Genomic DNA, 57,671 nt, shown 5'->3' on the forward strand with positions numbered 1-57,671 from the left:
GCCGGGTCAGGACGATCCCGCTATCCGATTCGTGTGCCACCATCGCCCAGAACTCCATGCGGACGAGCATACGAGCGTCCGGACGGGTCCGGGAGTTACCGCGGCAGGAGTTCCAGCCGCACGCCGAGCAGACGAACCGGGCGGTCGAGGTCGAACCGTTCGATGATGCGCAGCGCCGTCTCGGCGATTCGCGCGACGTCGATGGTCGGTTCGGGCAGTTTTTCCTGTTTGCTGCGTGTGTAGAAGGTGTTCGTGCGCACCGTCACCGAAACGCGGGTGCCGATCCGGCCCGCCGCGGCCATCTCCTCGGCGACCTCGGTGGCCAGCCGCGCGACCTGGGCGCGGATTTCGCCTGGATCGGTCAGATCGTGCGGGAAGGTCTCGGATTTGCTGCGGCCGATCGGGATTCGCGGTTCGGTGGTGACGTCCGTATCGCCTTTGCCGTGGCCGAGCACCCAGAGATACGGACCGGTGTTCGGCCCGAACTCGGCGGCGAGTCGATGCCGGTCCGCCGTCATCAGCTCGCCTACGGTCCCGATACCGAGTTCGGCGAGCCGGGCGGCGATGCGGTTGCCGATGCCCCAGAGCGCGTTGGTCGGGCGATGGGCCATCACCTCGGTCCAGTTCGCGGCGGTGAGCCGGAAGACGCCTGCGGCGGCGCCCACATCGGCGGCGGGCTCGGCCGACGACTTGCCCGCCGACTTGGCGAAGCCGGTCGCGAGCTTGGCGGTGAGCTTGTTGTCCCCGATGCCGATCGAGCAGGTCAGTTCCAGTCCGGCGATCGCGTCGCGCACCTGCTGCGCGAGGGCTTCCGGGTCGTCGGTGTCGGCGGCGAGGAACGCCTCGTCCCAACCCCACACCTCGACCCGCCCCGGAAACGTCCGCAGCAGGGCCATGACCTCGTCGGAGGCGTCCTCGTAGGCGGCCATGTCCAAAGGAAGGAACACTCCGTCGGGGCACTTGCGCTGAGCGCTGCGCAGCGGCATTCCGGCCCGCACACCGAACCCGCGCGCCGGATAGGACGCGCAGGTCACCACCTTGCGCGGTTCGGCGGGATCGCCGTGGCCGCCGACGATGACCGGCAGCCCCCGCAGTTCCGGATGACGGCGGAACTCCACCGCCGCCTGGAACTGATCGAGATCGACATGCAACAGCCATCTGGCCACATGCCGTTCTTACCGCAGGGGTGCGACACCCGGCCGCAATTCCGGCGCGAGCGCCCGCCGACCGGCATCGCCGCACCCGCCGCCGGTCGTGCCATCGTCCGCAGCACCGCGATGAGTCCCACTGCCTGATCCCCCTCACACGGATGTCCTGACATTGCGCGGCCCGCAGAACAGAACTAAATTCTGGATATGAAGATTCGAGATCGGTTGCTACTGGCAGCCGAGCGCCAGTTCGCCGAGCACGGAGCGCTCGACGCGACGCTGACCCAGATCCGGGGCGCGGCGGGCGCCAGCGTCGGTGCGCTCTACCACCACTTCCCGGACAAGGCCGACCTGTACCGGCAGGTGTGGGCCAACGCGCTGGCGGACTATCAGAAGCATTTCTGGGCGGTGGTCGGCGACAGCGCCGACGCGCGGGAAGGCGTCACCGCCGGTGTGCGCGAACACTTGCGGTGGGTGAGCGAAAATCAATATCGCGCAACGGTACTCACCTCCGCGCGGCCGCCGGGAGTGCGCGAGAGCGAGAGCAATCGCCGCTTCATGTCCGACGTGACGCGGTGGTGGCGCACCCACGCGGGATACGGGGTGGTGCGCGATCTGCCCATCGATCTGGTCTACGCGCTGTGGCTGGGTCCGGCGCAGGAATACACCCGGCAGTGGCTGGGCGGTGACATGCGCATCGCCCCTGCTGAAGTCGCGGGCGAGCTGGCCGACGCCGCCTGGCTGGCGCTCGCCGCCGATCGCACCGCGGCCGCAGGGCAGCTGCCCGAGTGACCGCCACCAACACCCTCGACCTGGACAGCGCCAAGAAGATACTCGCCGCCCAGCCCTTCGCCACGCTGATCGGCACCGAGATCACCGCCTTCGGCGACGGCGCCGCGACCCTGATCATCCCGCTGCGCCGCGAACTGACCCAGCAATTCGGCTACGTGCACGGCGGCGTGCTCGCCTATGCCGCCGACAACGCCCTCACCTTCGCCGCGGGAACGGTTCTCGGCGCGAACGTACTCACCGGAGGTGTCACCATCACCTACCTGCGGCCCGCCGCCGGCGACCGGTTGCGCATCGAGGCATCCGTCACCGGGGCGACGCGCCGCCAGGCGGTTGCCCACTGCGCGATCTACGCGGAAAGCTCCGGGCGCGAACCGGTCCTGTGCGCGGTGGGCCAAGGCACCACCCGGCTCGCGGAAACGGACCTGGCCGGCACGAACACCAGTCCCTGACCTCACGACGTCCGTTCGCACGTCGCCCGCGCTATCGGGTGACGGCGGCACTGGCCGGTGTGTCGGCGCGCGGGCGTACTCAGGAACGAGATCCGCCGACCGCCTGTGCCGCAGCTCGGCAAGTGCGTTGCGACACAGCATATTCGGCGAGGGTCAGCCGCCGACCCGATGTGGCGAGGTCCGTCGATGGTGGCCACACCGGGCACGGCGAGCGATGAGCCGCTCCGGTGCTTCACCAACGTCCCTCGCCGATCGCGACATGCGAAAGGCCGGGCCCGGATAGCTCCGTGCCCGGCCCGTTCCGTCCAAGGTCAGGCGTACCTCCGCAATCGCTCCGGGCATGCGTGGGCTGAGGACGGACTACGTCCGATCGCACCCATCAGGCGGTCGCCGCGAAGGCAGGCCCCAAGGCAGGCTCGGCGACCGGCTCGATCGCGTAGGCCAGGATGTCGGCCACGTCGGCGACCGGCCGGACGTCCAGCGCGGCCAGCACTTCCGCCGGAACGTCGTCCAGATCCGGCTCGTTGCGCGCCGGGATGAACACCGTCTTCAATCCGGCCCGCTGGGCGGCGAGCAGCTTCTGCTTCACGCCGCCGATCGGCAGCACCCGGCCGTTCAGCGTGACCTCACCGGTCATGCCGACGTCCGATCGCACCTGACGACCCAGCGCCAGCGACACCAGGGCGGTGACCATCGTGACGCCCGCGGACGGCCCGTCCTTCGGCACCGCACCCGCCGGGAAGTGGATGTGGATATTGCGATCAAGCACCGACGGCTCGATGCCGATCTCCTCCAGGTGCGAGCGCACGTAGGTCAGCGCGATCTGTGCCGACTCCTTCATGACGTCGCCGAGCTGGCCGGTGAGGGTCAGCGAGCGCTCGCCCTCGGCGGCGTTCGCCTCGATGTAGAGGACGTCGCCGCCCGCGCCGGTCACGGCGAGGCCGGTGGCCACACCCGGGACGGCCGTGCGTTCCACCGAGTCGGGAGTGAAGCGCGGACGACCCAAGTAGTCCTTCAGGTCGTCCAGACCGATCGTCAGGGCTCCGGCGTCACGCTCGACGTCGTAACCCAGTTCGGGGTCGTAACCAGATCCGGTTTCGCGCTCCGACAGCCGCGTGGCCGCTTTGCGCAGCGCCTTGGCGATCAGCCGCTCCATCTGCCTGACCCCGGCCTCCCTGGTGTAGTCGGCGGCGATCTCGCGCAGCGCTTCCTCGCTGATCGACACCTCCTCGGCGGTCAGCGCGTTGCGCTCCAGCTGCCGCGGCACCAAGAAGTCGCGCGCGATGGCCACCTTGTCGTCCTCGGTGTAGCCGTCGACGGTGATCAGTTCCATCCGGTCCAGCAGCGGGCCGGGGATGGTCTCCATGACGTTCGCGGTCGCGATGAACAGCACGTCGGACAGGTCCAGGTCCAGATCCAGGTAGTGATCGCGGAACGTGTGGTTCTGCGCCGGGTCCAGCACCTCGAGCAACGCGGCCGCCGGGTCGCCGCGGAAGTCCGAGCCGACCTTGTCGATCTCGTCCAGCAGGACGACCGGGTTCATCGAACCGGCTTCCTTCATGGCCCGCACGATCCGGCCGGGCAGCGCGCCGACGTAGGTGCGGCGGTGACCGCGGATCTCGGCCTCGTCACGCACGCCGCCCAGGGCCACGCGGACGAACTTGCGGCCGAGCGCTCGCGCCACGGACTCTCCCAGCGAGGTCTTGCCCACGCCGGGCGGACCGACCAGCACCAGCACCGCGCCGGACCCGCGTCCGCCGACCACCTCCAGGCCGCGGGCGGCCCGGCGAGCGCGGACGGCCAGGTACTCGACCATGCGGTCCTTGACCTCGTCCAAGCCGTGGTGGTCGGCGTCCAGCACCGCGCGGGCGGCCGAGACGTCGGCGCTGTCGGTGGTCTTCACCGTCCACGGCAGCTCGAGCACGGTGTCCAGCCAGGTCCGGATCCAGCCGGATTCCGGGCTCTGATCGCTGGCACGCTCCAGCCTGCCGACTTCGCGCAGCGCCGCCTCACGCACGGTGTCGGGCAGGTCGGCCTGCTCGACGCGGGTGCGGTAGTCGTCGGCGCCGTCGGGCTCGTCCTCACCGAGTTCCTTGCGGATCGCGTTGAGCTGCTGGCGCAGCAGGAATTCGCGCTGGCTCTTCTCCATGCCCTCGCGCACGTCTTCGCTGATCTTCTCGCTGATCTCGGCCTCGGCGATGTGCGCCTTGGTCCACTCGATCAGCGTGGTCAGCCGCTCGGCCGCGTCGGGGGTCTCGAGCAGTTCACGCTTCTGCTCGGAAGTCAGGTACGGGGCGTAACCCGCGGTGTCGGCGATGGCCGACGGGTCGGTCAGCTGATTGACCGCGTCGATGATCTGCCAGGCCTCGCGGCGTTGCAGCACCGAGACGACCAGCTTCTTGTATTCGGCGGCCAGTTCCTTCGTGCGGCCGTCCGGAGCAGGCGTCTCGACCGGCTCGGCCTCCACCCACAGCGCGGCCCCCGGCCCGGTGACACCGTGCCCGATCTTGGCGCGCCGTTCGGCCTTGAGGACGGCCGCCGGGGCTCCGCCGCGCATCCGGCCGACCTGTTCGATGGTGGCGACCACGCCGTAGGTGGCGTAGCCCTCGTTCAGCCGCGGCGCGAGCAGCACGGCGTCGGTCTTTGCGGCGCGCGCGGCATCGATCGCGGCCTGCGCCGATTCGTCCAGTTCGATGGGCACGACCATGCCCGGCAGCACGATCGGATCGGTCAGGAACAGCACCGGCAGGTTCTGAGGTGTAGTCACGTCTTCGACCTTCCAAAAGTTGAGCGATGCCTACTCAACCCCGGGGTGTGTGGGTTTGTTCCGCCCCGACCGGTCCGTTCGCTGACGGCGAAGTGCCGACCGGTACGGCCCCCGCTTCGCGTTGACACCCCGTCCAAGGCAATGAGAACGTTGGGGCCTTGATATCTCATACCGGCGGTACCGCCGGATCGGCCTAGGGAGTCCCATCGATGTCGTCGCTCGCCGCTGGCGTGTTCATCGACTGGGAGAGCGTGACCGGGCAGCCGAAATTCGTGGTCGACCTGATCACGTTCCCGATCTTCAGCGCGCTGGCGGGATGGCTGACGAACTGGACCGGCGTGCTGATGCTGTTCTGGCCGATCGTCTTTCGCGGCATCCGCATCCCGGGTCTGCACGTGCTCTATCCGTACTTCCCCCGCCGGGTGCAAGTGCTGCCGACCTTCTCCGGCGACGGCCTGCGCCTCGGATTCCAGGGCTTCATCCCGGCGCGGGCGGAGAAGATGGCCAGCATCTGCGTGGACAAGGCCCTGATGCGGATCGGCAGCCCCAAGGATTTCATCCACGAACTCGATCTCGACGGCATCGCCGACTACATCGCGGTGCTGGCGCGGCAGCAGGTGCGCCCGCTGGTGGACGAGCTGATGTACCGGGAGAACCCGGACCTGTGGCGTACGGTGCCGCGCGCCGCCAAGCAGCTGATCTACCAGCGAGTGGATCGGGAACTGCCCGCACTGTCGCGCCGCGCGTTCGCGTCGCTGGGCGACAACGTCGACCAATTGATCGGCATCAAGGGTTTCGTGATCCGCTACCTGCAGGACAACCCGGCCATTCTGAAGGACTTGACCACCACCATCGCGGCGCCCGAACTGCGCTTCATGGTGCGCATCGGCTTGCTCGGCGCGCCCTTCGGCGTGCTGCTGGCTCTGTACCTGCACGTGCACCAGCAGATTCCGGTGCTGGGCTGGGTCCCCGGCTGGGTGATCGTGCTGCTCGCCTCGGCGGCGATCGGCGTGATCGTGAACGTCATCGCGGTGAAGATGGTGTTCGAGCCGGGTGATCCGCAACCGAGGTACAAGTACCTGTGGAAGCAAGCACTGCTGGCCAAACGGCAGCCGCAAGCGGCGACCGATCTGGCGCACATCCTGGCCTATCAGGTGCTGACGCTGCCGAATCTGTCCAAGGAACTGCTGGAAGGCCCGAACGGGGACAAGACCAGGCAGTTGCTGGAGCGCTTGATCGCCGACGAGATCCATCGTCAGCTCGGGCCGACCACCGCACTCGTGCGGGCGGCGCTGGGGCGTCGCCAGTTCGACAACCTCACGGTGGGCGCGGCGGGCGCCGCGGTCGGCTTGGCGCCGACCCTGGTCGAGGACGAGGAATTCACCCGGGAGCAGGCCAAGACCATCGACGAGTTCGCCGCGCGTAAGCTGCGGCGGCTCACGCCAGGGGAGTTCATGGAGATGTTCTACGCCTCCGTCGAGCAGGACGCCTGGCTGCTGTATCTGCACGGCGCGGTCCTCGGCCTCGTCGTCGGAGCCGCCCACTTGATCCTTTTCGGCTGGTAGCAGGGCCGGAACCGGCAAGATAAAACAAGCATGCTTGCCTTTTTTTGGGCTCGCTGCGATGCTGGACGACGGTGGCGCACGAGGCGGTGGGCCCGGAACCGGCAGGGGCGCAGATGGCTGATCTAGAGGCGTTGCTCGGCGACTTCGCCGACGAATGCGCGGACCTGGAACGACTCGTCGCCCCGCTGGCGCCCGCGGAATGGGCGCGCGCCACACCCGCGCCCGGGTGGACCATCGCACACCAGATCGGGCATCTGGCCTGGACCGATGAGATCGCGGCGATCGCCACCGCGGACGCCGCCCGCTTCCAGCAGTTGCTGACCGAAGCCGGACCTCGCGCGCTCACGTTCGTCGACGAGGCCGCCGAGAAGGCCGCGACCGAACCGCCCGCCGAGTTGCTCGACCGCTGGCGGCGTGGGCGCGCGTCGCTCACCGCCGCACTGCGCGCCGTGCCCGCGGGCGCCAAACTGCCGTGGTTCGGCCCGCCCATGAGCGCCGCGTCGATGATCACCGCCCGCATCATGGAGACCTGGGCGCACGGGCAGGACGTGGCCGATGCCATCGGCGTGCACCGCTCGCCCACGGCGCGGTTGCGCACCGTGGCCCATATCGGCGTGCGCACCAGGAATTTCGCCTACACCGTGCACGGAAAGACTCCGCCCGCAGCGGAATTCCGGGTCGAACTCACCGCGCCGGATCGCACCGTCTGGTCGTGGGGCCCTGAGGACGCCGAACAGCGGGTGACCGGACCCGCACTCGACTTCTGTCTGCTGGTGACACAGCGCCGCCATCCGAACGATCTGGAAATCTTGGCGCACGGCGACGACGCCGCGGAATGGCTCACCATCGCACAGGCTTTCGCGGGGCCGACGGGCGAAGGAAGGACAGCGGGCCAGTTCGCCTGACCCGCCCACACCCGGCCCGGTCCATGCGGAATCGGGAGCGGGCGAGCGCCACACTTGGGTGCGCCGTGTTCATGTCGACGGCCGGACGCCGTTGGCCGGGTGTCTCGAGATGGCAGTCGAGAATGGCGCTCGCCAGCTACCCGAATATTTACCCGCCCGTGCGTTCACGGAAACATCGACGCCATGCACGCCAGGGCGCACCGGCTCGCCCCGGGCCGCGCGCGTTGTGATTCTGCTCTCTTCGATCAGGTATGCCCCTCGACCGCACAGGTAATCTGGTCGGGCGTACAGCTTTCCATGGTGCTGATCGCCTGTGGGGAGCAGCGTCGCAGGGAAAGGAGCGCATCGTGACAGCACACCGACCTGCCCAGGTCGCACGGCATGCCGCCGTCGTGCTCGCCGGTGCGGCCAGCCTCAGCCTGACCGTCGCTGCCGGCGCCTATATCGTCCACCAGATCGCCGATACGCAGCGCCCCGATACTCCGATCGCCGCGCCGGTCACCCCAGCCGCCCCGGACGAGCCCGATCGCGGACGAGGCACGGGCTTCTATCCCGTGCTGACCGGCAACAGCTTCGTCTTGCCCGCAGCGGTTTCCGCTCCGCGTGCCCGCCAGCCGGAAATCGCCGAGCCGCAGGTCGATTCGCCTGCCACACCGCCTGGGCGCACGCCTCTGGGCGGGAAAGTTCGATTCGGTGACGCCTACGTCGGCGCGCAAGTCGCGGAGAGCGCGGCCGACACGGTCTCGATCACCGTGGACACGAACGCCTTGACGGCGCTCACGGGTCTGTTCCGCTCCGGCTCCGTGCCGGAGCAACCGGGCGCCGTGACCACCATGCGCACCGACCTCGATACCCAGCGTGGCGAGGTGCGAGTGGCGTTCTCCGACCCGAGTCTGGGCGAGCACGACCTGCACCTGGATCGGCACCCCGCTCCCGCGCCGAAGGGAACCGACGAACGCGCGTCCACGCACGGCGCAGCGGATTCCACCGTGGTGTGACACACCGTTTACCCTGCTCGCATGAGCGCCTACGACTTCTGCGTCATCGGCGGCGGCATCGTCGGCGTGGCGACCGCGCACCGGATCCTGGTGCGCCATCCCGGTGCGAGCCTGGTGCTGCTGGAGAAGGCAGAGCGTCTGGCAGTCCATCAGACGGGGCACAACAGCGGCGTCATCCACTCCGGCATCTACTATCCACCGGACAGCCTGAAGGCCGAGCTGTGCCGCCGGGGTGCGCGATGGACCAAGGATTTCGCGGCGGCACACGGCATTCCGTACCGGGTCTGCGGCAAATTGCTGGTCGCCACCGACGATGCCGAGTACGGACGCATGCTCGCACTGCATGAACGTTCCGTCGTCAACGGCGTGGCCGTCGAACTGATCGACGCCGCGGAACTCGCGCGGCGAGAACCGCGCGTCACCGGTGTCGGCGCCCTCTTCGTCCCGGATACCGGCATCATCGACTTCACTCGGGTGACCGAGGCGCTGGCCGAGGAAGTCCGCTGCGCCGGTGGCGAATTCGTGCTGGGCGCCGAGGTCGCGACGCTCACCGAGACCTCGAACGCGGTGACCGCCGCCGGCCCGACCGGATCGTGGACAGCTCGCCGCCTGGTGGTCTGCGCGGGGCTGCAAGCCGACCGGATGGCACGAGCCGCCGGGCTGCGCACCGACTTTCGCATCGTTCCCTTCCGTGGTGAGTACTACCAGCTGCCGCAGGAGCGCAACGGCCTGGTCAGCACGTTGATCTATCCGATCCCCGATCCGGAATTGCCTTTCCTAGGCGTGCATCTGAGCCCGACGATCGACGGAGCGCTCACGGTGGGTCCGAACGCGGTGCTCGGTCTCGCGCGGGAGGGCTACCGCAAAGGCAGTCTGGACCTGAGGGACGCGCGAGAAGTGCTCGGGTTCCCGGGTTTCCACCGCGTCGCCAAGGCGAACGTGCGCACCGGCCTGCGAGAGCTGCGCAATTCGCTGTTCAAGCGGGGATACCTGGCACAGTGCCGCCGCTACTGTCCGGAGCTGACGCTCGCCGATCTACTCCCTCGGGAAGCAGGAATTCGCGCGCAAGCGGTATTGCGAGAAGGAACTTTGGTGCACGACTTCATGATCGAGCGCACCGAGCGCTCGGTTCATCTGCTCAACGCCCCTTCACCTGCGGCGACCTCGGCCATGCCGATCGCGGAACACATCGTCGACCAACTCTGAGCGCGCGCCGGAGGAGCCTTTTCCCAAGCAACTACTCGGTCGCAATCTTGCGATTCGTCGCATCGAATCGCGCCGAGCCCTCGAATAAAGAGGAGAGCTGTAGTACTTTTAACGCCAGTCGTGGAACAGGGAGGGCCTATGGGCCACATCAAGTACGCGAGTGACGTCGGAGCGCCCGTCGAGGTCGCTTTCAACTACACGGACAACCATCTATTCGTACCGGATTGGATGTTCGGGATCGCGGACTTCGTACCGACCGGCGACCAGGACCGCGGACTCGGCGCGGTCTTCGCCACCACCAGCCGCCTCGCGCTCTGGCAGCCGACCGCCACCTGCGAGATCACCGAATACCGCCGCAACGCGGTGATCGGGTACGCACTGCGCGGACATTTCTCCGGCACACTGCGGCTGCGCTTCGACCCGCTCGGTTACGGGCGCTCGGTGCTGACCTCCGAGGCGGAGTACAGTCCACCTCGCGGAGTGCTCGGACGCCTGAGCGCCGGCCTGCTCGACGCCGCGGTGAGAACGGCGTTGCGCCGCACGGAGTCGCGGTTACGGAGGGAGATAGAGGAATTCCACGGTACCGATCTTGTCGGTCGGATTGCGTAGGGTGCCAGCCATGATCATCGTGAGCACCGACGGATCCTGCCTCCGCAATCCCGGCGGCGCCATCGGCTGGGCTTGGGTCAATCATCAGGGCTCCTCGGCGAGTGGGGGAGCCGCTTCCGGAACCAACCAGGTCGCGGAGTTGCGCGCGGTGCTGGAGGCGATCGTCGCCCACCCCGGGTCCGAACCCCTGCTCATCGAGAGCGATTCGCTCTACGCCATCAAATGCGCCTCGGAGTGGGTGTCGGGATGGCGGCTCAACGGCTGGCGCACGTCGACCGGTGGGGCGGTGAAGAACGTCGAACTCGTCCGGCAGATCGATCGGGCCATCGCGAGCAGGCCGGGACCGGTCCGGTTCCGTTGGGTGCGCGGACACGTCGGCAACTATTTCAACGAGCAGGCAGACGCACTGGCCGGAGAAGCGGCTCGGCAGGCCGCGGTCACCGCGGCTGTCGCCGAGGCGAACACCGTGGAAATGCTCGCGGTGACTGTGGAGGAAACGCCGACGGCGCCGGAAGCGCCGAAAGACGAGGCCGCGGGGAAGGCGGCCGCGCCGTCGGCGCCACAGGCTCTGACGCTGTTCTGATGCGCCCGCCGAAGCGCCGCGAGCTGCCCGAATGACCTCCGGCGGTGGTGGCTCGGCCCACCGCCGGAGGCGCTCGGCTAGTTGCCCGGCTGCGGTACGGGCTGACCAGACGGTGCGGGCTGCCCCGGGGCGCCCGGCGCGGGAGCACCGCCCGGCGCGGGAGCGCCCGGCAGGCCGGTGCCCGCGCCCTTCAACATCGGCGAATCGAGCTTCTCGACCAGCCACTTGTCGCCCGACTTGTGCAGCTGGGCGATCACCACGACGAACTGCCGCTCGGGGTTGGCCTGGGTGAAGTTGGTCCGGTACTGCGTGAGGGTCACCAACACCTTGGCCGAGGTCTGGTCACCGGACTGGTAGCCGCACTGCACGTCATCGACCCAGGATTTGACCTTGGCCTGCACCATGGCGTCCTTCAACGCCTTGGTCGCGTCGTCGAACTCCTTGAGGAACTCGCCCGACGAGCCCGCCTTCACCGCGGTGAAGTAGTCGTCGAGATTCTTCGAGTAGTCGTAGACCGAGACGTCCTTGCCGAACGCGCACGCGGCGTTGGTCGAGTCGCGGATCGCGTCGAGCTTGTCGCCGCGATCCTTGCCTTGCAAGAAGAACACGACCACCGCGGTGATCGCGGCGACCGCGAGCACGCCGGCCACGAACGCGGCCACCAGCGGAAGCGAGGTGGATTTCCCGGCCTTGTCTGCCTTCTCCGCCTTGGACAGGTCGGGCTTCGCCGCGCCGGCGGCATCCTGCGACTTCTCGGTCACCGCGTCGGTGTCGTGGTCGGAGGCGGGCGTGGTCTCGGCGTCCTTGCCGGTCTCGGCGTCGTCGGTAGACATCGATAAAACCTGCACTTTCCCGGCGCGCGTCGGTGCGCACCGATTGGCTTCAGCGGCCCGCGACAGCGAACCTTACGGGTTCCACCGGCGAGTATGCCCGCCCGGCGGGACGACCGCCGGGCCGGGTACGACTCACCGCACCGGAGGCAGCGTCCGCTCGTTGGGATCCACACCCGGCGGCATGTGCGCGCCGTTGTCGGGCACGTCGGGCCGCGGCGCGTTGGCGGCGCCGCGGATCTGCTGACCCGGCGGCGGGTTCTCACAGTAGTTCCACTTCGGGATCGTGCCGTCCTGCACGACCTCGTTGCGGATCTTGGGAGTGTTGTAGGTGCAGAACGGCCGCGGCCAGATGTCGATCATCGCGTGGAACTCGCCGTCGTGCGCCGGAATGCCGAGCGCTTCGCCACCGAGCGCGAGCGAGGGGAACAGCGCGCGCAGCGCGGGCAGTCGCAGCTGCGCCGCCTTCGTGATCGCCTGGAAGTTGGTCGCCAGGCTGGTGATCGGATCGGCCGTCTTGTCCACCACCGCGCCCAGGCTGGTGAGCTGGCCCGGCGCCGTCTCCAGCACCCGTTGCAGTTCCGCGTTCGCCTTGTTGAACTGCTCGAACAGCACGCCGGAGTTGCTGGTCAGCGTGGCCAGATCGGGCTGCGCCATGGACGTGGTGTTCGCGATCGTGCGCAGGTTGGTGATCAGATTCGTGGTCTGCGGCAGCAGCGAATCCAGGCCCGCCATCGCCAAGCTGATGCCGTTGACCAGCCCGCGCAGCTGATCCGGGCCTCCGCTCAGCGCGATGTCCAGCTCGTTCAGGATGACCTGGAAGTGATCCGGGTCGATCTGCGCGATCAGGGCGCTGGAGTTGTCCAGCACCGACCACACCGGCGTGGGCGTGTGGATCTTGTCCGGATCGAACTTGATCACCGCGCCGTTGGCCAGATAGGGCCCCTGCTCGGCGTTCGGCCGGAAGTCGATGTACTGCTCACCCGCACCGGACAGCGCTTGCACCGCGATCTGGGTGTCCACCGGGATCTTGTACTTCGACTCGATCTGCGCGGTGGCGGCGATGGACTGGCCGCGATCGGTCAGCTGGATCGAGGTCACCTTGCCGATGCGCCAGCCGCGCAACGTCACGTCGTTGCCCGGCTGCAGACCACCGGAACGGTCCAGATTCACCGTGACCGTGTAGTCGGACCGCAGCGGGTTCACCCGCATCACGTTCACCATCAGGTAGGCGGCGCCGACCAGCAGCACGAGCACCAGACCCAGGTTCGACAGGAAGATCTTGCTTCCGAACACTTTGCGCACGGAGGTCATCGCTGGCCTCCCGCCACTCGACCCTGAACGAGTTGGAGCACCTGGATCAGGCTGCCCGCGAAGTCCTGCAAGTCGTTGAGATCCTGGAGCTTGCCGTGCTGCGGATCGGTGAGCGCGCTGATGTCCAGGTTGGTCGCGGTCGCGTACACCGCGAAACTGCTGCCGCGGAAGGTCGCGTCCACCTTCGGCCGAATTACGCGCAGCCGATCCAGCAGGACGCCGAAGCCGTCACCGGTCTTGGCGATCGCGTCCATCAGCTGATGGGTGTTCTGCAGCAGTCCGTTCAGGTTCTCGGTCGAGGTGTTCGCGTAGTCGCCCAGCGCGGCGCTGGTGGTGGACAGCTTGGTGAGCAGATCGCCGAGGGCCCGGTTGTTCTCGGCGATCGCGCCGATCATCTGCGGCAACGTGTCGGCCACCTCGCCGAGCTCCGAGCGCCGCCCCTCGATGGTGTTGGCGAGGGTGCTGAACTCGCCGAGCACGCTGTCCACCCGGGCGGAGTTGGCGTTCAAACTGCCGACCACTCCGGTCATCTCGGTGATCAAATGGGCGAGCTGCTCGCCACGCCCGCCGACGATGGAGTCCAGCTCCGAGCCGAGCTTGGAGAGGCTGGCGATGCCGCCGCCGTTGAACAGCATGGAGACCGAGATGAGCAACTGCTCGACGGTCGCGCCCGCCGAGGTGCTGTCGATGGTGAGCGTGTCGCCGTCGTGCAGCATTGCCGCGCCGGGCTCGGTCTTGGGCTTGGACACCGCGACGAACACGTCACCGAGCGGGGTGGCCTGACGCAGTTCCGCCGTGCTGCCCTTGGGCAACTCGATGTCCTTGCGGATGGTCAGGTCCACGATGGCCTGGAAGTTCTTGGTCTTGATGTCGGTGACCACGCCGACGTCCGAACCGCCGATCTTCACCTTCGCCTGGTCGGGCAGGTTCAGCGCGTTCTCGAAGACCGCGTGGATGGTGTAGGTCTCCCCGCCCTGGCCCGGTTTCGGCAGCGGCAGCTTCTCCACGGTGAGCCCGCAGCCGGAGGTGACCGCCACACCGGCCACCGCGGCGACGGCGACCAGTGCCCTGCGTGCCTTGATCGTCATTCGGTACGTCATTTCGTCAGTCCGAGCAGTGCGGCGGTGAGCCCGTAGTCGGGGCCGAAGTCCTGCATGTTCCCGGTGCGGCAGCCATCGGCCTTCATCTGGATGCGTTCGCAGAACAGGCTGACGATCTCACCCGACAGCGCGGTGCCGATCACCGCGTGCAACCGGACGTACTGGTGCTCGCGGTTGATGATGTTGTCGACGTTCTGCATGACCATCGGCGCCAGGTCGGCGACCTCGGTGAGGCCGCGAGCGTTGTCGCGCAGCTGCTGGGTCACGTTGGTCAGGCCGGTCATCGTGCCCTGCAACTGGTCCTGGTACTGCGTCAGCGTGGTGCTCGTGTTCCGCAGGAAGGCGAGCAACTGGTCGAGTGTGGCCTGCAAGCCGGGAGCCTGTTCGGCGAGCAGGCCGGTCATCTGGGTCACCCGGTTGCTGAAATCGCGCACCGACTGATCGTTGTCGGCCAGCATGGTGGTGAGGTCGTTCAGCTTGATGATGATGCTGGAGATCGCGTCCTTGTTGTCCACACCGACCTTCAGCGCGCTGGACAGCGCGTTGAGGGTGTCGCGGATCTTCTCGCCGTTGCCGTTGAGCATCGGGTACAGCACCCGGCCCGACAACGGGCCGAGGCCCTCCTGCCCCGGCTCCGGCTTCAACGCGGCGGCGAACTGATCAATGGTCTTGATCATCGTGTCCAGCTCGACCGGGGTCTTGGTGCGGGCCTTGGGCAGGTGCGAACCGTCGGACAAGGTCGCACCGCCGGTGTACACGGGGGTGAGTTCGATGTGCCGGTCGGTCACGATGGACGGCGAGATGATCGCGGCCATCGCGTCCTGCGGGATCTTCACGTCCTTGTCGAGGGACATGTGCACCTCGATCAGCGTGCCCTTGGGCACGATCTTGTCGACCTTGCCCACGTCGAGCCCGAGCACCGTGATCGGGTTGCCTTCGTAGATGCCCGCGATGTTGTCGAAGTCGGCGGTGATCCGCAGGGTGTTGCCCAACGCGTCGTTCACCGAACTCGGCAGCAGCGAGCAGCTGCCGACCGTCAGCGCGGCGGCGCTGATCAGGAGCGTCTTCGCGACGGTCCTCAGCGGAAAGCCCGTGCGGAATTTCATCCCTGGCACCCCTCGATAACTTGGGCGAAGCACAACCAGTTGTCCGGGAACAGCCACGGCAGGCCGACATCGCCGTACGGACCGCTGCCACCCCAGGAGTTGGCCAGGTAGCGCAGGGTCGGCGGCATGAGCGACAGCATCCGATCCAGGTTGTCCTTGTTCTTCTGCAGGCCCTCGGCCATGGTGTTCAGCTGCTGGATGGTCGGGCCGAGCTGATCGTTGTTCTCCGCGCCGATCGCCTCCAGCTGCTTGGTCAGCGCCGCGACGTTGTCCAGCAGTTGGCGCAGCAGCGCCTGGCGCTCCATCACCCGGTTGGCGATGGCCTCGCCCTGGGTGATCACCAGCAGGATGCTGTTGCGGTTGTCGGCGAGGATCCTTGTGACCCGATCCAGATCCTTGAGCAGGGCGTCCACTTCGGTCTTGCGGCTGTCGATGACCTTGGCCAGCGCGCCGACGCTGTCCAGCGCCTGGGCGGTGAGCTGGGGCGAGCCGTTCATCTGCTCGTTGATCAGGTTCAGCGAATCGGCCAGCTTCTTGGTGTCGAGCGCCTCGAACTTCGGGGTGCCGACCTGCACCACGTCGGCCAGGTTGTACGGAACCGTGGTGTTGGACACCGGGATCCGCTTGCCCTTCAGACCCGAGCCGTCGCCCGGCTCGAGGTCGACGTACCTGGCGCCGAGCAGCGTAGCCATCTTGATCGAGGCACGCGCGTCGGGGCCGAGTTTCACGTCGTCGCTGACGCTCAACGTGAGCAGCACGTGACTGCCCTCTAGTTCGGCGCCGACCACCCGGCCCGAGGACACCCCGGCGATGTTCACCTTGTCGCCGACCCTGATGCCCGCGGCCTGCACGAACTCGGCCTTGATCGACTGCTCGCCGACGCCGATCAGCTTGTAGACGCTGGACACCAGCAGCAGCACCACGATGAGGGCGCCGCCGATGATGCCCAACCAGAAGTACCGGTTGCTCTCGAACCTGGACCTGAGCTTCGTCATCATGGGCGGCACACCGCCGAGTGCGAGGTGCCACCGATCTGGGAGAACAGGCCGCGGGGGAACAGGACGCCGTAGAGCGACACGTCCAGGCCGCACAGGTAGGCGTTGGCGTAGCCGCCCTCCGAGGTGTGCCTGCCCGCCGCCGACAGGACGTTCGGCAGGTCGATCGCGGCTTGGTCGAGCTTGGCGCCGTTGTCGAGCAGTAGCGTCAGCGCCGCGCTGGTGGAGTTCTGCGCCGTGCGCAGACTCGGCTGGACCCGGTCGAGCATGCCGACCACCGATGTGGTCGCGCTCGCGATCTGCTCGGTCGAGGCGAGCAACGACTGTCCCTGTTCGTACAGCCCGCCGATCAAGGCCCGGGTCTGGGTCACCAGGGTCTCCAATTCATCACCTCGTTTCGCCAACCCGGACATAACGCCCGACAGGTTGGTGATCACATCGGACAGGATCGCGTCCCTGCGCTGGAAGTCGGTGGCCAGCTGGGCGGCCTGGACGATGAACGCGCTCAGCGAGACGCCGTCACCTTGCAATGCCTGGATGAAGGTTTCCGACAGCCGGTTGACCTGTTCGGGCTGCAACACCTGGAACAGCGGCTGGAACCCGTTCAACAGACCCGACACGTCGAACGACGGCTCGGTGCGGTCGATCGGGATGGAACCGTTGTTCTTCAGCGGCGCGGGGTTCGACCCCTTGCCGGGGGCCAGCGCCACGTACCGCTGACCGATCAGATTCTGGTAGCGGACCAGCGCTTTGGTGTCGTTGTAGATCGTCTGGTCGCGCTGCACCACGAAGGTGACCTTGGCGACCGACTTCTTCAGATTCCCGTCGCGGCCGAGCTCGATCTTCTCGACCTTGCCGACCCGAACGCCCGCCATGCGGACGTCGTCGCCCTCGTGCAGGCCGAGCACATCGGAGAACGTGGCGGAGTAGGTGTAGGTGTCGCCGCTGACGATGCGCGCCAGCGTGTTCCACACCACCACCGTCACCAGGATCGACACGATGGCGAAGATGCTGAATCCGATCAGCGGTTTGCGAATGCTCATCGTGCGGCACCGTTGTCGGCCACCTGCATGGTTCCGCCCTTCAGAATCGTGCTCAGCAGCAGGTATTCGGCGGTGGTCGGCGTGCGGCCGAGCAGCGCGGTGATCGCCGAGTCACCCCGGTAGGAGATCGGCGCCGCCGACGGCGTGCCCCCCGGCGCGGCGGCCGGAGCCGCGGGCGCTGGAGCCGCGGCGGGCGGGAGCAGGCCCGGGGGCAGCATGGGGAACAGACCCTCGAGCGGGGTGCCCGCGAACGGAGCGGGAGCGCCGCCGGTCGGGGCGGCCGCGGTGGCGCGGTTCGGATCCGGGGTGGTGACGCCGGGAATCAGCGGCAGACCGGGCATCGGCACCACCGGAGGAAGCCCGGCGGCCGAGGCGAGCGCGCGCGGCTTCAGCTGCTCCGGCAGCTCGCCGACATCGGCGACAGCGGGGGCGGTGTAGCAGCTCGGTCCGACCATCTCGCCGTAGCGCGGGCAGTCGGCCACGGTGTAGGGCCGATACGGGGTGAGCGTGATGCCCGCGTCCCAGACCTGCTGCTTCTGCGGACCCCAGGTGAACGTTGTGTCCATCCGGCGCATGGTCTCGCTGAGGTTCAGCAGGCTCCTGGTGATCGCGTCGGGGTCCGCGGCGAGGGCGCCGAACATGTCGTTCGTGCCCGCGGTGACCTCGATACCCACGTTCGGGTTACGCGCGAACAGGTCGTTCACCGTGTCGATGGTTCCGCTGGTGCCGGTGATCAGCGAGACCAGCTCGCTGCGCCGGTCGGCAATGGTGCGTGCGGTCTGCACCGAGCTGCCGAGCACGTCGACCAGCTCGGGCGCGGACTGGTTGAGCGCGTGGAACGACGCGGAGAAGTCGCCGAGCAGCACACCGAGATCGGGAATCGACTCGTCGACGGCCAGCAGCCAGCGGTCCAGCCGCTCGACGGTGGAGCCGGGCATCCGGCCGCTGCCGTCGAGAGCCTGCGACAGGGTGCCCAGCACCCGGCCGAACTGCACCGGATCGATCTTGTCGAGGATGTTGCGGACCGTGGTGAGCGTGTCCTGCAGCGCGATGGTGCCCTTGCTGCGGTCTTCCTCGATGACCGAGCCCTCGTGCAGGTACTGGTCGGCCGGACCGTTGAAGACGAGTTCCACGGAGGTGACGGCGAACAGGTTGCTCGGCACCACGCGAGCGGTCACGTTGGACGGGATGTCGCCGGCGAACTCCGGCTTCATCTCGATCCGCACCTGCTGCAGCTCGCCCTTGGCCGCCACGTCGACCGTCTTCACCGCGCCGACGAGCACGCCGCGGAACTTGACGTCGGCCTGCTCGGGCAGACCGTCACCCGTGGTGGTCAGGTTCGCGGTGACGTTGACCTTCTCCTGGAAGTAGCCCTTGTAGCGCAGCATCAGGAAGCCGAGCACCAGCGCGAACACGACCAGACCGCACACGCCTGCGATGAGCAGCTGCCGCATCGTGGGCCCGCGCCCACTGGGATCGATGATCATCTGGTGTCTACCCCGAGATCCGGATGCCGGGGTTGACGCCCCAGATCGCCAATGTCATGAACAGGTTCGCGAAAACGACCGCGATGATGCACATCTTGATCGCGCGGCCCGCGGCCACGCCGACGCCCTCGGGGCCACCGGAGGCGAAGAAGCCGTAGTAGCACTGGATGAACGTGGTGATCGCGACGAACAGGATCGCCTTGATCAGCGAATAGATGACGTCGGTCGGGACGAGGAACTGGTAGAAGTAGTGCTGGTAGGTGCCGGTGGCGGTGCCGCCGATCAGCTGCACCGTCAGCGAGCAGGAGACGTAGGCCATCGTGAGGCCGAGGCAATAGAGCGGGATGATGGCCACCATCGACGCGAACATCCTGGTGCTGATCAGATACGGCAGCGGCCGGATGGCGATGGACTCCAGCGCGTCGATCTCCTCGGAGATGCGCATGGCGCCGAGCTGCGCGGTGAACCGGCAGCCCGCCTGAGCGGCGAAGGCCAGCGTGGCGAGCAGCGGGCCGAGTTCGCGAGTCGTCGCGAACGCCGAGATCGCACCCGTGATCGGACTCAGGCCGAGCAGGTTCAGCGAGTTGTAACCCTGGATGCCGACGGTCATGCCGCCGAACGCACTCAGAATGACGACGACGCCGATGGTGCCGCCGCCGACGACGAGGTTGCCGTTGCCCCAGGTGACATCCGAAAGCAGGCGCCACACTTCCTTGGGGTAGTGCCGCAGCGCCAGCGGGATCGAGCCGATCGAACGCAACAGGAAGAACACCTGGTGGCCGAGCCTGGCGAGCAGATCGACCGGAGCCTGCGCGGATTTCCGGAACGCCTGGAGAGGCCGCAGCAGCGGCGGTACATAGGTTGATGACACCGGCTCAGACCACCTGTGACGGGAATAGTGCGTTGTAAACCTGGGTGATGATGAGGTTCACCCCGAACAGCATGATGGCGGAGCTCACCACGGCGGAATTCACCGAGTTCGCGACACCGCCGGGACCGCCCCGGGTGTTCAATCCGGTGTCGCAGGCGATGATTGCCGCCAGCAGACCGAAAATCAGCGATTTCGCCAGAGCGACAAGCAGATCGGTGGTAACCGCGAACGAAGAGAAGGTGCCGACGTAGGAACCCGGCGTACCGTTCTGCGCGAAGATATTGAAGATGTAGCCGGTCAAGAAGCCGACGAAGACGACGAAGCCGCACAGCAGCACGCTCACCAGCATCGCCGCGCCCAGACGCGGAGCGACCAGCCTGCGCATCGGATCGACGCCCATCACCTTCATGGCGTCGATCTCCTCGCGGATGGTGCGCGAGCCGAGATCGGCGCAGACCGCGGAGCCGACGGCGCCCGCGATCATCAGCGAGGTGACCAGCGGAGCGCCCTGCTGGATGATGCCGAGGCCGTTGGCCGCGCCGATGAACGAGGTGGCGCCGACCTGCCCGGCGACCGAGCCGACCTGAATCGAGACGATGACGCCGATCGGGATGGCGACCAGCAGCGTGGGCGCCGCGGAGACGCTGGCCATGAACGCGCACTGCCGGACGAACTCAGCGAAAGGGAAGCGCCTGCGGAAAATCGAGACGAACAGTTCGGCGACAGCGGCGAAGCCCATCGTGATCTGTCTGCCGAAGGTCTCCAGCGAACGCTTGGGATGATCTTGCCAGTAAGACCTCGTCCAATCGACCGCACCACTGAACCGTGACCCTGATGGTGGACTCTCGGTCGACTGCACTGGCTAATCCTCCTCGACGCCGGTTGGTAGCCCCGGCGACTCGTTTGCTTGACGCACCTTACTACGGAGTAGTGCAGAACACACCATCCACTTGTGATCGCAGTCATAGATGTTCCTCACCGTTGCCGGAAAGCAATGGTTAGGGCGCGGAACATTGGGAACCACACCAAAGTTGACCAGCCGAGCTCTGGCACAAGCTACAGCCGAGCTGCGGGAATGCCCGATCGCTTCCGGTCATTCGGCGAATTACTTTGGATAATTCTCATCGAAAATCGGATTTGTTTCCGGAGACCAACGCGACGCCTCCTTACTATCATCGAGGCACGAACGGCCACGCGATTTTCACAATTGCGATAGCGAATCGCTATTGGGCTCGTAAGATACATTTGATCACAGTTGTATGAAATAGGATTGAAGCCCCGAGCAGTGGGGACAACCCCGTAGTGGTGACGCGCCCGAGACCGATTACTGACACGATGGGTGCGACAGATTGATATCGTGCGGGCTTCCGACGTCTGGAGGGACATGTTCAGCAAACTCGCCAAGGTGGCCAACGCCGCCTTCGCCGTCGCCCTGGGCGCGGCGCTGCTCGGCACGGGCGCAGGGGCCGCTAACGCCGACCCGGGCCCGCCGGTGTTGGGCGGTGGATCCGGCATCATCATCGACAACCAGTTCGAGTGCACGGTCACGACGGTCGGCCACGACAACGCGGGCCGTCTGGTCGGCCTGACCGCAGGTCACTGCGGCGACCCTGGCGCACAGGTCTACGCCGAATCCGATCGGGGCTCTGGCGTGATCGGCCGGTTCGCCTACTCCAACCACGATCTCGACTACGCCGTCATCCAGTTCGATCCGGGCAAGATCACCCCGGTGAACCGGGTCGGCAACGTCACTATCACCGGAGTCGGTGCGCCTGCCAGCTTCCCGCAGATCGTCTGCAAGGAAGGGCGCACGACCGGCAACACCTGTGGTCTCGCCTGGGGTGACGTCTTCCGGACGAACGTCGAGACCTGGAGCCAGATGTGCGTGGTCGAAGGCGACTCCGGTGCGCCGGTCGTCGTCGGTACGACGCTGGTCGGCATGGTGAACGCTTACCTGGCCATCGCCTGCTTCGGTCCTGAGGTCGGGACCAACATGAGCGCGATCATGGCCGACATCAACGGACGCGGCGGTGTCGGGGCGGGTTACATCCCGATCTGATCGCCGGCGAATCCCGACGAGCGGCCCGAACGCGAGCGACGCGTTCGGGCCGCTCATTTTTCGCTGGGCGCCACCGCCGGACCCGCGACCGCGCACTGCGGCATGCAGTCGACGCTGTCCAGCGTGGGTGCGTGCCGCTCGGGACGCAGCAATACGGCGGCGAGCACCGCGCCGGTCACCAACAGCCCGGCGCTCAGCCACATCGCGGTGGCGAAGCCCTGGTCGAAGGCGGCGGGATCACCCAGCGCGCCCGAAATGCCCGCGAGTCCGGGCAGCGCCGCCACCGCGAGCAGTTGCGCGGTGCGCGCCACGGCGTTGTTCACGCCCGAGGCGATGCCCGCCTCGCTCGCTGGCACCGCGCCGAGCACCGCACCGGTGAGCGGCGCGACCAGCGCGGCGAGCCCCAGCCCGAAGACGAGAACACCGGGCAGTACATCGGTGAGATAGGTGGTGTCGGGCCCGATGCGCTGCAACAGCACCAGGCCCGCCGCCGCCAGCAGCGGTCCCGTGGTCATCGGGATGCGCGGTCCGTGCCGCTGCGCCCAGCGCCCGGCGGGAGCCGACAGCGCCAGCATGATCAACGTGATCGGCACGGTCGCGACGCCGGACATCAGCGGCGAGTACCCCGCCACCAGTTGCAGTTCCAGCACCAACAGGAAGAACACGCCACCGAGGGCGGCGTAGACCGCGAGCGTCACAAGGTTCGCCGCGGTGAACACCCGCGAGCGGAACAGCGAGGGCGGCACCAGCGGGTGGTCGCTACGCAGTTCGATCACGACGAACGCCAGCAGCAGCGCGACGCCTGCCACGACGAGGACGGGCATCTTGTCGATCAGTCCGAGGGTCAGCGCACCGAGCGCCAGCGCCACCACCAATGCGCCGGGCACGTCGAGTTCGGGGGCGGCGTCGGGATCGTGGCTCTCTGGCACATGCCGCAACGCGACCAGCACGACCACGAGGGTCAGCGGAACGTTGAGGAAGAAGATGGAGCGCCAGCCCGCGATGTCGATGAGCCAGCCGCCGAGGAACGGGCCGAGCGCGCCCGCCACACCGCCGAAGCCGGACCACAGGCCGATCGCCGCGCCTTGATCTCGGCGATCGATGGACGAGGAGATCAGAGCCAGGCTGCCCGGTGTGAGCATCGCGCCCGCGACGCCCTGCAGGATCCGGGCCGCGACCAGCAACTCGATGGTCGTCGCGACGCCGCACAGCACCGAGGCGACCGCGAAAGCCACGGTGCCCCAGACGAACACCCGGCGACGGCCGAGCTTGTCGCCGAGCGACCCGCCGAGCAGGATGAACGACGCGAGGGTCAGGGTGTAGCCGTTCAACGTCCATTGCAGCCCGGCGACGTCCGTGTCCAGCGATTCCCCGATCCGCGGCAGCGCGATGTTGACGACCGTCGCGTCGAGCGAGGCGACCGACGATCCGAGGATGGTGGCCAGCAGGATCCAACGACCGGTGCCCGACCGCAGCCGCGGTAGCTCGGTGGTGCTCACCTACCCCAACCTAGTGGCAGGCAGGCGTTGGGAAGTCCGGGTCAGAGTTCCTGGACGCAGATGACGAAACGGCGCTTGTCGTAGACGTATCCGGTGCCGCTGCCGCAGACGTTCACGTCATCGGCGCTGTCCACGCGCTTGACCACCTTCACGCCCTTCACCGGGGAGGAACCGGTGCAGTCGATGCGCTTGGGGTCGTCACCGCCGACGTCCATGCAGCCGCCGACCACCCAGTCGATGTCCAGGCACAGCGCGCCCTGCTCGATGCCGTTGACGGTCTCGGCGTAGTAGTTGTCGGCGTCGCTGCTGCACTGCGAGCTCTTCGCCGCCTTCGCGATCACCTTGTAGTTCGACTCGCGGCTGCCGCACGACGCCTTCTCGATGGTGGCGTTGGTGGTGGTGCCGCCGAGCTTCACGCAGTCGCCGATGCTCGCGTCGAAATCGGTGTTTCCGCTCGGCTTGCTCGGCGTCGGCTTGCTGGTGCTCGGCGTCGGCCTGCCCGAGGACGGCTTCGGCGTGTTGGTCACCGACACCGCGTCGATCGTCCCGTCCACGGCAGGCTGGGCGGTACCGCTGATCGTGGAAGTGCAGCCGACCAGCGACAATCCGGCCGCGACGGCCAATCCGGCGAAAGCGAGACGACCCCAGGTCAGTTGACGAGACACGTACAGTCCTCCCGAGCTGTAACGCCGGCGAACTCACGCCCCCGTGATCCGAAGTTGCCATGCTGCGCTTGAAATACCACGCCATGAATACACCATCGACCGAGCGCACGTCGAGCCGGAGCCGGAAACGAACCGCCGCCAAGAGCTCTGGGTATGGTGGGTTTTCTGGTGCGAGAGGAGTCCCCGGTGAAGCTGATCAGCGCAATCGCGTGTTCCACCGCCGCGATCGGAGGCTCCCTCTTCGTTCCGGGTATGGCTGCCGCCACCGATGTGCACTGCCGATCCGAGCACGGAACCGATGTCACCCTCATCGATGGGGAGACGGCCTGCCGCGCGGCGACCGATAGCTACGGCCAGGCCCGTGCCACCGGGATCGACGGTGTGGGCTACGCCAACGCGACCTCGGGCGCGACGGCCATCGGGATCGGCGCTGCGGGAGGCGTCGGTGCGAGCGAGGGCGCGGGCGGGGTCCCCGTCGCACTCGGTCTCGGCCCGGACGCCGTCGCCATGACCTCGACCACGGAACCGGGCATGCGGACGTTCGCGATCTCGATCGCGTTGGAAGGGTCGCGAGCGGGGGTGGAGACCGCCGAACAAACGGTCGTCTGTCTGGGCGCGGCGGCCTTCGCGTGGAATGCCGACAGCGGCGACGCGTGCCTCGCCACGCCTTTTGGGCTCTGGCGCACCCATGGAACGGGTTACCCTGGTTGACCAGCCCGGCTAACGGCGGTCAGGAGGTGACCCCATGGTTTCGGCAATGGCGGCGGACGACTTCGAACCCGCCGATTCGGCCAGCGGAAAGCTGGCGGCACCGCATGAAATGCTGGTCGATCCGCGTTTCATCCGGCTGGCAGATCAGTTCTTCGGCCTGTTCGCTCAGCCTGCGCGCGGTGGCGGGGCGCTCGCGGTCTACCTCGACGGCAAGCCGGTGGTCGATATCTGGGCAGGCTGGGCGGGCAAGGAGCGGCGCTGGAACGGCGATACCGTCGCGCTGACCTTCTCCACGGGTAAGGGCGTGGCCTCGACGGTCGTCCACCGCCTGGCCGAACGGGGTCTGATCGACTACGACATTCCGATGGCCGAGTACTGGCCGGAGTTCGCCGCGCACGGTAAAGACGACATCACCGTCCGTGACGTGCTCTGCCACCGCGCCGGCTTGCACCGGGTGCGCGGCCTGGTTCCCGGCCGCGAAGGCATCCTGCACTACGACGCCGTGGTCCGCGCCCTGGCCGAGAGTCCGGCGGACCCCCGGCGCATCCGTACCTCTGGCTATCACGCGATCACCTTCGGCTGGCTGGTCGCCGAACTCGTGCAACGGGCGACGGGCACACCGTTCACCGAGGTGTTGCGCACCGAGATCGCCGAGCCGCTCGGCATGGACGAGTACTGGTTCCGCGTCCCGGAATCCGAACGGCACCGGATCGCCAAGATCTACCGCCACCTCGGACCGCCGGGAATCCGCTGGAACACCGCCTCCTCCGTACTGTCCTGGGTGCGGCCGGTGCGCGGCCTGGCCGAGGCGGGCATGCCGGAAAGCTTCGACGAACTGGTCCACGACCCCCGGGTGCACGACGCGGTGATGCCGGGCTGGAATGGCGTGTTCTCCGCGCGCGCACTGGCGCGTATGTACGGCGCGTTGGCCAACGGCGGCGTGGTCTACGCAGCCAATGCGGACCGGAAGCCGCCCGGGGTCGGCGCCGAGCAGACCGTGCGGTTCCTGGATCCGCGGACGATCGAGACGATCGGGCAGGTGCAGCCCACCCAGAGCCGGGACTACGTACTCGGTGTGCCGATTCATTTCACACTCGGTTACCACCGCCCGGTACTGATGTCCAAGCAGCAGCCGAGGCACGCGTTCGGCCATTACGGCGTCGGCGGGTCCGGCGCGTACGCCGATCCGGATCTCCGCATGTCGATCGCGTTCGTCACCAACGGGCTCGGCAGCATGGTGACCGCGCTCGGCGACGCCAGGCTGGCGCGGCTGGCGGCGACGGCGCAGGGCACGGTGCGCAAGCACAAGCAGGCCGCGGGCTAGCTTCGAACCGCTCCGGTCGCGGCCTCGTGTTTCTCGGTATGGACGTGAGCACACCACGAACCGAGGCGGGTGCCTGCCGGGCGGGACCGCGTGCGCCGCGCGCGACCGTGCTGCACGCCCTGGCCGCGGGCAGCGATTTCGATCGGTACTTCCGCTGGCGCAGGGCGCGGGAAGGCGACCCGTTCTACGTTCGATTTCCCGGCTTCGGCGCGGTGCTGTTCACCGGGACGGCCGCCGGCGCCCGCGAGTTGTTCCGCTCGCCGGTGATGTTCTCCGAGCCGCCGCGTCCGAATCCGATCGAACCGATGGTCGGCGCCGCGTCGCTGATCCTGGCTTCGGGCGAGCGCCATCGCCGCGACCGCGCCCTGCTCACCCCCGCCTTTCACAGTGCCCGGATACGGGAGTACGGCGCGTTGATCCAGGAAGCCACCGTACGGGAGCTGGCCGGAGAGAGCGGTCAGAAGTGGGCGGCGGGTACGCGTATCGATGCGCGGGCGGCGGCGCGAGCCCTCACGCTCCGGGTGATCACGACGGTGGTGTTCGGTGCACGCGACCCGCGGCGGCAAGCGGAGTACACCACCGCGGTGACGGACTTCATCACCGCGTTCTCCGGGCCGTTGCTGCTGTTGCCCACGCTGCGCCGCGGACTGCACGGGCACGGGCCGTGGGATCGGTTCCGCGCCGCACGGGAGCGACTGGATCGGTTGATCCGAGCCGACATCGCACACCGGCGTCAGCATCCCGCCACACCATCCGCCGACGTACTCGACATGTTGCTGTCCGCTTATCCCGACGACGCCGATGACGAGTTGTGCGAGCAGATACGCACCTTGCTGGTTGCCGGGCACGAGACCACCGCGACCTCCCTGGTCTGGGCACTGTTCCGGTTGCACCGCGCACCCGAGGCACTGGCCCGCCTGCGGCGCGAGCTCGACGACGCCGGTCGGGAGGCCGGTCCGGCGGAGCTGGCCGCACTGCCCTACCTCGATGCCGTCTGCCAGGAGACCCTGCGGCTGCACCCGCCGGTACCGATCGTCCTGCGCCGGCTGACCGAACCGTTCGCGCTGCGCGGCGTCACGCTCGCACCGGGCGAGACGATGGGGATAGCGGTGCCATTGCTGCACTCCGATCCCGAGGTGTGGACCGACCCGGGGCGCTTCGACCCGTCCCGCTTCGTCGACCGCCGCTACCGGCCGTTCGAGTTCGCGCCGTTCGGCGGCGGCCATCGGCGCTGCATCGGCGCGACCCTCGCGGACTACGAGTTGCGGATCGCGCTGGCCACCATCCTGGCGCGGGTAAGCCTGTGGCTCGCCCCGCGGTATGCGCGCGGAAGCGTCCCGCTCTCGGTGCCGCACAATATCGCGACCGGTCCGCGTCGCCCGATTTTGTTCGACGTGGTCAGTGAGCTTCGTCACTAATAAGTTTGCTGTGAACCGTCTTTCGCGAATCGAGCGACCGCGCTCCGAGGTTGTCCGATCCGTCGTGACCGGCACATTTGCCCGCTTCGATACCCAATCAGAGCGTTTGTGACCTATGCCACAACAAGCACTGGTGCTGCATCAATCTGAAACGCGGGTGGATACGACGCGCGTCCGGACGGTAGGAATGGACGACGGGTCGGGCCGTCGATACCAGTGGGGCGCTCTTCTGGCTCCGCGCTGAAATGAAGAAATCTCGCTACGCGCGCGTTCGCGTGCGCGCGAGAGATGGAATGGACGAGAAACCTATGCATGCCGCTTTGCACACCGGGTCGTCGCCTGCTCCCCGCAAGGGAGCGCGGCTAGCCCGCCGGATGCGCGAGGGCGTCCTGCTGTCGGCCGCGATCGCGGCAGCCGGTGTTCTGCTCGTCGCGCCCGCTCAGGCCGAACCGCTTCCTCCGGGGATCGGCACCGGCTCGGCCGCCGCCGCCACCGAGCCCGAGCCGCAGGCGAACTTCGCTCCGCCCTCGATCAACATCGCCGACGGCGAGGTCGTCGGCGTCGCGCAGCCGATCATCATCACCTTCAAGGAACCGGTGGCCGATCACGCCGCCGCCGAGAAGGCCATCAAGATCACCGCCTCGAAGTCAGCGCCGGGACACTTCTACTGGCGCGGCGACAAGCAGGTGCGCTGGCGGCCGGACGAGTTCTGGCCGGACAACACCGACGTGCAGGTGCAGGCGGGCGGCACCACCAGCTCGTTCCGCATCGGCGACGCCTTCGTGACCACCGCCGACGACGAGACGCACACCATCACCATCACCCGCAACGGCGAGGTGGTGAAGGAGATGCCCACCTCGATGGGCAAGCCCAAGCACGAGACGCCGAACGGCACCTACATCGTCGGCGAGCAGCTGCGCAAGATGACCATGGACTCGTCGACCTACGGCGTTCCGGTCACCGACCCCGAGGGCTACAAGCTCGAGGTCGAGTACGCGACCCGCATCTCCAACAGCGGCATCTTCGTGCACGCCGCGCCGTGGTCGGTCGCCCAGCAGGGCGTCTCCAACGCCAGCCACGGCTGCCTGAACGTCAGCACCGAGGACGCCAAGTGGTTCTTCGAGAACGCGCGCCGCGGCGACCCGGTGATCGTGCAGAACACCCAGGGCGGCACGCTCAGCGCAAGTGACGGCCTGGGGGACTGGAACTAAGTTGCGGTAACCCCGCAGCGGCGCGAAGCCGAACATTACGATCAATTGCTCGAAGTAGCCGATCGTAGTGTTCGGCTTTTGCTCTACTTGGCCCGTGCGCGAGAAGTTCAGCGCGACGGCGGGCGATCGTAACCGGCTGTTTGCTCCGGTCCGTAGAGTCACCGCCGTGCGTACCAGGCCGGAGCGAGTACTGCCGCAGCCGCCGGGACGCGGTCTGCGCCACCGTCCTTGGCGGGACTACGCCCTATTCCTGGTCTTGGTGCTGCCGAATCTCGCGCTCCTGGCGCTGTTCGTCTACCGGCCGCTGATCGACAACATCCGGCTGTCGCTGTTCGATTGGAACATCTCCGATCCGATCGCCACATTCGTCGGTTTCGACAACTACCGCGAATGGTGGAGCAGGCCGGATTCCTGGGACATCGTCACCAACACCGTCGTGTTCACCCTCGCGGCGGTGGCGGGCAGCATGGTGCTCGGACTGGCGCTGGCGCTGCTGCTGGATCGGAAGCTGTTCGGCCGCAACGTGGTCCGCTCGGCGATCTTCGCGCCGTTCGTCATCTCCGGCGCCGCCATCGGCGTAGCTTTCCAGTTCATCTTCGATCCGAGCTTCGGCCTGATCCAGGACGCACTGCATCGGCTCGGCGTGCACGACGTGCCGGACTTCTACCAGAATCCGCGGTGGGCGCTGTTGATGGTGACGGTGACCTACATCTGGAAGAACCTCGGCTATACCTTCGTCATCTATCTGGCGGCGCTGCAAGGCATCCGGACCGATCTGATGGAAGCCGCGCAGATCGACGGCGCGAGCTCCTGGACGACGTTCACCAAGGTCTTGCTGCCGCAGTTGCGGCCGACCACCTTCTTCCTGTCCATCACGGTGCTGCTGAATTCGTTGCAGGTCTTCGACATCATCAACGTGATGACCCGCGGCGGCCCGCTCGGCACCGGCACGACGACCATGGTCTACCAGGTCTACCAGGAGTCCTTTCGCAATTTCCGGGCCGGCTACGGCGCGACCGTGGCCACCGTCATGTTCCTGGTGCTGCTCGTGGTGACGCTGGTTCAGGTGCGGGTCATGGATCGGGGACAGCAGTGAAAGACGTGGGCGTGCAGACGCTTTCCTATCGGCGCAGGCAGCGGGCGGTGACTCTACTCGGCTACGCGGCGATGGCATGCGTGCTGATCATCGTCGGCGTCCCACTGTTCTGGATCTTCATCACCTCGTTCAAGGCGAGGCCCGACATCTACGTGCAGCCCGCCGTGTACTGGCCGCACAGCTGGCACCCGGAGAACTACCGGGAGGCCACCACGACGCTGCCGTTCTGGACCTTCCTGCGCAATTCGCTGATCATCACCGGCGTCGTCTCCGCGGTGAAGTTCGTGCTCGGCGTATTCAGCGCGTACGGCTTGGTGTTCCTGCGTTTTCCGGGCAAGACGGTGGTATTCCTGGTGATCATCGCGGCGCTGATGGTGCCCAACCAGATCACGGTGATCTCCAACTACGCGCTGATCGCTCAGCTCGGCTGGCGGAACACTTTCCAGGGCATCATCGTTCCGCTCTGCGGCGTCGCCTTCGGCACCTTCCTCATGCGCAATCACTTCCTCTCGCTGCCCTCGGAAGTGATCGAGGCGGCGCGGATGGACGGCGCGAACTGGTGGCGGTTGCTCACCAGGGTGGTGCTGCCGATGTCCGGGCCGACCATGGTCGCCTTCGCGGTCGTGACGCTGGTCAACGAATGGAATGAATACCTCTGGCCCTTCCTGATGGCCGACGACACGACGGTCGCCACCTTGCCGGTCGGCCTGACCTTGTTGCAGAACACCGAGAACCCGAGCGTCACCAATTGGGGACCGGTCATGGCGGGAACTCTGCTGACCATGCTGCCGATCCTCGTGGTCTTCCTGGTGCTGCAACGCCACATGATCAAAGGCCTCACCTCCGGTGCGGTCAAGGGTTAACCGATCAAGGAGAAACCACGTGTCCACTGCACAGTTCCCGGCGCTGACCCGGCGCGGATTCCTCGGACTGACCGGCGCGCTCACGGCGGGAGCGGCGCTGACCGCGTGCGCGGGCACCGGAGGCGGCGGCAAACAGTCCGGCGACGCCAAGACGCTCACCTTCTGGTCCAACCACCCGGGCACTTCGAAGGAGCTCGAGACCGAACTCATCCGTCGCTTCCACGAGAAGTACCCCGACCTGACGGTGAACCTGGTCGACGCGGGCAAGAACTACGAAGAGGTGTCGCAGAAGTTCAACGCGGCGCTGTCGGGCGGGGATCTGCCGGACATCGTGGTGCTCTCCGACGTCTGGTGGTTCAACTACGCGCTGAACGGCACCATCGAACCGCTCGACGGCCACTTCGCCGACGCGGGCGTGCGGCTGGACGACTACGTCGACTCCCTGGTCGCCGACTACCAGTTCAACGGCAAGCACTACGCACTGCCCTACGCCCGCTCAACCCCGCTGTTCTACTACAACAAGGACGTATGGAACCGGGCCGGCCTGCCCGACCGCGGCCCGCAGAGCTGGCAGGAGTTCGACGAGTGGGGCCCGAAGCTGCAGGAGGTCGTCGGCGAGGGCAAGCTCGCGCACGGCTGGGGTGACGCCAAGAACTATCTCGCCTGGACCTTCCAGGGCCCGAACTGGACCTTCGGCGGCGCGTACTCGGACAAGTGGACGCTGAAGTTCAACGACCCCGGCACCATCGCGGCGGGCACGTTCCTGCGCACCATGATCAACGCCAAGAGGTACGCGGGCATCAAGCCGCAGATCGCGGTGGACTTCGGCACCGGCGTGATCGCCTCCACCATCGCCTCGACCGGCGACCTGCGCGGCATCCAGAAGAACGCCGAGGGCAAGCTGACTTTCGGCACCGCCTTCCTCCCGCATCCGAACGGACCCGGCGTCACCACCGGCGGTGCGGGCCTGGCGATTCCGGCGCGCATCTCCGACGAGCGAAAGGTGAACGCGCTGAAGTTCATCGAGTTCGTCACCAACGCGCAGAACACCGCGTACTTCTCGCAGGGCACGGGCTACATGCCGGTGCGCAAGTCGGCCGTGAACGACCAGAGCGAGCAGGACTTCCTCGCGAAGAACCCCAACTCGAAAGTCGCGATCGATCAGCTGCCCTTGACCAAGTCGCAGGACTACGCCCGGGTGTTCGTACCGGGCGGCGACCAGATCATCGGCACCGGCTTGGAGCAGATCGGTCTGCAGAACGCCGACGTGGCCGCCACGTTCGCGAACGTCACCAGTCAGCTGCAAGCGATCATCGATCGGCAGATCACGCCGAAGCTGCCGAAGTAGCGCTCGTCCCGAGGAGACCGACAAGCATGGCCACCGTGCAGTTCGAAGGCGTCACGCACCGGTATCCCGGCGCGCAGACGCCTGCCGTCGACCAGCTCGAACTCGACATCGCCGACGGTGAGTTCGTCGTGCTCGTCGGTCCGTCGGGATGCGGCAAGTCGACCAGTCTGCGCATGCTCGCGGGCCTGGAATCCGTTGCCCAAGGGCGCATCCTGATCGGCGGCAAGGACGTCACCGGATTGCCGCCGCGGGCACGGGACGTGGCGATGGTGTTCCAGAGCTACGCGCTGTATCCCAATATGACCGTCGCGCAGAACATGGGCTTCGCCCTGCGCAACGCGGGCGTGAACAAGGCCGACACGCTGGTGCGCGTCCGCGAGGCGGCGAAGATGCTCGAGCTCGAGCACCTGCTCGACCGCAAGCCCGCCCGGCTGTCCGGCGGGCAGCGGCAGCGCGTCGCCATGGGGCGGGCCATCGTTCGGCGTCCCCAGGTCTTCTGCATGGACGAGCCGCTGTCGAACCTGGACGCGAAACTGCGGGTGAGCACGCGCTCGCAGATCGCGGCCTTGCAGAAACGCCTCGGCACCACCACGGTGTACGTCACCCACGACCAAGTAGAGGCGATGACCATGGGTGATCGGGTGGCGGTGCTGCGCGAAGGCAAGTTGCAGCAGATCGCCGCGCCGCGCGTGCTCTACGACGATCCGGTGAATACCTTCGTGGCGGGATTCATCGGCTCACCGGGCATGAACCTGCTGGAAGCGCCGGTGCGCGACGGCGCGGCGGTGCTCGGCGACCTACGAATACCGCTGCCGCCCGCCGCGAGATCTCGCGCCCGGGTGGTAGTCGGGGTACGGCCCGAGTCCTGGGAGGTCACCGCGGAGCCCGCCGACGGCCTGGCGGTGGACGCCGAACTGCTGGAAGAACTCGGCGCGGAGTCGTTCGTCTACAGCCACGGCATCGCCGAGGACTGGAACAGCCGCTCCGGGAAGGTCGTCGCGCGCGTCGACCGCCGCTTCCAGGTGCGGCTCGGTGACCGGTTGTATCTTCGGCCCAGACCGGAGGACGTCTTCTTCTTCGACGCGGGGACGGAGGACCGCCTGCGCTGACCACTCGCGCGGCCGAGACGGTCCAGTCGGACCGCCTCGGCTCGAGGAACTACCAGATTTTCACGCGCTCAGAGGGTTCCAGGTACAGCGCGTCGCCGGGTTTGACATCGAACGCCTCATGGAAGCTGTCGATATTGCGCACCACCGCATTGCAGCGGAACTCCGCCGGCGAGTGCGGGTCGGTGGCGAGGCGGCGGATCGCCTCCTCCATCCGTGCTTTCGTGCGCCACACCTGCGCCCACCCGTAGAACACCCGTTGCAGGCCGGTGAGCCCGTCGATCTCCGGCGCCGCGGCATCGCCCAGCGAGATCTTGTACGCCTGCAGCGCGATGGACAGACCGCCGAGGTCGCCGATGTTCTCGCCGATGGTGAACTGCCCGTTCACCGTGTGCTCGTCCGGCAGGTCCTTGGGGGAGAGCACGTCGTACTGCTCGATCAGCGCTCGCGTCCGCTCACCGAATTCGGCCCGGTCCTCGTCGGTCCACCAATCCACCATGTTGCCGTCGCCGTCGTACTTCGCGCCTTGGTCGTCGAAGCCGTGCCCGATCTCGTGACCGATCACCGCGCCGATGCCGCCGTAGTTGGCCGCGTCGTCGGCATTCATGTCGAAGAACGGCGGCTGGAGGATGGCGGCCGGGAAGACGATCTCGTTCATGCCCGGGTTGTAGTAGGCGTTCACCGTCTGCGGGGTCATGAACCATTCGTCGCGGTCGACCGGACCGCCGAGCTTGTTCAGATCCCGATCGTGTTCGGCCGCGTAGCCCCTGCGGTAGTTGCCGACCAGATCGGCCGGATCGATCACCACGCCCGAGTAGTCCCGCCACTTGTCCGGATAGCCGATCTTCGGGGTGAACTTCTCCAGCTTCGCCAGCGCGGCGATCCGGGTGCCCTGGCCCATCCACTCCAGCTCGGCGATATTGCGGCGGTAGGCCTCCTGCAGATTGGCCACCAGCTCGACCATGCGGGCCTTGGCCTGCGGCGGGAAATGTTCGGCCACATAGATCTTGCCGACCGCCTCGCCGAGCAGGTCTTGCACCAGCCCGACGCCGCGCTTCCAGCGCTCCCGGTTCTCCTCCGCGCCGGTGAGCGTGCGGCCGTAGAAGTCGAAGTTCTCCTCGACCACCGCGTCGGTCAAATACGGCGCCCGCGCGCGGAGCACCCGCCAAGCCGCCCACGCCTGCCAGTCGGCGAGCGGCTCGTCGGCCCACAGCCGCGCGAACGCGCGCAGGTAGTCCGGCTGGCGGACCACCACCTCGGCGAACAGCTCGGCTCCTGCCGCGTCGACGCCCTCGGCCAGCGCGGCCGTCCACGCGGACCAGTCGAACTCGGGGTTGTCCGCGGCCAGCGCGTCGAAGGTGGTCAGGTTGTACCTGAGTTCGGCGTCCCTGCGGCGCACCACATCCCAGTGCCCGGCCGCCAGTTTCCGCTCCAGCTCGAAGACGCGTGCGCCGACGGTGTGGAGTTCGTCCGGGAGCAGTCCGGCGACCTGCGGGTCGGCGGCGGCCAGGGCGAACATGCGGTCGATGTGCGCGATGTACTTCGCGCGGATCTCGGCGAACTCGTCCTGCCGGTAGTACGACTCGTCGGGCAGGCCGATGCCGGACTGGGTGGCGTGCGCCAGATAGCGGTTGGAGTCCTTGTCGTCGGTGTCGACGAAAACGGCGACGGCGCCCCCGACGCCGGTGCGCTGCAACCGGCCGAGCAGCGAAGCGAAAGTACCCTTGTCGCCGACCTCCGCGATCGCGGCGAGTTCGGCGGCGATCGGCGCGAGCCCGGCGGCGGCCACCGCGTCGGTGTCCATGAAGCTGGAGTAGAGGTCACCGATCTTGCGGGTCTCGCTGCCCGGTTCGGCGTCGCTCGCCGCGGCATTCTGGATGATTGCCTGCACGTCCAGCTCCGCCTGGTCGTACAGCGCGCGGAAGGCGCCGTCCACGGCCCGGTCGGCGGGGATCTGGTGGTCTGCCAGCCATTTGCCGTTGACGTGCGCGAACAAGTCGTCCTGCACCCGCACGTCCTCGTCGAGGTAGGACAGATCGATACCGGAAGGACGGGTCAGTTCGGAAGTCACGGTGTCCAGTATGCCGACAAGCGCGTGCGTCGGCCGTGCGCGACGACCTCGAACCGTCTTTCCTGGTCTGTTCGCCCACGTCGATGTGGGGAACGCGCGGAGCGTGCGAGTCCTATGGGAAGTCAGGCGGGCAAGACGACACGATCGAATTCGCCGTCGTGCGCGCCGAGCAGGAAGGCGTCCCACTCCTCCGGTGTGTAGGTGAGCGTGACTTCGCCATGGCGCAGTGTGGTGTGGCCGTCGGCGGCGGGGTGCGCGCTCAATTCGCCATCCGATCGCCCGCGGATGCGTACCGCGTCGAGGAACGCGGTCCATTCGGCTGCGGTGACGGTGATGACGGGCTCTTCGGCATGGCGGTTTGCCGGGTCGCGGCGATATTTGCTGTCACGGATGAGCACCGCATCACCATCGAACCGGACCTCGACGCATTGGTTGCCATTGTTCGATCTGGTCGATGTGAACCAGCCGGTGCGTACCGGCCGTGCGGTGATGGCCATGGGCAGGATTTTACACGCGGGAATAGCGCCTGATCAGGGCCAATGACTCCACTCTCGACAAGGATTGGTCCACCGCGCGCAGGTAGGCGAAGCGTAGATCGCGGACCAGATCCGGGTCCTCGACGGCCCCGCCGAACACCGCGCTCTCCACCCAGCCGAAGGTCGGCAGCTGTTCGCCCGCGAAGTCGATGAGGTGGAAACTGGATCCGCCGAGCACCGCGCCGGCGGTGGCCGCGAACGGGATCACGCGCACCTCGACGGTGTCGAGTTCCTCGATCAGGTCGGCCAGATAGTCCAACTGCCCGCGCAGCACGTCCGGACCTCCGGTCTGCTGTAGCAGCGTGCCCTCGCCGAAGACGGCGGTGAGTTCCACCGGGTCCGCGCCGCGCAGCCGCTCTTGGCGCCGCATCCGGATCGCCACCAGCTGCTCGACCTGGACCGGCCGGATCATCACGTCGGCGCTGATCAGCGCGCGAGCGTAGTCCTCGGTCTGCAATAGACCCGGCACGACGAGGCTGTCGTAGCTGCGGATACTCTGCGCGCCGGATTCCATGCCGTACAGCCGTTGCAGCTCGGGTCCGATCAATGCCGAGGACTTCGCCCACCAGCCACGCTGCTTGCTGGCCTCCAGCAGGGCCAGCAATTCCACGCGCTCCTCGGCTTCCACGTCGAGCAGTTCGAGCACCGGACCGATGGTCTTGGTGGTCAGTACCCGCCTGCCCTTCTCCACGTGCGACCAGTTGGCCGGGGTGAAGCCCACCTGTCTGGCGAAACCCGCGGAGTCGAACCCGCGCTGTTCCCGCAGTTCACGCAGCCGCAGCACCAGCTCCCAGCGGGCAACGGTAGGCGAGACGGGTGCCATGTGTCGGGATGCTACGCCGACTCGGACGCGCGGGGCGGTGACTATTGTCAAGCATCTTGCCCGCGACTAGGGTCGAGACAGCGATCGATTCTTCCGAGCACGCGTCCCACCACTGCGAGGCGAGGTTGTTCGTCATGGGTACATCGCGCATCGAATCGGGCAGGCATCTCGCGTCCACGGATTTCCCGTCGATCCAGGACGCGTTCGCTCGCTGCCGTCGCTATCGCGGCGACCACGGGCTGTACGGACTCGTGGACCCGATCCTTGGTCGCATCATGCTGGAAGTCGGCTCGGTCGGAGCGGTCGTGATGCCCGCGGAGTTCGGCCGCCGGGTGCTCGAGCGGCTCGCCGCCGGTCCCGAACCTCGGCCCGGCCCGGTCATCGCGCATCCACGCGCGTGCCGCTGGACCTTCCTGACCGGCCCCACCGACAACTCGTATCTGGACACCGGGCTGTTCGCCGACCTCTTCCGGATCTGCGCGTCGATCGCACTGCCGGGCAGCCACATCGTTCTGCCGTCGCCCGCCGACGAGCACGGCGGCTACCGAACCTGGGTCGTGGCGCCGGACGGCGACTTTCGCCGCGACTTCGCCGAGGTGATCGCCACGACCCGGGCGTGCGCCTCGGCTACCGGGGCGTCGGCGCGGATGGCGGAGTGAGGGTGACGCTGTACTTGTCCTGCAGCTTCTGATTCCACTCGCGCTCGCACTGCTCGATCTTGGACTGATCGTTGTTCGCTTTGTTGACGCAGTCCACGAAGTCCTTGCCGCCCGAGTTGATGAAGAAGTTGTAACCCACGACGGTGAGCAGCACTGCGCCGACGATGCCGAGCGCGCCGAGGACGATGCCGGTGATCGCCATGCCCATACCCCCCGCGGTGCCCGCGCGGGCCTTGAACACCGCGACGATGCCCAGGATGACCGCGAAGATGCCGCAGAGATAGCCGCCGATGATCGTCCAGAAGAACAGCAATGCGAGGATGCCGAGCACCAGCGCGGTGATCGCCAGGCCGCGGCCCTTCGGCGATTCCTGCCAGTAGTCGGGGCGGCCCGGATACTGGCCGCCCGGCGGCTGTGGGTATTGCCCCGGCGGCGGGTACTGACCGGGCGGCGGGGGCGGATATTGCGACATGGACTTCCTCTCCGTCGGTGCCTCGCGATGCTCGGTCCGGACGAGGTGGTCCGGGGTGCGCGGCGGTCGCCTACTGATCGCGCTTCCCGAGGACGGATGTTAATGCGAACCGGCTACTGGGCGCCGAGCCGCGCGTGCATCTCCCAGATCAGAACTTCCGACGGCTGCCGCGCCACCACGCGTTGGCCACCTGACCTGGTCAAACGCACCGCGTCCCCCTTATACAACAAGCCGACCCCCTCCATGTCCACCTCCCCGCGCGCTACGAACAAGTGCAGGTACGGCGCATCGGGTAGGTCGATCACTTGCTCGGCGCCCGGCTCCGCGCTCGTCATGCGCGCCACGTGCAGCGCCGAATGGCTGCTGTTGATGGCGATCGCGGTGCGATCGCGGTAGCGGGGCAGGCCCGAGGCGACCGTGACCAGACCGCCTCCCGCGAGTTCGTCGTCGATTTCGAGCTGCTCGTAGCCCGGGGTCAGCCCGGGCTCGTCGGGCACCACCCACATCTGCACGAAGTGCACCGGCTGCTCGTGTTCGGGAATGCGGCCGTCCAGACGCCACGAGTCGTTCTTCTCCGAATGCAGGATGCCGGTGCCCGCGCTCATGCGCTGGGCCAGGCCCGGGTAGATGACACCGCTGTGGCCGAGGGAATCCTGATGCACCAGGCTGCCACCGAGCACCCAGGTGACGATCTCCATGTCCCGATGCGGGTGGGTGTCGAATCCCTGCCCGGGGGACACGATGTCCTCGTTGTTGACCAGCAGCAAGCCGTGGTGGGTGTTGTCGGGATCGTAATGTTCCCCGAAGGAGAACGAATGCTTCGAATCCAGCCAGGAGACCCGCGTCTTCATGCGGTCGCCGCCGCGGTGGACATCGATGTGTGGTGTCGTGAGTGTGGACATCATGGTCCTCCTCTCGGGACCGTGCACCGATCGCCATTCAGGGTAGGAGCACTTCCGCCGCGGTACTCCGCATTCCTAGTAAATTGTGCCGCACTCGGCATTTTACGCGAGCGACCGGAAGGTGAACGGCAGGCGAGCAGAACCAACCGGTACGTCGAAACGTCGGGCCACCTCGTCGGATATCCCGGCCCGGCCCCGATTGCCAAGCGTCACAACGACAACCGGAGGTAGCGACGTGCTGGACCCCGATGACCTCGCCCTGATCGAACAGCAACTCCGCAGCGAAGCACACCGGGATGGCATCGCGCATTTCGTGGTCGGCGTCGCCGTGTTCCGCGAAGGCAGGCTTCTGGTGGTGCGCCGCGTCGCCGACGACTATCACGGCGGTATGTACGAACTGCCCGGCGGTGGCGTCGAAACCGGCGAGACATTCGCCGAGTGCGTCGAACGAGAATTGCTGGAGGAAACAGGGCTGCGGATGCGCGCGGTCCTCGACTTCCTCGGTGGATTCGATTACGCCACCCGTACCAAGTCGAAAGTGCGGAAATACAGCTTCGTCGTGGAGGCGGAACCCGGCGATGTCGCCCTCGCGCCGGGCGAGCACGACGCGTTCGCCTGGATCGACGCGGGCACGCTCGACGAGCTGCCGATGGCGCCGGACATGCGCGCGACGGTGAGCACGCTGGTCGACCGGGTCTGAGACGCTGTCGGCGCCGACGCGCGTGGTGCGGCGTGGTCGGCGAACACAGTACGCTCGCGAACGTGTCGACTGGTCACGCCGAAGGCCTCACTCCCGCAGAGCAACGGCCGGGTGGACTGCGCGCAACACTTCGGCAGAGCCCGGGCGTGTCGCGGCTGGCCGTGGTGCGTTTCGCAGGGCAATTCGGCGACGGGATGTTCCAGGCGGCCCTGTCCGGCGCGATTCTGTTCAACCCCGAACGGCAGACCGATCCGCTGGCCATCGCGGCGGGCTTCGCGGTGCTGCTGCTGCCGTATTCGCTGATCGGGCCGTACGCGGGCGCACTGCTGGATCGCTGGGACCGGCGCACCGTGCTGCTGGTCGCCAACGTGCTGCGCGCGGTGCTGATCGCGCTGGTCAGCGCAGGGCTGCTGGCCGGGGCCGGCGAGACGCCGCTGCTGTTGCTGGCTTTGGCGGTGGTGGGCGTCAGCCGATTCGTCCTCGCGGGCGTCTCGGCCGCGCTGCCGCGCGTACTGCCGCAGGCGTGGCTGGTGCCGATGAACTCGGTGCTGGCCACAGTGGCCTCCGGGTGCGCTGGTGCCGGTGCGGCCGTCGCGGTGGGTGTGATCGGACTGATCGGGGCGGGAGACTTCGCCTCGGCGGTCGCGGTGGCGATCAGCGGTATCGGGTCGCTGCTGGGCGCGGCGCTGGCGGCGGGGTTCCGGCCGCGCGTGCTCGGCCCGGCGCCCGGCGCGGCGAAGGGCGACAACACCGTGCACGCGATCGCTACCGGTCTGCGTACCGGGGCCACGGCGGTGTGGGAATCGAAAGCGGTCACGACGGCGATGCTGGGCATCGGCACCCACCGGATCGTCTTCGGCATGAATACGCTGATCATGGTGCTGGTGCTGCGCCAGACCCCGGTGGACGGCTCCGGGCTCAGTGGTGGCCTGGTCGGTTTCGGCGTCACGATCGCCGCCACCGCTGCGGGCATGCTGGTGGCCGCCGTCGTCGCGCCGCTGCTCATTCCGCGGCTGGGCCGCGCGCGCACCGTGGTGGCCGGTCTGATCACCGCGATGCTGGTGCAACTCACGCTGGTCACGCCGATCGCGTTCGCCGACTCGGGCGCCGCGGTGGAGCGTGCGCACGAACTCCTCTTGATCGGTGCGTTCCTGCTGGGACTCGCCGGGCAGACGATCAAGCTGACCGGTGACGCGACCATGCAGATAGACATCGACGACGCCCGCCGCGGCCAGGTGTTCGCGTTGCAGGACACGGTGTTCAATGTCGCGTTCGTGCTGGCGATCGTGATCGCGGCCCTGATCATTCCGAACGACGGCCGATCGGCGATCGTGGTGCTGGCCGGCGCCGCCATCTACGCCGCGGGGATCGTGGCCATCGCGCTGAACACGCGCCGCCGCGCGGTCAGCTGAGCAGCGGATCGTCGCCCGGGTCGCGCCGGTCGCGGTTCAGGTGTGCGAGGTGCTCGGGCAACGCGTCGTCCTCCGAACGATCGGCATCCCGCCGCGAATCCGATAGTCGTGCTTCGCCGAGCAGACGATCCGGCGCCTCCGTGTCCGTGCGCACGCTCCAGTCCAGCGGCTCGCTCGCCGTATCGCCGGGTAGGCCGGTGATCTGATGGTTCCACGTGCCGAGGCCTGTGGGATCGGTGAAGAAATGGTCGAGCACGCCGTCGTCGTCCAGATCCAGCGCGGCGATATCGGCGCGGCCCGAACCAGCCGAATCCCACAGCGCGTCATCGGCGATGCCGTCTCCGTCGAAGTCCAGCCGCACCGCGTCGGCCGCGCCCGTGTCGCCGAGTTCCAGGTCGGCCTCGCTCGTCCAGACGTGCACGACTCCGTCACCGGTGCCGAACACGTACTCGATCTCGTTCATATGTCCTTGGACGCACGCGGCCCGGCGCCGGTTCCATTGCGCGGGTCTTTTTCGATTCGCCGTCCCCGTTTCCAGCGGTTGTTCCGGTAAGTTGGCTCGTCAGCAGCCGACCGACAGGAGACAACACGACATGGGTTCTCCGGTGCACGACCCCGATGCGGTACGAGAACTGCTGAGCGCGTGGGAGGCTCGGTCCGCCACCGGACATCCGATCGCCTGACGAGCGCGGCCGGGCCGACCTGATGCGCGCATCCGGAAGCAAATCGCCTTGTGTACCCGCCTTGTTCGGCGCACTGCTCGCCGGCGTCCTCACCGTACCGACGCCCACCGCGCACGCCGCACCGTTTCCGTGGGCGCCGCCGCCGGTCAACAGTTGCGGTGAAGTCGGTTTCGACCCGCTCAACCGCGAACCCGATCCCGCGCAGCCTCCGCCGCCACCGCTGCCGCCGCAGATCGACATTCCCGTCCCGATCCCGGAACTCACTCCGGTCCCCGTGCCCGACCCACCGCACGACAACACACGGATCGTCCCGGATCCGCTGCCGGAGAATCCGTGTGAAAACCCGTGCCCGGACATCAGGGACTACCCCGCACATCCCGAGCCCGATCCCGATCCCAGCCCGACGCCCGAGACGGGCACCGACGAGAAACCCGGCTCCTCCGGCTCGTCATCCGGATCCGGTTCGGGCAGCGGTTCCGGCTCCGGTTCGAACGATGACTCCGGTTCTTCCTCCGGTTCCGGGTCGCCGGTCAAACTGCCGCGCATCGAATTCAAGCCGGAGACCGAGCCGATTCCGGTCCCGGTTCCCGGAGGGCCCGGTGAGGAGCCACAGCCAGCTCCGCCACAGGTCGTACATCCGGCCGAACCCGGCCCGCTCGCGGCTCCGGTGGCCGCGCCGACGGTCGAGTCGGTCCAACTGGTCGGCCAGGTGACCGGACACGGCTCGGAGAACCGCACCGACATGCGCTGGCAGGTCGACGGCACCGATCTCGGCCTCATGTGGGAGACGACGCCCGGCGAGATCGCCGTGGTTTTCGGCGACACCTTCGGCAAAGGCTGGGGTGTCGGCGGCGCGGGCAACGACGACCAGGACTGGCGCAGCAACGTCATCGGTTTCAGCACCGACCGCGATCTGTCCGACGGCCTGACGCTGGACACCTTCGCGCAGGACAGCCGCTGCCACGGCGCTGAGATCCTGGGCAGCCGCAAGATCAAGAACTGGGAGACCACCACCATCCCGACCTCCGGGTTCGCCATCGGGAATCGGCAGTACCTCAGCTACATGTCGGTGAACAGATGGAGCCGCATACCGGGTCTGTGGTGGACCAACTACGGCGGCCTCGCCTATTCCGACGACCGCGGGCGCACCTGGAAGAAAGACCAGCACGCCAAGTGGGAGAACCTGTTCGGGCTCGGCAAGTTCCAGGTCGCGGCGATGGTGCCGCAGGGCGATTACGTCTACATGTTCGGCACACCCAACGGACGTATCGGCACGATCGCGCTGGCGCGTGTGCCGAAGCACCAGGTGCTGAACAAGTCCGCGTATCAGTATTGGGTGGGCGGCACCTGGGCGCCCGCCGCCGAGAACGAGGCCACCCCGTTGGTGCTCGGCATCGCCAGCGAGCTTTCGGTGCGCTACGACCGGAAGACCGAGCAGTGGCAGATGGTGTACCTGGATTCGGCCCGGGGCGCGATCGTGCTGCGTACCGCGGCGAGCCCGCAGGGTGCGTGGACGGACGCGATCCCGCTGGTGTCCACCGCCGACTACCCGAAGTCCTACGGCGGGTTCATCCATCCGTGGTCGACCGGCGAGGACCTGTACTTCATGCTCTCGGCGTGGGACAGCTACAACGTGTACCTGTTGCACGCCCGGCTCCAGCCGGGAGCGAACCGGGGTCAGCCCGCCCGCACGAACCGCACGGGTTGACCGGGCCGCGTCTGCGCGATGGCGTCGACGTCGGCGTCGACGACCACCGCGACCACCGGATATCCGCCGGTGACCGGGTGATCGGCCAGGAAGACGACCGGTTGTCCGCTCGGCGGCACCTGGATCGAGCCGAGCGCCATGCCTTCGGTCGGCAGTTCGCGAGTGACCTTCCTGGTCAGCGCCGGGCCGGTGCGACGTTCCAATCGGGCGCCGATCCGGTCGGTGTCGGGGGAGATCTCCCACTCGCCCGCGAACAAGGCCGTGGCGTCGGCGAACCAATCGTCGCGCGGACCGAGCACGGCGCGCACGGTGACAACGTCCGCGGGTAACTCGGCGACAGGGGCGAAGTCCACGACCGGGATCGTGTGCGGAGAAGATCCGACCGGGAGGCGATCACCTTTCCGCAGCGGTTCCGGCCCCAAACCAGACATGGTGTCGCGGCTACGGGAACCGAGCGTCTCCGGCACGTCGATGCCGCCGCGCACCGCGACATAGCTGCGGAGCCCGACCGACGTGTAGCCCAGCCGCAGCGCCTGTCCCGGTTCGAGTTCCAGCACGCTCGCGTGACCAACGGGCCTGCCGTCGACGGTAGCGGGGGCCGGAGCACCCGTCACCGCCAGCATGACGTGCTCCTCGGCGTGCAGCGCGAGGCCACCGAGCAGCACTTCGATCGCCGCATGCCCCTCCGGGTTGCCGACCAACCGATTGGCCAGTCGCAGCGACCCGCGATCCGCCGCCCCCGCGGGCCCGACACCGGAATCGAACCAGCCCGGCCGCCCGAGATCCTGGATGGTCGCCAGCGGACCGACCGCTTCGACGACGATCATCCGCCGTCCCTCGCGTCGAGGAATCGAACCGTGGCGCCCGCGCGGATCAACGCGGGCGGGTCGCGCTCGACATCCCACATCCTGAGGTCGGTGGTCCCGATCAGCTGCCACCCCCCGGGCGTGCTCCGCGGATACACCGCACTGTATCCACCGGCAAGGGCGACGGCGCCCGCCGGAATCGATGTACGCGCCTGCGCTCTGCGCGCGACGGACAACCGTCCGTCAGGCGATTCCAGGTAGCCGAAGCCCGGCGCGAATCCGACGAATGCACACCGCCACACCGTCCCGGTGTGCGCGGCGATCACTTCCGCGGTCGTGACGTCCAGCATCCTGGCCACTTCGTCGAGGTCGGCGCCGTCGTAGCGCACCGGAATCGACACCGGTTCGACGCGGAGAGCTTTGTCTGCCGATGTTCCACGGGAAACAGCGGCCGACCGCTCGGCGTTCAAGGTGACCAAGAGCGTGGTCAGCGACCGGTGCACCGCTTCCGCGGCGCGCGGTGAATCGAGCGTCAGAAGTACGGTTTCCGCGGCCGGAAGGAAGTCCTGCACGCCGGGTATCGGACGCTCCCGCAGCGCGGTGACGAGCTCCACCACCGTGTCTCGCCGAGGGGGAGTGATCAGCAACGCCCGATCACCCGCCGACCGGATCGCTTCCTCGGCCGCTTTCCGCTGCGCGTGCGTCACCGCGCCCGTCGTCTTCATCTCGCGGCCTCAGCCGAACGACTCCACCGGCACCCCGACTTCGTCCAGCGCGGTGCGGATGTGCCGGGCCATCTCCACCGCCGCGGGCGAATCTCCGTGCACGCAGATACTCGCGGCGTGCACCGCGACCTCGCCGGATCCGTCGGCAGTGCGCGTGGCTCCCGACTTGGCGATCGAGATCGCTTGAGCGACCGCGTCCTGCGGCCCCAATACCGCCCCCGGCGTGCCGCGCGGTGCCAGCGAGCCATCGGGGGTGTACGCGCGGTCGGCGAATCCTTCTCCGACGAAGCGCACCCCGGCAGCCTCCGCGGCCGACTCCAACTGCGTTCCGGCGGGGCCGAGCAGGGCCAGCCGCGGGTCGTACTCCGCCATCGCGGCCAGCACCGCATCGGCCAGCTTCCGATCGCGCGCGGCCGAGTGATAGAGGGCCCCATGCGGTTTCACGTAGCGCACCCGGTCTCCTGCGGCCTTCGCGAAAGCGTCGAGGCCGCCGATCTGATACAGCACCTCGTCGCGCAGCTCACCGGGCGCGACGGCGATCTCGCGCCGACCGAAACCGGCCAGATCGCGATAACCCACATGGGCGCCGATCCGCACTCCCTTCTCCACCGCGAGCCCACAGGTCCTGCGCATGATCGCGGGGTCACCCGCGTGGAATCCGCAGGCGATGTTCGCGCTGGTGACGATGTCGAGCATGGCGGCGTCGTCGCCCATCGTCCACGGCCCGAAGCCCTCGCCGAGATCACTGTTCAGATCCAGCGCCATGTGCGTCCTCCCAGCGGTGTGTGACCGGCCTTTCGATTCTCGTGCTCGAGCGTTCACCCAGGCAAGGACGGCCGATCCGCGCGACCTGGGTCACAGCGCACGAGTCCGGGGCCCCGGGCCAAGTACGCTCGATCCAATCATGGCCACGTATTTCGATCCGAAGTCCTGGTCGCCGCTTCGGGCCGTCGATCTCGGAAAGCGCCTGTTCGATCAGTCCTGGCTGGAGCAGTGGGTCACGCTCAGCACGGCCTGGATGGATCCGGTCGCCGACCTCGGCGCGGGCACCGTCACAGCGCTGCTGCCGGACGTGCTGATGACCATGCTCAGCGAGGGCATCCTGAGCCGGTTCGGCGGACAGGAGGTCAGCGCGACCCTGCTCGGTCACAACCTGCACGCCACCTTGCAAGTGCTGAAGGTGCGCCGTCGCGGCGCGCACTTCCAGACCAAGACCGTGCTGTCGCGGCTGCGCTGGGACGATCACCCGATCGAGTCCGTGACGGTGATCGCGCACGGCGTCCGCCTGATTCCGGGCGTGCCGACGAAGGTGCGCACCGCCCGGCTCGACCTCATCGGCACCGTCACCACGGCGGCGCTGGTCGGATGGCTCAACACCCAGCCGCTGGACTGGGACTTGGACGTGCACTCCGGCGGGCTGATCCGAGCAAGGCACCGCAGACGACTGGTCACCGCCCTGGTGGACGCGTCGGTCACGGACAACCGCCTGGACATCGCGGTACGGCGAGTGACCTGGCTCGGCTTCCGCGTTCCGCGCCGCATGATCGACGTCCCCGTTCTGCCGCTGGAGCACCTGCCCGAGAACGCGCGGATCGTACGCGCCCAACGGGAAGGCGACCTGATCCGCTTCCGCGTCGAACTGCCGGAAATCGCTGGGTCCTTCGACCTCGCCCAGATGCGCTCGGCGATCCTGGCCGGCACCACCCTGATCGTCTTCTGACCTGCTCAGGCCTGCGTCTTCCACCATTCGAGCAGCGCCGCCTCGGCTTCGTCCCGGCTGAGCGGGCCGTGGTCCAAGCGCAGTTCCTTCAGATGGCGCCAGGCCCGGCCCACCTCGGGGCCCGGGGGCAGGCCGAGCAGCTCCATGATCGCGTTGCCATCCAGGTCCGGGCGGACCTTGGCCAGATCCTCCTGCTCCCGCAACCGCTCGATCCGCGTTTCCAGTTCGTCGTAGGTGGCGCGCAGCGCGGCGGCCCTGCGCTTGTTGCGAGTGGTGCAGTCGGCCCGGACCAGCTTGTGCAGGCGGGGGAGCAGCTCGGCGGCGTCGGTGACGTAGCGACGGACCGCGGAGTCGGTCCACTGGCCCTTGCCGTAACCGTGGAAGCGCAGGTGCAGGAAGACCAGCCGGGCGACGTCCTCGGTGAACTGCTTCGGGTACTTCAGCGCGCGCAGCCGTTTGCGCACCATCTTCGCGCCGACCACCTCGTGGTGGTGGAAGCTGACGCCACCGCCCGGCTCGTTGCGCTTGGTGTCGGGCTTGCCGATGTCGTGCAGCAGCGCGGCCCAGCGCAGCACCAGGTCGGGGTCGCCCTCCTCCTGGTCGATGGCCTGTTCGAGCACGGTGAGCGAATGCCAGTAGACGTCCTTGTGCTGGTGGTGCTCGTCGATCTCCAGCTTCATCGCGGGCACCTCGGGAAGCACCCGCTGCGCCAGCCCGGTCTCACACATGACGTTGATGCCGTCGATCGGATGCGCCCCGCCGATCAGCTTGTCCAGCTCCACCCGCACCCGCTCGGCGGTGATGCGGTCGATCTGGTCGGCCATCTCGGTGATCGCGGCACGGACGCGGGGATGCGGCTCGAACCCCAGCTGGGAGACGAACCGCGCGGCGCGCAGCATCCGCAACGGATCATCGTTGAACGAATCCTCCGGCGCGGCAGGCGTGTCCAGCACGCCGTCGAGCAGCGCGGTCATGCCGTCGAGCGGATCGACGAACTCCAGCGCGCCGTCCGCGCCGATCCGCACCGCCATCGCGTTCACCGTGAAATCGCGGCGGACCAGGTCTTCCTCGAGCGAGTCGCCGAAGGTCACCTCCGGGTTGCGGGATACCCGGTCATAGCTGTCGGCGCGGAACGTGGTGATCTCCAGTTGCTGCCGGTCCTTGGCCGCGCTGACCGTGCCGAACGCCAGGCCCCCGGTGTCCCACAGATGGTCCGCCCATCCGCGCAAGATGTCCTGCACCGCGTCCGGCCGCGCGTCGGTGGTGAAATCCAGGTCGGTCCCCAGCCTGCCGAGCACCGCGTCCCGCACGCTCCCACCCACCAGGTACAACTCGTGCCCCCGCGCCGCGAACATCTCGCCCAGCGGCGTCAGCACATCCGACAGCCCCCCGAGCGTCACCGCCGCGGCGGCCAGCAATCGGGTACGTCTATCCAGCACAGCGTCCTTGGACTTCGGCGCAACCACGAATGAGCAGCTTACCGAGCCGCGCCAACGGTTATCGCAGCCAAGTCCGCCGCGGCAGCCCAGATATATAAGGACACCGACATCAACCCAGCCAGCGGCGCCCGCACACCCGTCAGCCACTCACCGAATCCGCTCCGTGCACCGAACCAGTTCGAGCCGAGACGCCGGTACCTCCAAGCACAGGCCTGCGGTGACCGCCGATCGCTCGGAGGCGCGTGCACCGAACCCCGAAGGTCCGGGCAGAACGAAGCCCGGTATCCGCCTGCGGCGGAGCGACCCGAACAACCACGAACGCACACATCGACCAGCCAACACATCCACGACGCATCACCAGCGCCAATCGACATGCGCCCAGCACTACACACCGAGGTCCGGATACTTATCAGCGCCCCGGCGCACCTCGACCACGACCTTCGAGCGCAGCGAGACCGAGCATCCGTCGTTCGCGGCCCGGCTCCCGCCCAGGTGACCGCCTCGAAGTCGCCAGCGGCCGTCACCCGCACGAAGGCCGCGGACACACGGCTCGAAGTCGCGGCCGAACGAATACCGTCCTGAACCGAGCATCCGCCGATCACCGCCCGTGCCGCGCAGAACGACCGTCAAAACCACGTCGAACCACACCCTGCCGACCGATCCGACACCCGGCCGCCCCACTCGCCCACACCCGGTCCGCGCTCCGGCACCTACGCGCCCAGCGCACCCTGACCACGACTTTCGAGCGAAGCGAGACCGAGCATCCGTCGTTCGCGGCCCGGCTCGCGTTTGCGCGGCCGCCGCGTACGCGACGAAGGAGCAAGCGGCGGTCGCGCAAACGCGAGCCCCAAAGGGGCCGCGAACACGCCGCGCCGAAGTCGTGGCAAATTCAACACAGTAGGATTGCCAGGTGTCTCCGGCCGATCGCGCGAACAGTCGACGCCGCCAGCCTCGGCGCCGCGGTTCGGCCGCCAACGCCGCGAAGCCGCGGATGCGCACGGTGCGGGAGACTTCCGCAGGTGGACTGGTCGTCGACGGCCTGGACGGTCCACGGGAAGCACGAAGCGCGGCCCTCATCGGACGCACCGATCGCCGCGGGCGGTTACTGTGGTCGCTGCCCAAAGGACATATCGAAGAAGGTGAGACCGCCGAGCAGACCGCGATCCGCGAGGTCGCCGAGGAGACCGGCATCAACGGCGTCGTGGTCGCCGAACTCGGCAGCATCGATTACTGGTTCGTGACCGACGGTCGGCGGGTACACAAAACGGTGCATCATTATCTGCTGCGTTCGGTCGGTGGCGAACTGTCCGACGCCGACGTGGAAGTGACCCAGGTCGCCTGGGTTCCGTTGAGTGAACTGGATTCTCGGTTGGCCTACGCCGATGAGCGGCGGCTGGCGGAGATGGCGAACAAGCTGATCGACCGGATGGAGACCGGCAAGCGATGACGCGTGGACTGTTCCGGATCTTCGTGGCGGTCCTGACCATCCTCGGCCCCGTGACGACGCTGCCCCTGCTCGATTCCGCGGCGGCGGGAGCGCAACCGACCGGGTCCGGAACCTCGACGAATCCCAAATTCCTGAAGCTGTCCCTCGATTCGGTGACGCCGACCACAGTGACCGCGGGCAGCGATTCGGTGCTCACGGTCGCGGGCACGGTCACCAATATCGGCGACCGTGTGGTGGACGACGTCAGCATCCGTGTCCAGCGGGCGGCGGCGATCACCACGCCGGTCGGGTTGCGCGCCACTTTGCGCCTCGATGAGGTCAACTACGACGTGAACGGCGACTTCGAAGATGTCGCGCAGCGGCTGAACCCGGGGCAGCGCAAACAGTTCACGCTGAGCATCCCGTTGCGTTCCGAGACCGGCGCCACGTCGCTGCGGATCACGGAGCCGGGCGTCTACCCGCTGCTGCTGAACGTCAACGGCGAACCCGCTTACGGCACGCAGGCCAGGCTCGACGACGCGCGATTCCTGCTCCCGGTGCTCGGCGTGCCGCCCGCCGTGAGCGATGGAGCCCCGTCGGTATCGGCGCCCACCGACGCTCCGGTGGCGACCACGCTGCTGTGGCCGCTGGCCGACCGGCCGCGGCAGGTCGGGGGTCGTCCGGGCAGCGTGGACGGCAAGGTCGAGCTCACCGACGACGAATTGGCCGCCTCACTCGGCAAGGGCGGCCGTCTCGATCAACTGCTGGCCGCGCTGGAGGGGACGTTGAACCCGAGCGCGGGCCGCAGCACCGATCTGGCCTCGGCCGTGTGCCTCGCCATCGACCCAGACCTGCTGCTCACGGTGCGCGCGATGACCAAGGGTTACCGCGTGCTGGCCAGTCCGTCCGATCCCGACGGCGCGACCAGAGCGGGTGCGGGCGCTGAACAGGCCCAGACCTGGCTGGACCGGCTGCGCGCCATGGCGGGGTCGATGTGCACCGTGGCACTGCCGTTCGCGCAGGTCGATCTCACCGCGCTGGCCGCGGTCAACGATCCGGCACTGTCCGCGCGCGCGATCAACGAACCGGCCGAGATCATCGACTCGATCCTGTCGACCCGGTCGGTGCGCGGGGTCAGCCTGCCGGATTCCGGCAGCATCGATGACGGCGCGGGGGCCCTGTTGCGCAGTCACGGTTTCGGTACCGCCGTGCTCGCGTCGACGGCGGCCGTTCCGCAGGGAAGCGTGGACTGGGCGCAGTCGAGCAGTGAGAGCGGCCGATCCGCATCCGGTGGGAACGAGGTTCTCTCCACCGCCGACCCGGCGATTCCGGAAGCGGTACGCCTGCCCGATATCACCGCGAGCCAGCCGACAGCACCGGCGCCCGCACCGCAGGTCACGGGCAATACGGTGCCCACCGTGAGTGCACCCGCGCCCGCCGCCGACCCCGCGCTGCACGCGGTGACGTTCGACATCTGGTCCGCGACCGCGCTCGCCGCGGTGGGTTCGAACCCGCCGACCCCGCCGTTCACCCCGTCCCGGGTCCGCTACGACGTGACCAACGACTCACGAGCGGCGCGCTTGCAGGACGCTCTCGGAGCGATTTCGTGGAAGGCGCTGCACCCGGAGGCGAACCCGTCGCGCTCGCTGTTGCTCGTTCCGCCGCAGCAATGGGGTGCGAACCGGGACGAGGCGACCGCACTGCTGCGCCAAGTCGACCAGCTGCTGCGCGGCAACCTCGCCACCGCGCGTCCGTTCCACGATCTGGTGACGCTGCCGCCGGACCCGCGGCCCTACGAGCTGGACTATCTGCCGCAGGCGGCGCAGGACGCGGTGCCGGACCGATTCCTGCCGCCGGTACGCGAGCAGAGTCGCCGGATCACCGAGATGATGCGCGCGTTGGTGGACGTGCCGGAGGCCGAGCCGACGCCGCACGACTTCCTGACGCCGCTGCGCGACGACCTGCTGCGCGTACTGAGCCTCTCGGATCGGCGCGCGGGCGATGCCGCACCGCCGGACACCTTCGCCCAGCGGCGGCTGGACCAGAACACCCGGACGATGGACAAGCTCTATCGCTCGGTGACCGTGCTGCCGCCGGGCGGTGTGTACACGCTCGCGTCCGAGCAGAGCCCCTTGTTGCTGGTCGCGCGCAACGATCTGCCGGTGGCCATCCGGGTCAGGTTCCGGATCGAGGCGCCTGCCGAGACGAAGATCACCGACCCCGGCGAGCAGCAACTCCCGGCCAACGGGTCCAGGTCCTTCCAGATCCCGACGGAGGTCAGCGACAGCCGCAACCTCGTCATTCCGATCTCGCTCACCACGCCGGAGGGCGTCGCGCTCGGCAATCCCACGCAGGTCTCGGTGCGTTCGAACGCCTACGGCAAGGCCTTGGCGATAATTACGGGATGCGCCGCACTCCTGCTGCTCCTGCTGGCCGGTCGCCGTTTGTGGCGCCGGTTCCGCGGGCAGCCCGATCCGGCCGACGAGGGATTCGATCCGAGTACCAGGCGCCGGGTCAACCGGTACCGGCGCGCGCGCTCGCGTGTGCTGCGGGCGCAGGAAAAAGAGCAGGAGCACCTCCAGGAGACGCGGTGACGGATCCCGCTCCGACGGGGCCACGTAAACCGCTGCTACCTGCGCCGATGTGGGGTACCGCAGTGTCATGTGGCACGGTGGAGGACAATCACAGTGTTGCCGAGCCGGTCCGATCCGGACGGGGACCACGGACAGAATGTTCGCTGAACACGGCGAACCATTGCGGCGAGCCGCGGCTCACCGCACCGATGGGGGTGCGGAATCCCGGCTGGTACAGGAGGCATGATGAGCGACGATGACATATCGGCTCATCGCCCTCGACCAAGCGACCGGCTCGACGGGCCACCGGTGCGGCGAGCCCCGGTCGCGCCGTGGGAGCGGAGCCCCGCTCCAGCCGAAGCCGAGCACCAGGGTTTGAACGGCGGTCCGTACAACGACGGCCAGGCGCCGAGAGTGCCGCAGGTCAGCCGTCCTCCGGCCGCACCGCAGCCGCGCCCTGGTCAGCACATGCCGCCGCCACCGCCCGCCGGACAACCGAGGCCGCCGGTGCCGCCACCGCCGCGACCCGGCCCCGTACCGAACCAACGCCAATATCCGGCTCCGCCACCGGCGGCCGGTCCTGGCCAGCCCCGCCCCGTTCCGCCTGGACCCAATCGCCAGGTGCCTGCGCCCTCCGGCCCGCCTGGCAATGTCCGGCAGACGCCGCCGCCCCCCGGACCACGTGGGCCGCAGTCCGGCGCCATTCCGGCCGCACCGCGTTCCCCGCAGTCCGGCGGGATCCCGACCACGCCGCGTCCACCTCGTTCCGGCGCCATACCCGCGGTGCCACGGCCTCCGCAGTCCGGTCCGATCCCGGCCGCGCCGCGCCCACCCCGTTCCGGGCCGATGCCTGCGATCACGCCGGAATCCGATCGGGTGCCGCCGCCGCGCTACGCCCCGCCGCAGCCGCAGCAGTTCCCACCGCCGCGTCAGCGGCCGGCCGCCCCGGTACGGCATGAACCCGCGGAACCGGATCGCCCACGTACCAGGGAGTGGCCCGCCGCCACCGGCACCGCGCAGCCACCGAAGGCCGACGAGCCGAAGCAGAGCGCGAATTCCCGGCTGCTCAGCGACTCCGGATCGATCGCGTTCGCGACACTGATCAGCAGGATCACGGGGTTCGGCAAGCAACTGCTGCTGCTGACTGTGCTCGGCCCGGCGATCGCAAGCGCGTTCACCGTCGCCAGCCAGATCCCGAACATGATCGCGGAGTTGGTGCTCGGCGCGGTGCTCACCGCGATCGTGGTGCCCACGCTGGTGCGCGCGGAGCAGGAGGATCCCGATCGCGGAGAGGCGTTCGTCCGGCGCCTGGTGACCGCGGCGTTCGTGGTCTTGGCCACTGCCGCGCTGCTGGCGACGGCCGCTGCGCCGGTGCTGACCACACACGTCTTCCTGTCCGACGACGGCAAGGTCAACACGGCGCTGACCACGGCGCTGTCTTTCCTGTTGCTGCCCGCGATCCTGTTCTACGGCATGTCGGCGCTGCTCACGGCGATACTGAACACCCGGCAGATGTTCAAGCCCGGCGCCTGGGCGCCGGTACTGAACAACCTGGTGGTGCTCACCGTCCTCGGGCTGTACGTCCTGATGCCGGGGGAGATCACGCTGGATCCGGTCCGCATGAGCGACCCGAAGCTGCTGGTGCTCGGCGTCGGCGTCACGGTCGGCGTTGTGGTGCAGGCCGTCAGCCTCCTTCCGGCGATCCGTAGGGCGGGCATCGACCTGCGCCCGCTGTGGGGCATCGATGATCGCCTCAAGCAGTTCGGCGGCATGGGCGCGGCGATCATCCTGTACGTGCTCATCAGCCAGGCGGGCTTCGTCTTCGCCACCCGGATCTCATCGCATGCCGACGCGGCAGGCCCGGCGATCTACAACAACGCGTGGCTGCTGCTGCAACTGCCGTACGGCGTCCTCGGTGTCACGGTGCTGACCGCGATCATGCCCCGGCTGAGCCGCAACGCCGCCGCCGACGACACGCCCGCGGTGGTCGACGATCTCTCCGCGGCCACCCGGCTGACCATGATCGCTCTGGTACCCGTGGTCACCTTCTTGACGTTGGCCGGTCCGCAGGTCGGACAAGCCCTCTATGGCTACGGCAACTTCGGATCGGACGCCGAACGTCTCGGTCTCGCGGTCAGCTGGTCGGCGTTCGCACTGATCCCGTACTCGCTGGTGCTGATCCACTTGCGCGTGTTCTACGCCAGGGAGCAGGCGTGGATTCCCACTTGGATCATCCTCGGCATCACCGCCGCCAAGATCGTCTTCTCCGCCCTTGCTCCGGTGGTCACCGACTCCGAGCACGTGGTTATCGCGCTCGGTGTCGCGAACGGCCTCGGCTTCACGGTCGGTGCCGTGGTGGGCGGTTTCCTACTGCACCGCAGTCTCGGCGACCTGCGTATGGCGAACGTCGGCCGAACGGTGACTCGTGTCGTACTTGCGTCACTCGCGGGCGGCGCGGTGATGTGGATCGTGGACCGGGTACTCGGCTTGGATCGGCTGACCGAGTCCTTCGGCGGCCCCGGTTCGCTGATCCGGGTGGCGATCACCGCGATCGTGATGTTCGCGGTGGCCTTCGGCTTGATGCGACTCGCCGGTATTCCGGAGATCGTCGCCATCACCGTGGCCGTCTCGCGGCGCCTCGGCTGGACACCGCCCGCGCCGGAACTCGACCTGGAGAGCCCGGTCGAAGATCCCTACGTCACGCAGGTGCTCCGCAGGCCTGATCCCTACTTGGCATACCCGAGGTTCGATCCGTACATGGACGCCCAGACCATGGTGCTTCCTGTGATCCGACCCGATGCCGTTGACCGCACCGGCAAGGGTGAGTTCCCGTACCCTGTTCGGCAGAGAAGCACAAGTGGCGAATTCGCCGGAACCTCGACATACCAGGGCGAAGGAGGACCGAGGGTGAGCGACGACGCGGTGGGCGGCGTCCCAGCCGCCGATTCTTCTGCGACCACGCCCGGCGGACTGTCCACCGATGTACCGCCGACCGCGGGGGAGCCGTTGGATCCCGCGTACGCGAACAACGGGCCGGGCACGGCCGGACCGGAGCAGGACGCGGCGAGACCGCAGGAGAACCAGCTGCCGCCGCGGGATCCGATGTACGACACCGGGATGATCCCCGTCGGCTCGCCGGAGATGCCGCCGATGGGTGGCGAGAACCTGGGCGCCCGGCGAATCCCGCGCGGCCCCAAGTTGATTCCGGGCGCGTCGGTGGCGGGCGGGCGTTACCGCCTGCTGGCGAGTCACGGCGGCGCCCGCGGCCTGAAGTTCTGGCAGGCGCTGGACATCAAACTCGATCGCGAGGTCGCGCTGACCTTCGTCGACGCCGACCAGAAAGCGACAGAGAACTCCGGGCAGGACGGTCCCCAGGCGATCCTGTCCCGGACGCTGCGCCTCGGCCGGATCAACTCGCCCGGCCTCGCCCGCGTACTCGACGTCGTGCGCGGCAGTTCCGGCGGCATCGTGGTGGCGGAATGGACGCCGGGTCGTTCGCTGCGCGAGATGGCCGAGACGGTGCCGTCACCGATCGGCGCGGCGCGGGCCATCCGCGCCCTCGCCTCGGCGGCCGAGCTGGCGCACCGTGGCGGCGGGTCGCTGTCCATCGACCATCCCGACCGGGTGCGCATCAGCGCGTCCGGTGACGCGGTGCTCGCCTTCCCCGGCACGCTGTCGGACTCCGACGCGCAGTCCGACGTCCGCGGTCTCGGTGCGATGCTCTACTCCCTGATCACCGCCCGCTGGCCGATCCGCTCCGGCGGTGTCACGGGCACCGCCGCGACCGTCGGCGGGCTGCGGCTGGCCGATTTCGGACCGGACGGCACGCCGGTGGAACCGCGCCAGATCCGTCCCGAAGTGCCGTTCGAGATCTCCGCGGTCGCCGTGCGCTCGCTGGAGTCGAACAAGGGCGTGCGTACGGCGGCGACGGTCCAGCACGTGCTGGAGCAGGCGTCGGTGGTCGATCAGAAGACCGACTTCATCCCGGTGCTGCGGCTTGGCCAGCGCGCTCCCGCGAACATGGACGACTCGCTCGCCGATCCGGAACTGCTCGCGGCCGAACGCGAACGCTCGCAACGCATGATGTGGATCATGGTCGGCCTCGGCATCCTCGCCGCGCTGGTGGTCGGCGTGGTGATCTGGTGGATGGTAAGCGTGTTCGCGCCGAGCGCTTCCGACGCGCCGCTGAACGAACAGCGCAATATCGGCCTGACGACGAACAACCAACCGGTGCCGACGCCCGCCGCCGCGGGCCCCGGCCTCACCTCGACCGGTGCGCCGGTTCCGGTGACCGGCGTGTCGGTGTTCTCGCCGGAGGGCACCGCCGACGGCGTCGCCAACGTCCACGCGGTGCTGGACAACGATCCGGGCACCCAGTGGCGCACCGATCAGTACTTCCAGCAGTTCCCGGCGCTCAAGAAGGGGGTCGGTCTGCTCGCCACGCTGCCGGCCCCCGCGAAGCTCACGAACGTCTCGATCAACTCGCCCAGCGCGGGCACATCGGTGGAGATCCGCACGTCGCCCACCGGATCGCCGACGCTGGATCAGACCCAGCTGATCGGTTCCGCCCGGCTGGACGGCGGCGTCACCGATATCCCGGTGCGCGCCGACCAGGCCGCCCGCTACGTGCTCGTCTGGATCACCGGACTGGGGAATTCCGGAGGACAGTTCCAGACCGCCATCGCCGACATCCGTTTCGACGCCGCGCCGTAGCCCGGCCTGCCCGCGCATCGGTCGCGCGGGCCATTCGTCACGCGGCGTCGAACGCCGCGCATTCCTCCGTATCCGGCCCGATCACTTGGTTGCTGCCAAAACGTTACGGGCGATATGATCTTCGCGCGCTCTCAGCAGGGGAGCTTCCCAGGTTTCGGTGTTTTCGATCCTGGATGCTGCGAAGTCTCGGTGATGGTCAACCATGCCCGTTGCCGCCGTGAGGGCTCGAGGGGTTGGCATTTGTCGTCCGAAGTGAACGAGGAGCTCGGCAGGGGGGCGTCGCAGCCGGTGATGTGTCGCGAGCGCGCCTTCGAACTCGGTGAACGCACCGATGTGGAGTTGTTGCGGGCGCACGTCGCCGGTGAGCGGTACGCGTTCGCGGAGTTACTGCGCAGACACAACGATCATCTGTGGCAGACCGCGCTGCGCACCTCCTACACGCGTGAGGATGCGGCCGATTCACTACAGGACGCGCTCTTGTCGGCGCATCGCACCGCGGGCTCGTTCCGGGCCGAGGCGGAGGTCCGCAGTTGGTTGCACGCGATCGTGGTGAACGCGTGCCTGGACCGGATCCGGCGGAACAAGACCAGGCGGGCATTGTCGCTGGCGCCGGAGTCGATGCCGGAGCCGAGGGACACCCGCGACGAGATGGCCGAGGTGGAGATGTCGTTGGTCATCGATCGAGCGTTGTTTTCGTTGCCGCCGGATCAGCGGACCGCGTTGGTGGCGGTGGATGTGGAGGGGTATAGCGTTGCCGAAGCGGCGGCGTTGCTCGGCGTGCCCGAGGGGACGATCAAGAGCCGGTGCGCACGTGCGCGGCAGCGGTTGAAAGAGCGATTGGATTTTCTGCGTGATCCGGGGAACCGGGGTTAGTTGGGATGCGTCATTAACAGTGACGAACCACTGAACGAATCAGAGACAGGCCCCGTAGGCGAGGGGGTCCCCGCGATGTCCGATGCGAACGACGGAGGTGCGATGGCTACCGAGTCCGTGCCGCAGCCTCCGTTCGCGTCCGAATTGCTGGCTGACCTACATGCCGACAACGTAACGCCCGCGCAGCGCGAGCAGTTGTGGCCGATCGTCTCGCGCGACCCGGAAGCGGTGCGGTATCTGCGCGCGCTGGATGACGTGAGTGCCGAGCTGCGTGCCTTGGGTGGGGACGAGCGCATAGTCCATCCGATGCCGGAAGACGTGGCGGCCCGGCTCGCGCGGTTCGTCGGCGAGCTGGAGCCACC

At 67.9% G+C, this 57,671-nt stretch carries 50 protein-coding genes (1 of these 50 running past the window's edge); 27 read left to right on the forward strand and 23 right to left on the reverse strand.

Translation table 11 applies throughout. The features are described from left to right. Positions 1-95 precede the first annotated feature (95 nt). On the reverse strand, positions 96-1,166 hold the full coding sequence (locus tag AB0L97_RS26155) for a DNA polymerase IV (RefSeq protein WP_355078874.1): 1,071 nt from the start codon (positions 1,164-1,166) through the stop codon (positions 96-98). Positions 1,167-1,355: 189 nt separating this feature from the next. Between AB0L97_RS26155 and AB0L97_RS26160 the strand changes: the two genes are divergently transcribed. Both AB0L97_RS26160 and AB0L97_RS26165 read left to right on the forward strand, forming a co-directional pair. Then, on the forward strand, positions 1,356-1,940 hold the full coding sequence (locus AB0L97_RS26160; protein WP_364434266.1) for a TetR family transcriptional regulator: 585 nt from the start codon (positions 1,356-1,358) through the stop codon (positions 1,938-1,940). Beyond that, complete coding sequence (locus AB0L97_RS26165; RefSeq protein ID WP_355078872.1) at positions 1,937-2,389, forward strand: PaaI family thioesterase; 453 nt, start codon at positions 1,937-1,939, stop codon at positions 2,387-2,389. Before AB0L97_RS26160 ends, AB0L97_RS26165 begins: the two co-directional genes overlap by 4 nt. A 379-nt stretch (positions 2,390-2,768) precedes the next feature. Here AB0L97_RS26165 and lon read toward each other — a convergent pair whose 3' ends face one another. Next, positions 2,769-5,096, reverse strand: coding sequence for an endopeptidase La (gene lon / locus AB0L97_RS26170; RefSeq protein WP_355078977.1), 2,328 nt, complete (start codon positions 5,094-5,096; stop codon positions 2,769-2,771). A 269-nt stretch (positions 5,097-5,365) separates the two neighbouring features. Between lon and AB0L97_RS26175 the strand changes: the two genes are divergently transcribed. The 6 genes from AB0L97_RS26175 (at position 5,366) to AB0L97_RS26200 (ending at position 11,022) form a co-directional block, all read left to right on the forward strand. After that, positions 5,366-6,721 (forward strand): hypothetical protein, encoded by a 1,356-nt coding sequence (locus AB0L97_RS26175; RefSeq protein ID WP_364434270.1) that lies wholly within the window; start codon positions 5,366-5,368, stop codon positions 6,719-6,721. 113 nt (positions 6,722-6,834) lie between these two features. Then, entirely contained in the window at positions 6,835-7,626 is a 792-nt protein-coding gene (locus AB0L97_RS26180; protein WP_355078870.1) for a TIGR03084 family metal-binding protein, read from the forward strand. A 347-nt stretch (positions 7,627-7,973) separates the two neighbouring features. Beyond that, a complete protein-coding gene (locus tag AB0L97_RS26185; protein WP_364434274.1) occupies positions 7,974-8,624 on the forward strand; it encodes a hypothetical protein in 651 nt (216 codons plus the stop codon). A 21-nt stretch (positions 8,625-8,645) separates the two neighbouring features. Beyond that, complete coding sequence (gene lhgO, locus AB0L97_RS26190) at positions 8,646-9,830, forward strand: L-2-hydroxyglutarate oxidase (RefSeq protein ID WP_364434277.1); 1,185 nt, start codon at positions 8,646-8,648, stop codon at positions 9,828-9,830. A 138-nt stretch (positions 9,831-9,968) separates the two neighbouring features. Beyond that, positions 9,969-10,439: an SRPBCC family protein gene (locus AB0L97_RS26195; RefSeq protein ID WP_355078867.1), complete on the forward strand. Its 471-nt coding sequence runs from the start codon at positions 9,969-9,971 to the stop codon at positions 10,437-10,439. A gap of 10 nt (positions 10,440-10,449) precedes the next feature. Continuing rightward, positions 10,450-11,022, forward strand: coding sequence for a ribonuclease H (locus AB0L97_RS26200; RefSeq protein WP_355078866.1), 573 nt, complete (start codon positions 10,450-10,452; stop codon positions 11,020-11,022). Between the two features lie 77 nt (positions 11,023-11,099). On the opposite strand, the gene AB0L97_RS26205 is transcribed toward AB0L97_RS26200, so the two are convergent. The 9 genes from AB0L97_RS26205 to AB0L97_RS26245 all read right to left on the reverse strand — a co-directional run bounded on the left by AB0L97_RS26205 (position 11,100) and on the right by AB0L97_RS26245 (position 20,627). Continuing rightward, on the reverse strand, positions 11,100-11,855 hold the full coding sequence (locus AB0L97_RS26205; protein WP_364434282.1) for a hypothetical protein: 756 nt from the start codon (positions 11,853-11,855) through the stop codon (positions 11,100-11,102). 132 nt (positions 11,856-11,987) lie between these two features. Continuing rightward, positions 11,988-13,166: an MlaD family protein gene (locus AB0L97_RS26210; protein ID WP_355078864.1), complete on the reverse strand. Its 1,179-nt coding sequence runs from the start codon at positions 13,164-13,166 to the stop codon at positions 11,988-11,990. Then, positions 13,163-14,254, reverse strand: coding sequence for an MlaD family protein (locus tag AB0L97_RS26215; RefSeq protein WP_364434286.1), 1,092 nt, complete (start codon positions 14,252-14,254; stop codon positions 13,163-13,165). The genes AB0L97_RS26210 and AB0L97_RS26215 overlap by 4 nt, the downstream gene beginning before the upstream one ends. 8 nt (positions 14,255-14,262) lie before the next feature. Further along, positions 14,263-15,372 carry an MlaD family protein gene (locus AB0L97_RS26220; protein WP_364434289.1) on the reverse strand — a complete coding sequence of 370 codons (1,110 nt, stop codon included), beginning with the start codon at positions 15,370-15,372 and terminating at the stop codon, positions 14,263-14,265. Continuing rightward, entirely contained in the window at positions 15,369-16,367 is a 999-nt protein-coding gene (locus AB0L97_RS26225; protein WP_355078975.1) for an MCE family protein, read from the reverse strand. Before AB0L97_RS26225 ends, AB0L97_RS26220 begins: the two co-directional genes overlap by 4 nt. After that, the gene (locus AB0L97_RS26230; protein ID WP_355078861.1) at positions 16,367-17,410 is read right to left on the reverse strand and encodes an MCE family protein; all 1,044 of its coding nucleotides are present in this window, start codon (positions 17,408-17,410) and stop codon (positions 16,367-16,369) included. The genes AB0L97_RS26225 and AB0L97_RS26230 overlap by 1 nt, the downstream gene beginning before the upstream one ends. Then, positions 17,407-18,897, reverse strand: a complete 1,491-nt coding sequence (locus tag AB0L97_RS26235; RefSeq protein ID WP_356963195.1) for an MCE family protein — start codon at positions 18,895-18,897, stop codon at positions 17,407-17,409. The genes AB0L97_RS26230 and AB0L97_RS26235 overlap by 4 nt, the downstream gene beginning before the upstream one ends. A gap of 7 nt (positions 18,898-18,904) precedes the next feature. Beyond that, the gene (locus tag AB0L97_RS26240) at positions 18,905-19,768 is read right to left on the reverse strand and encodes an ABC transporter permease (protein WP_355078859.1); all 864 of its coding nucleotides are present in this window, start codon (positions 19,766-19,768) and stop codon (positions 18,905-18,907) included. Positions 19,769-19,772: 4 nt separating this feature from the next. Next, positions 19,773-20,627 carry an ABC transporter permease gene (locus tag AB0L97_RS26245; RefSeq protein ID WP_355078858.1) on the reverse strand — a complete coding sequence of 285 codons (855 nt, stop codon included), beginning with the start codon at positions 20,625-20,627 and terminating at the stop codon, positions 19,773-19,775. 525 nt (positions 20,628-21,152) lie between these two features. Here AB0L97_RS26245 and AB0L97_RS26250 point away from each other — a divergent pair. Beyond that, a complete protein-coding gene (locus tag AB0L97_RS26250) occupies positions 21,153-21,827 on the forward strand; it encodes a S1 family peptidase (RefSeq protein ID WP_356963199.1) in 675 nt (224 codons plus the stop codon). A gap of 53 nt (positions 21,828-21,880) precedes the next feature. On the opposite strand, the gene AB0L97_RS26255 is transcribed toward AB0L97_RS26250, so the two are convergent. Both AB0L97_RS26255 and AB0L97_RS26260 read right to left on the reverse strand, forming a co-directional pair. After that, on the reverse strand, positions 21,881-23,326 hold the full coding sequence (locus AB0L97_RS26255) for an MFS transporter (protein ID WP_355078856.1): 1,446 nt from the start codon (positions 23,324-23,326) through the stop codon (positions 21,881-21,883). A gap of 41 nt (positions 23,327-23,367) precedes the next feature. Continuing rightward, positions 23,368-23,991, reverse strand: a complete 624-nt coding sequence (locus AB0L97_RS26260; protein ID WP_356963201.1) for a hypothetical protein — start codon at positions 23,989-23,991, stop codon at positions 23,368-23,370. A 186-nt stretch (positions 23,992-24,177) separates the two neighbouring features. Between AB0L97_RS26260 and AB0L97_RS26265 the strand changes: the two genes are divergently transcribed. From AB0L97_RS26265 to AB0L97_RS26300, 8 genes are all read left to right on the forward strand, one after another. Continuing rightward, complete coding sequence (locus tag AB0L97_RS26265) at positions 24,178-24,702, forward strand: DUF6764 family protein (RefSeq protein WP_355078854.1); 525 nt, start codon at positions 24,178-24,180, stop codon at positions 24,700-24,702. Positions 24,703-24,811: 109 nt separating this feature from the next. Further along, positions 24,812-26,026 carry a serine hydrolase domain-containing protein gene (locus AB0L97_RS26270; RefSeq protein WP_364434513.1) on the forward strand — a complete coding sequence of 405 codons (1,215 nt, stop codon included), beginning with the start codon at positions 24,812-24,814 and terminating at the stop codon, positions 26,024-26,026. 44 nt (positions 26,027-26,070) lie between these two features. Next, entirely contained in the window at positions 26,071-27,444 is a 1,374-nt protein-coding gene (locus tag AB0L97_RS26275; RefSeq protein ID WP_364434301.1) for a cytochrome P450, read from the forward strand. A 374-nt stretch (positions 27,445-27,818) separates the two neighbouring features. Then, on the forward strand, positions 27,819-28,655 hold the full coding sequence (locus tag AB0L97_RS26280) for a L,D-transpeptidase (protein ID WP_355078971.1): 837 nt from the start codon (positions 27,819-27,821) through the stop codon (positions 28,653-28,655). Positions 28,656-28,821: 166 nt separating this feature from the next. Then, on the forward strand, positions 28,822-29,751 hold the full coding sequence (locus AB0L97_RS26285) for a sugar ABC transporter permease (protein WP_364434304.1): 930 nt from the start codon (positions 28,822-28,824) through the stop codon (positions 29,749-29,751). A 71-nt stretch (positions 29,752-29,822) separates the two neighbouring features. After that, on the forward strand, positions 29,823-30,614 hold the full coding sequence (locus tag AB0L97_RS26290) for a carbohydrate ABC transporter permease (protein WP_364434517.1): 792 nt from the start codon (positions 29,823-29,825) through the stop codon (positions 30,612-30,614). Between the two features lie 19 nt (positions 30,615-30,633). Then, entirely contained in the window at positions 30,634-31,962 is a 1,329-nt protein-coding gene (locus AB0L97_RS26295) for an ABC transporter substrate-binding protein (RefSeq protein ID WP_355078851.1), read from the forward strand. A gap of 26 nt (positions 31,963-31,988) precedes the next feature. Further along, the gene (locus AB0L97_RS26300) at positions 31,989-33,071 is read left to right on the forward strand and encodes an ABC transporter ATP-binding protein (protein WP_355078850.1); all 1,083 of its coding nucleotides are present in this window, start codon (positions 31,989-31,991) and stop codon (positions 33,069-33,071) included. 49 nt (positions 33,072-33,120) lie between these two features. On the opposite strand, the gene AB0L97_RS26305 is transcribed toward AB0L97_RS26300, so the two are convergent. From AB0L97_RS26305 to AB0L97_RS26315, 3 genes are all read right to left on the reverse strand, one after another. Beyond that, a complete protein-coding gene (locus AB0L97_RS26305; protein ID WP_364434309.1) occupies positions 33,121-35,139 on the reverse strand; it encodes a M13-type metalloendopeptidase in 2,019 nt (672 codons plus the stop codon). A gap of 122 nt (positions 35,140-35,261) precedes the next feature. Further along, positions 35,262-35,636, reverse strand: a complete 375-nt coding sequence (locus AB0L97_RS26310; RefSeq protein WP_355078848.1) for a DUF397 domain-containing protein — start codon at positions 35,634-35,636, stop codon at positions 35,262-35,264. Between the two features lie 10 nt (positions 35,637-35,646). Beyond that, complete coding sequence (locus AB0L97_RS26315) at positions 35,647-36,498, reverse strand: Scr1 family TA system antitoxin-like transcriptional regulator (protein WP_355078847.1); 852 nt, start codon at positions 36,496-36,498, stop codon at positions 35,647-35,649. Positions 36,499-36,632: 134 nt separating this feature from the next. Between AB0L97_RS26315 and AB0L97_RS26320 the strand changes: the two genes are divergently transcribed. Then, positions 36,633-37,157, forward strand: coding sequence for a hypothetical protein (locus tag AB0L97_RS26320; RefSeq protein WP_355078846.1), 525 nt, complete (start codon positions 36,633-36,635; stop codon positions 37,155-37,157). Here AB0L97_RS26320 and AB0L97_RS26325 read toward each other — a convergent pair. Beyond that, positions 37,126-37,629, reverse strand: coding sequence for a DUF4190 domain-containing protein (locus AB0L97_RS26325; protein WP_355078845.1), 504 nt, complete (start codon positions 37,627-37,629; stop codon positions 37,126-37,128). The two genes, AB0L97_RS26320 and AB0L97_RS26325, sit on opposite strands and share 32 nt — an antisense overlap. Positions 37,630-37,742: 113 nt before the next feature. Continuing rightward, on the reverse strand, positions 37,743-38,531 hold the full coding sequence (locus AB0L97_RS26330) for a pirin family protein (protein WP_364434316.1): 789 nt from the start codon (positions 38,529-38,531) through the stop codon (positions 37,743-37,745). A gap of 235 nt (positions 38,532-38,766) precedes the next feature. Here AB0L97_RS26330 and AB0L97_RS26335 point away from each other — a divergent pair, with 235 nt between their 5' ends. Beyond that, complete coding sequence (locus AB0L97_RS26335; RefSeq protein ID WP_355078844.1) at positions 38,767-39,231, forward strand: NUDIX domain-containing protein; 465 nt, start codon at positions 38,767-38,769, stop codon at positions 39,229-39,231. A 116-nt stretch (positions 39,232-39,347) separates the two neighbouring features. Further along, a complete protein-coding gene (locus AB0L97_RS26340; protein WP_355078965.1) occupies positions 39,348-40,643 on the forward strand; it encodes an MFS transporter in 1,296 nt (431 codons plus the stop codon). Here AB0L97_RS26340 and AB0L97_RS26345 read toward each other — a convergent pair. Next, on the reverse strand, positions 40,636-41,106 hold the full coding sequence (locus AB0L97_RS26345) for a hypothetical protein (protein ID WP_355078843.1): 471 nt from the start codon (positions 41,104-41,106) through the stop codon (positions 40,636-40,638). The genes AB0L97_RS26340 and AB0L97_RS26345 overlap by 8 nt on opposite strands. A 242-nt stretch (positions 41,107-41,348) precedes the next feature. On the opposite strand from AB0L97_RS26345, the gene AB0L97_RS26350 reads away from it, so the two are divergent. Continuing rightward, a complete protein-coding gene (locus AB0L97_RS26350) occupies positions 41,349-43,034 on the forward strand; it encodes a DUF4185 domain-containing protein (RefSeq protein WP_364434321.1) in 1,686 nt (561 codons plus the stop codon). Here AB0L97_RS26350 and AB0L97_RS26355 read toward each other — a convergent pair. The 3 genes from AB0L97_RS26355 to AB0L97_RS26365 are packed head-to-tail and all read right to left on the reverse strand — an operon-like array spanning position 43,004 to position 45,330. Beyond that, a complete protein-coding gene (locus tag AB0L97_RS26355) occupies positions 43,004-43,861 on the reverse strand; it encodes a biotin-dependent carboxyltransferase family protein (protein WP_364434324.1) in 858 nt (285 codons plus the stop codon). The two genes, AB0L97_RS26350 and AB0L97_RS26355, sit on opposite strands and share 31 nt — an antisense overlap. Further along, the gene (locus AB0L97_RS26360; protein WP_364434327.1) at positions 43,858-44,565 is read right to left on the reverse strand and encodes an allophanate hydrolase subunit 1; all 708 of its coding nucleotides are present in this window, start codon (positions 44,563-44,565) and stop codon (positions 43,858-43,860) included. The genes AB0L97_RS26355 and AB0L97_RS26360 overlap by 4 nt, the downstream gene beginning before the upstream one ends. A 9-nt stretch (positions 44,566-44,574) precedes the next feature. Then, on the reverse strand, positions 44,575-45,330 hold the full coding sequence (locus AB0L97_RS26365; protein ID WP_364434330.1) for a 5-oxoprolinase subunit PxpA: 756 nt from the start codon (positions 45,328-45,330) through the stop codon (positions 44,575-44,577). Positions 45,331-45,469: 139 nt separating this feature from the next. On the opposite strand from AB0L97_RS26365, the gene AB0L97_RS26370 reads away from it, so the two are divergent. After that, entirely contained in the window at positions 45,470-46,285 is an 816-nt protein-coding gene (locus AB0L97_RS26370; protein ID WP_364434333.1) for a hypothetical protein, read from the forward strand. A 5-nt stretch (positions 46,286-46,290) separates the two neighbouring features. Here AB0L97_RS26370 and AB0L97_RS26375 read toward each other — a convergent pair whose 3' ends face one another. Further along, positions 46,291-47,751, reverse strand: coding sequence for a CCA tRNA nucleotidyltransferase (locus tag AB0L97_RS26375; protein ID WP_364434336.1), 1,461 nt, complete (start codon positions 47,749-47,751; stop codon positions 46,291-46,293). An 883-nt stretch (positions 47,752-48,634) separates the two neighbouring features. Between AB0L97_RS26375 and AB0L97_RS26380 the strand changes: the two genes are divergently transcribed. The 5 genes from AB0L97_RS26380 to AB0L97_RS26400 all read left to right on the forward strand — a co-directional run. Next, complete coding sequence (locus AB0L97_RS26380; protein ID WP_039803412.1) at positions 48,635-49,171, forward strand: NUDIX hydrolase; 537 nt, start codon at positions 48,635-48,637, stop codon at positions 49,169-49,171. After that, positions 49,168-51,744, forward strand: coding sequence for a DUF6049 family protein (locus AB0L97_RS26385; protein WP_364434341.1), 2,577 nt, complete (start codon positions 49,168-49,170; stop codon positions 51,742-51,744). The genes AB0L97_RS26380 and AB0L97_RS26385 overlap by 4 nt, the downstream gene beginning before the upstream one ends. A gap of 825 nt (positions 51,745-52,569) precedes the next feature. Further along, entirely contained in the window at positions 52,570-56,436 is a 3,867-nt protein-coding gene (locus AB0L97_RS26390; protein WP_364434344.1) for a murein biosynthesis integral membrane protein MurJ, read from the forward strand. 291 nt (positions 56,437-56,727) lie between these two features. Continuing rightward, a complete protein-coding gene (gene sigM / locus AB0L97_RS26395; RefSeq protein WP_355073765.1) occupies positions 56,728-57,309 on the forward strand; it encodes an RNA polymerase sigma factor SigM in 582 nt (193 codons plus the stop codon). Positions 57,310-57,411: 102 nt separating this feature from the next. Beyond that, a protein-coding gene (locus AB0L97_RS26400; protein WP_364434347.1) for a hypothetical protein crosses the window boundary here: on the forward strand, positions 57,412-57,671 show its 5' end (the start). 514 nt of this gene lie beyond the right edge of the window; only the first 260 of its 774 coding nucleotides appear in the window; the start codon lies at positions 57,412-57,414; its stop codon lies off the right edge, out of view.

This window comes from Nocardia sp. NPDC051911 (genome assembly GCF_040681035.1).
Taxonomy (GTDB): Bacteria; Actinomycetota; Actinomycetes; order Mycobacteriales; family Mycobacteriaceae; genus Nocardia; species Nocardia sichangensis.

Coding starts and splice junctions, on each gene's coding strand:
- AB0L97_RS26235 (WP_356963195.1), bottom strand. CDS start 18,897: ATGATCATCGATCCCAGTGGGCGCGGGCCCACGATGCGGCAGCTGCTC.
- AB0L97_RS26280 (WP_355078971.1), top strand. CDS start 27,819: ATGCGCGAGGGCGTCCTGCTGTCGGCCGCGATCGCGGCAGCCGGTGTT.
- AB0L97_RS26300 (WP_355078850.1), top strand. CDS start 31,989: ATGGCCACCGTGCAGTTCGAAGGCGTCACGCACCGGTATCCCGGCGCG.
- AB0L97_RS26360 (WP_364434327.1), bottom strand. CDS start 44,565: ATGAAGACGACGGGCGCGGTGACGCACGCGCAGCGGAAAGCGGCCGAG.
- AB0L97_RS26315 (WP_355078847.1), bottom strand. CDS start 36,498: ATGGCACCCGTCTCGCCTACCGTTGCCCGCTGGGAGCTGGTGCTGCGG.
- AB0L97_RS26370 (WP_364434333.1), top strand. CDS start 45,470: ATGGCCACGTATTTCGATCCGAAGTCCTGGTCGCCGCTTCGGGCCGTC.
- lon (WP_355078977.1), bottom strand. CDS start 5,096: ATGGTCGTGCCCATCGAACTGGACGAATCGGCGCAGGCCGCGATCGAT.
- AB0L97_RS26345 (WP_355078843.1), bottom strand. CDS start 41,106: ATGAACGAGATCGAGTACGTGTTCGGCACCGGTGACGGAGTCGTGCAC.
- AB0L97_RS26230 (WP_355078861.1), bottom strand. CDS start 17,410: ATGAGCATTCGCAAACCGCTGATCGGATTCAGCATCTTCGCCATCGTG.
- AB0L97_RS26180 (WP_355078870.1), top strand. CDS start 6,835: ATGGCTGATCTAGAGGCGTTGCTCGGCGACTTCGCCGACGAATGCGCG.
- AB0L97_RS26200 (WP_355078866.1), top strand. CDS start 10,450: ATGATCATCGTGAGCACCGACGGATCCTGCCTCCGCAATCCCGGCGGC.
- AB0L97_RS26385 (WP_364434341.1), top strand. CDS start 49,168: ATGACGCGTGGACTGTTCCGGATCTTCGTGGCGGTCCTGACCATCCTC.
- AB0L97_RS26270 (WP_364434513.1), top strand. CDS start 24,812: ATGCTGGTCGATCCGCGTTTCATCCGGCTGGCAGATCAGTTCTTCGGC.
- AB0L97_RS26220 (WP_364434289.1), bottom strand. CDS start 15,372: ATGAAATTCCGCACGGGCTTTCCGCTGAGGACCGTCGCGAAGACGCTC.
- AB0L97_RS26250 (WP_356963199.1), top strand. CDS start 21,153: ATGTTCAGCAAACTCGCCAAGGTGGCCAACGCCGCCTTCGCCGTCGCC.
- AB0L97_RS26390 (WP_364434344.1), top strand. CDS start 52,570: ATGCCTGCGATCACGCCGGAATCCGATCGGGTGCCGCCGCCGCGCTAC.
- AB0L97_RS26320 (WP_355078846.1), top strand. CDS start 36,633: ATGGGTACATCGCGCATCGAATCGGGCAGGCATCTCGCGTCCACGGAT.
- AB0L97_RS26325 (WP_355078845.1), bottom strand. CDS start 37,629: ATGTCGCAATATCCGCCCCCGCCGCCCGGTCAGTACCCGCCGCCGGGG.
- AB0L97_RS26310 (WP_355078848.1), bottom strand. CDS start 35,636: ATGGCCATCACCGCACGGCCGGTACGCACCGGCTGGTTCACATCGACC.
- AB0L97_RS26175 (WP_364434270.1), top strand. CDS start 5,366: ATGTCGTCGCTCGCCGCTGGCGTGTTCATCGACTGGGAGAGCGTGACC.
- sigM (WP_355073765.1), top strand. CDS start 56,728: ATGTGTCGCGAGCGCGCCTTCGAACTCGGTGAACGCACCGATGTGGAG.
- AB0L97_RS26195 (WP_355078867.1), top strand. CDS start 9,969: ATGGGCCACATCAAGTACGCGAGTGACGTCGGAGCGCCCGTCGAGGTC.
- lhgO (WP_364434277.1), top strand. CDS start 8,646: ATGAGCGCCTACGACTTCTGCGTCATCGGCGGCGGCATCGTCGGCGTG.
- AB0L97_RS26160 (WP_364434266.1), top strand. CDS start 1,356: ATGAAGATTCGAGATCGGTTGCTACTGGCAGCCGAGCGCCAGTTCGCC.
- AB0L97_RS26210 (WP_355078864.1), bottom strand. CDS start 13,166: ATGACCTCCGTGCGCAAAGTGTTCGGAAGCAAGATCTTCCTGTCGAAC.
- AB0L97_RS26225 (WP_355078975.1), bottom strand. CDS start 16,367: ATGACGAAGCTCAGGTCCAGGTTCGAGAGCAACCGGTACTTCTGGTTG.
- AB0L97_RS26355 (WP_364434324.1), bottom strand. CDS start 43,861: ATGATCGTCGTCGAAGCGGTCGGTCCGCTGGCGACCATCCAGGATCTC.
- AB0L97_RS26290 (WP_364434517.1), top strand. CDS start 29,823: ATGGCATGCGTGCTGATCATCGTCGGCGTCCCACTGTTCTGGATCTTC.
- AB0L97_RS26205 (WP_364434282.1), bottom strand. CDS start 11,855: ATGTCTACCGACGACGCCGAGACCGGCAAGGACGCCGAGACCACGCCC.
- AB0L97_RS26330 (WP_364434316.1), bottom strand. CDS start 38,531: ATGTCCACACTCACGACACCACACATCGATGTCCACCGCGGCGGCGAC.
- AB0L97_RS26350 (WP_364434321.1), top strand. CDS start 41,349: ATGCGCGCATCCGGAAGCAAATCGCCTTGTGTACCCGCCTTGTTCGGC.
- AB0L97_RS26365 (WP_364434330.1), bottom strand. CDS start 45,330: ATGGCGCTGGATCTGAACAGTGATCTCGGCGAGGGCTTCGGGCCGTGG.
- AB0L97_RS26215 (WP_364434286.1), bottom strand. CDS start 14,254: ATGACGATCAAGGCACGCAGGGCACTGGTCGCCGTCGCCGCGGTGGCC.